This window comes from Achromobacter sp. NPDC008082, from assembly GCF_042957345.1.
GTDB lineage: Bacteria > Pseudomonadota > Gammaproteobacteria > Burkholderiales > Burkholderiaceae_B > Achromobacter > Achromobacter kerstersii_A.
This window is the reverse complement of the sequence record NZ_JBIBIB010000001.1, coordinates 852853-908922: the sequence shown is the minus strand read 5'-3', so window position 1 is coordinate 908922 and position 56070 is coordinate 852853. Positions and strand designations below refer to the sequence as shown.

At 64.8% G+C, this 56070-nt stretch carries 55 protein-coding genes and 1 tRNA gene (2 of these 56 cut by a window edge); 28 read left to right on the top strand and 28 right to left on the bottom strand.

The window, feature by feature from the left end:
- From ACFZAI_RS04130 to ACFZAI_RS04085, 10 genes are all read left to right on the top strand, one after another.
- Window positions 1–63: the 3' end of a 2-hydroxymuconic semialdehyde dehydrogenase gene (locus ACFZAI_RS04130; protein WP_391565710.1), read on the top strand. Its footprint begins 1395 nt before the window's first position; 63 of the gene's 1458 nt are visible here — the last part of the coding sequence; the start codon falls outside the window, past its left edge; it ends in the stop codon at window positions 61–63.
- A 24-nt stretch (window positions 64–87) separates the two neighbouring features.
- Window positions 88–525, top strand: a complete 438-nt coding sequence (locus ACFZAI_RS04125) for a RidA family protein (RefSeq protein ID WP_391565709.1) — start codon at window positions 88–90, stop codon at window positions 523–525.
- Between the two features lie 101 nt (window positions 526–626).
- Window positions 627–1583, top strand: a complete 957-nt coding sequence (locus ACFZAI_RS04120; RefSeq protein ID WP_391565708.1) for a LysR substrate-binding domain-containing protein — start codon at window positions 627–629, stop codon at window positions 1581–1583.
- Between the two features lie 518 nt (window positions 1584–2101).
- Window positions 2102–2665 carry a 3-hydroxyanthranilate 3,4-dioxygenase gene (locus tag ACFZAI_RS04115; protein ID WP_391565707.1) on the top strand — a complete coding sequence of 188 codons (564 nt, stop codon included), beginning with the start codon at window positions 2102–2104 and terminating at the stop codon, window positions 2663–2665.
- A gap of 27 nt (window positions 2666–2692) precedes the next feature.
- Complete coding sequence (locus tag ACFZAI_RS04110; RefSeq protein ID WP_391565706.1) at window positions 2693–3694, top strand: amidohydrolase family protein; 1002 nt, start codon at window positions 2693–2695, stop codon at window positions 3692–3694.
- Between the two features lie 106 nt (window positions 3695–3800).
- Window positions 3801–4976, top strand: a complete 1176-nt coding sequence (locus ACFZAI_RS04105; RefSeq protein WP_391565705.1) for an ABC transporter substrate-binding protein — start codon at window positions 3801–3803, stop codon at window positions 4974–4976.
- Between the two features lie 5 nt (window positions 4977–4981).
- The gene (locus ACFZAI_RS04100) at window positions 4982–5902 is read left to right on the top strand and encodes a branched-chain amino acid ABC transporter permease (RefSeq protein WP_391565704.1); all 921 of its coding nucleotides are present in this window, start codon (window positions 4982–4984) and stop codon (window positions 5900–5902) included.
- A 10-nt stretch (window positions 5903–5912) separates the two neighbouring features.
- Window positions 5913–6896, top strand: a complete 984-nt coding sequence (locus ACFZAI_RS04095) for a branched-chain amino acid ABC transporter permease (RefSeq protein WP_391565703.1) — start codon at window positions 5913–5915, stop codon at window positions 6894–6896.
- Window positions 6893–7732 (top strand): ABC transporter ATP-binding protein, encoded by an 840-nt coding sequence (locus tag ACFZAI_RS04090; RefSeq protein ID WP_391565702.1) that lies wholly within the window; start codon window positions 6893–6895, stop codon window positions 7730–7732. Before ACFZAI_RS04095 ends, ACFZAI_RS04090 begins: the two co-directional genes overlap by 4 nt.
- Window positions 7729–8439, top strand: coding sequence for an ABC transporter ATP-binding protein (locus ACFZAI_RS04085; RefSeq protein ID WP_391565701.1), 711 nt, complete (start codon window positions 7729–7731; stop codon window positions 8437–8439). The genes ACFZAI_RS04090 and ACFZAI_RS04085 overlap by 4 nt, the downstream gene beginning before the upstream one ends.
- A 51-nt stretch (window positions 8440–8490) precedes the next feature.
- On the opposite strand, the gene ACFZAI_RS04080 is transcribed toward ACFZAI_RS04085, so the two are convergent.
- The 9 genes from ACFZAI_RS04080 to ACFZAI_RS04040 all read right to left on the bottom strand — a co-directional run bounded on the left by ACFZAI_RS04080 (window position 8491) and on the right by ACFZAI_RS04040 (window position 18554).
- A complete protein-coding gene (locus ACFZAI_RS04080) occupies window positions 8491–9579 on the bottom strand; it encodes an Ldh family oxidoreductase (RefSeq protein ID WP_391565700.1) in 1089 nt (362 codons plus the stop codon).
- Between the two features lie 10 nt (window positions 9580–9589).
- Complete coding sequence (locus tag ACFZAI_RS04075; RefSeq protein WP_391565699.1) at window positions 9590–11110, bottom strand: mannitol dehydrogenase family protein; 1521 nt, start codon at window positions 11108–11110, stop codon at window positions 9590–9592.
- Between the two features lie 139 nt (window positions 11111–11249).
- The gene (locus tag ACFZAI_RS04070) at window positions 11250–12785 is read right to left on the bottom strand and encodes a UxaA family hydrolase (RefSeq protein ID WP_391565698.1); all 1536 of its coding nucleotides are present in this window, start codon (window positions 12783–12785) and stop codon (window positions 11250–11252) included.
- A 50-nt stretch (window positions 12786–12835) separates the two neighbouring features.
- Window positions 12836–13702, bottom strand: coding sequence for a fumarylacetoacetate hydrolase family protein (locus tag ACFZAI_RS04065; protein ID WP_391565697.1), 867 nt, complete (start codon window positions 13700–13702; stop codon window positions 12836–12838).
- Between the two features lie 31 nt (window positions 13703–13733).
- On the bottom strand, window positions 13734–14480 hold the full coding sequence (locus ACFZAI_RS04060; RefSeq protein ID WP_391565696.1) for an SDR family oxidoreductase: 747 nt from the start codon (window positions 14478–14480) through the stop codon (window positions 13734–13736).
- Between the two features lie 13 nt (window positions 14481–14493).
- A complete protein-coding gene (locus ACFZAI_RS04055; protein WP_391565695.1) occupies window positions 14494–15903 on the bottom strand; it encodes a TRAP transporter large permease in 1410 nt (469 codons plus the stop codon).
- Window positions 15904–15958: 55 nt separating this feature from the next.
- Window positions 15959–16603, bottom strand: coding sequence for a TRAP transporter small permease (locus tag ACFZAI_RS04050; protein ID WP_391565694.1), 645 nt, complete (start codon window positions 16601–16603; stop codon window positions 15959–15961).
- Between the two features lie 114 nt (window positions 16604–16717).
- Window positions 16718–17692 (bottom strand): sialic acid TRAP transporter substrate-binding protein SiaP, encoded by a 975-nt coding sequence (locus tag ACFZAI_RS04045; RefSeq protein ID WP_391565693.1) that lies wholly within the window; start codon window positions 17690–17692, stop codon window positions 16718–16720.
- Window positions 17693–17819: 127 nt separating this feature from the next.
- Entirely contained in the window at window positions 17820–18554 is a 735-nt protein-coding gene (locus tag ACFZAI_RS04040) for a FadR/GntR family transcriptional regulator (RefSeq protein ID WP_391565692.1), read from the bottom strand.
- A gap of 188 nt (window positions 18555–18742) precedes the next feature.
- Here ACFZAI_RS04040 and ACFZAI_RS04035 point away from each other — a divergent pair, with 188 nt between their 5' ends.
- The 3 genes from ACFZAI_RS04035 to pyrF are packed head-to-tail and all read left to right on the top strand — an operon-like array spanning window position 18743 to window position 21336.
- Window positions 18743–19141 carry a diacylglycerol kinase gene (locus ACFZAI_RS04035; RefSeq protein ID WP_054423118.1) on the top strand — a complete coding sequence of 133 codons (399 nt, stop codon included), beginning with the start codon at window positions 18743–18745 and terminating at the stop codon, window positions 19139–19141.
- A 48-nt stretch (window positions 19142–19189) separates the two neighbouring features.
- Window positions 19190–20509, top strand: a complete 1320-nt coding sequence (locus tag ACFZAI_RS04030; RefSeq protein WP_391565691.1) for an NAD(P)/FAD-dependent oxidoreductase — start codon at window positions 19190–19192, stop codon at window positions 20507–20509.
- Window positions 20510–20517: 8 nt separating this feature from the next.
- Window positions 20518–21336, top strand: coding sequence for an orotidine-5'-phosphate decarboxylase (gene pyrF / locus ACFZAI_RS04025; protein WP_006227618.1), 819 nt, complete (start codon window positions 20518–20520; stop codon window positions 21334–21336).
- Between the two features lie 108 nt (window positions 21337–21444).
- On the opposite strand, the gene ACFZAI_RS04020 is transcribed toward pyrF, so the two are convergent.
- The 6 genes from ACFZAI_RS04020 to ribBA form a co-directional block, all read right to left on the bottom strand.
- A complete protein-coding gene (locus ACFZAI_RS04020; protein WP_391565690.1) occupies window positions 21445–22011 on the bottom strand; it encodes a CinA family protein in 567 nt (188 codons plus the stop codon).
- Window positions 22008–22514, bottom strand: a complete 507-nt coding sequence (locus ACFZAI_RS04015; protein WP_342066278.1) for a phosphatidylglycerophosphatase A — start codon at window positions 22512–22514, stop codon at window positions 22008–22010. The genes ACFZAI_RS04020 and ACFZAI_RS04015 overlap by 4 nt, the downstream gene beginning before the upstream one ends.
- Window positions 22515–22693: 179 nt before the next feature.
- Window positions 22694–23659 carry a thiamine-phosphate kinase gene (thiL, locus tag ACFZAI_RS04010; protein WP_391565689.1) on the bottom strand — a complete coding sequence of 322 codons (966 nt, stop codon included), beginning with the start codon at window positions 23657–23659 and terminating at the stop codon, window positions 22694–22696.
- A 144-nt stretch (window positions 23660–23803) separates the two neighbouring features.
- Complete coding sequence (nusB, locus tag ACFZAI_RS04005) at window positions 23804–24313, bottom strand: transcription antitermination factor NusB (RefSeq protein WP_175170885.1); 510 nt, start codon at window positions 24311–24313, stop codon at window positions 23804–23806.
- On the bottom strand, window positions 24282–24812 hold the full coding sequence (gene ribH, locus ACFZAI_RS04000; protein ID WP_006391339.1) for a 6,7-dimethyl-8-ribityllumazine synthase: 531 nt from the start codon (window positions 24810–24812) through the stop codon (window positions 24282–24284). Before ribH ends, nusB begins: the two co-directional genes overlap by 32 nt.
- A gap of 10 nt (window positions 24813–24822) precedes the next feature.
- Window positions 24823–26001: a bifunctional 3,4-dihydroxy-2-butanone-4-phosphate synthase/GTP cyclohydrolase II gene (ribBA, locus tag ACFZAI_RS03995; RefSeq protein WP_391565688.1), complete on the bottom strand. Its 1179-nt coding sequence runs from the start codon at window positions 25999–26001 to the stop codon at window positions 24823–24825.
- 146 nt (window positions 26002–26147) lie between these two features.
- Here ribBA and ACFZAI_RS03990 point away from each other — a divergent pair, with 146 nt between their 5' ends.
- The 8 genes from ACFZAI_RS03990 to ACFZAI_RS03955 all read left to right on the top strand — a co-directional run bounded on the left by ACFZAI_RS03990 (window position 26148) and on the right by ACFZAI_RS03955 (window position 36156).
- Window positions 26148–26975: an HAD-IIB family hydrolase gene (locus ACFZAI_RS03990; protein WP_391565687.1), complete on the top strand. Its 828-nt coding sequence runs from the start codon at window positions 26148–26150 to the stop codon at window positions 26973–26975.
- A gap of 13 nt (window positions 26976–26988) precedes the next feature.
- A complete protein-coding gene (locus ACFZAI_RS03985) occupies window positions 26989–27807 on the top strand; it encodes an IclR family transcriptional regulator (protein ID WP_054423126.1) in 819 nt (272 codons plus the stop codon).
- Window positions 27808–27976: 169 nt separating this feature from the next.
- Window positions 27977–28975: a phosphate/phosphite/phosphonate ABC transporter substrate-binding protein gene (gene phnD, locus ACFZAI_RS03980; RefSeq protein WP_391565686.1), complete on the top strand. Its 999-nt coding sequence runs from the start codon at window positions 27977–27979 to the stop codon at window positions 28973–28975.
- 6 nt (window positions 28976–28981) lie between these two features.
- Entirely contained in the window at window positions 28982–29752 is a 771-nt protein-coding gene (gene phnC, locus ACFZAI_RS03975; RefSeq protein WP_391565684.1) for a phosphonate ABC transporter ATP-binding protein, read from the top strand.
- Window positions 29749–30633, top strand: a complete 885-nt coding sequence (gene phnE / locus ACFZAI_RS03970; protein WP_391565683.1) for a phosphonate ABC transporter, permease protein PhnE — start codon at window positions 29749–29751, stop codon at window positions 30631–30633. Before phnC ends, phnE (ACFZAI_RS03970) begins: the two co-directional genes overlap by 4 nt.
- Window positions 30630–31454, top strand: a complete 825-nt coding sequence (gene phnE, locus ACFZAI_RS03965; RefSeq protein WP_391565681.1) for a phosphonate ABC transporter, permease protein PhnE — start codon at window positions 30630–30632, stop codon at window positions 31452–31454. Before phnE (ACFZAI_RS03970) ends, phnE (ACFZAI_RS03965) begins: the two co-directional genes overlap by 4 nt.
- 285 nt (window positions 31455–31739) lie before the next feature.
- Window positions 31740–33398, top strand: a complete 1659-nt coding sequence (locus tag ACFZAI_RS03960) for a CHAD domain-containing protein (RefSeq protein ID WP_391565680.1) — start codon at window positions 31740–31742, stop codon at window positions 33396–33398.
- Between the two features lie 562 nt (window positions 33399–33960).
- Complete coding sequence (locus ACFZAI_RS03955) at window positions 33961–36156, top strand: phosphocholine-specific phospholipase C (protein ID WP_391565679.1); 2196 nt, start codon at window positions 33961–33963, stop codon at window positions 36154–36156.
- 70 nt (window positions 36157–36226) lie between these two features.
- On the opposite strand, the gene ftsY is transcribed toward ACFZAI_RS03955, so the two are convergent.
- The gene (gene ftsY, locus ACFZAI_RS03950; protein ID WP_391565678.1) at window positions 36227–37408 is read right to left on the bottom strand and encodes a signal recognition particle-docking protein FtsY; all 1182 of its coding nucleotides are present in this window, start codon (window positions 37406–37408) and stop codon (window positions 36227–36229) included.
- A 349-nt stretch (window positions 37409–37757) separates the two neighbouring features.
- On the opposite strand from ftsY, the gene rsmD reads away from it, so the two are divergent.
- The 4 genes from rsmD (at window position 37758) to ACFZAI_RS03930 (ending at window position 40464) form a co-directional block, all read left to right on the top strand.
- Window positions 37758–38324: a 16S rRNA (guanine(966)-N(2))-methyltransferase RsmD gene (gene rsmD, locus ACFZAI_RS03945; RefSeq protein WP_391566264.1), complete on the top strand. Its 567-nt coding sequence runs from the start codon at window positions 37758–37760 to the stop codon at window positions 38322–38324.
- A 58-nt stretch (window positions 38325–38382) separates the two neighbouring features.
- A complete protein-coding gene (gene coaD, locus ACFZAI_RS03940) occupies window positions 38383–38886 on the top strand; it encodes a pantetheine-phosphate adenylyltransferase (RefSeq protein ID WP_006221658.1) in 504 nt (167 codons plus the stop codon).
- A gap of 106 nt (window positions 38887–38992) precedes the next feature.
- Window positions 38993–39244, top strand: coding sequence for a YfhL family 4Fe-4S dicluster ferredoxin (locus ACFZAI_RS03935; protein ID WP_006221659.1), 252 nt, complete (start codon window positions 38993–38995; stop codon window positions 39242–39244).
- On the top strand, window positions 39241–40464 hold the full coding sequence (locus ACFZAI_RS03930) for a benzoate/H(+) symporter BenE family transporter (protein WP_391565677.1): 1224 nt from the start codon (window positions 39241–39243) through the stop codon (window positions 40462–40464). The genes ACFZAI_RS03935 and ACFZAI_RS03930 overlap by 4 nt, the downstream gene beginning before the upstream one ends.
- A gap of 46 nt (window positions 40465–40510) precedes the next feature.
- Here the strand turns inward: ACFZAI_RS03930 and ACFZAI_RS03925 are convergent, their stop codons facing one another.
- Entirely contained in the window at window positions 40511–40897 is a 387-nt protein-coding gene (locus ACFZAI_RS03925; protein WP_391565676.1) for an MOSC N-terminal beta barrel domain-containing protein, read from the bottom strand.
- Entirely contained in the window at window positions 40894–43392 is a 2499-nt protein-coding gene (locus ACFZAI_RS03920) for an AsmA family protein (RefSeq protein ID WP_391565675.1), read from the bottom strand. Before ACFZAI_RS03920 ends, ACFZAI_RS03925 begins: the two co-directional genes overlap by 4 nt.
- A 397-nt stretch (window positions 43393–43789) precedes the next feature.
- On the opposite strand from ACFZAI_RS03920, the gene ACFZAI_RS03915 reads away from it, so the two are divergent.
- Window positions 43790–45388: an MDR family MFS transporter gene (locus tag ACFZAI_RS03915; RefSeq protein ID WP_391565674.1), complete on the top strand. Its 1599-nt coding sequence runs from the start codon at window positions 43790–43792 to the stop codon at window positions 45386–45388.
- A gap of 3 nt (window positions 45389–45391) precedes the next feature.
- Window positions 45392–45838 carry a MarR family winged helix-turn-helix transcriptional regulator gene (locus tag ACFZAI_RS03910; RefSeq protein WP_391565673.1) on the top strand — a complete coding sequence of 149 codons (447 nt, stop codon included), beginning with the start codon at window positions 45392–45394 and terminating at the stop codon, window positions 45836–45838.
- Window positions 45839–46135: 297 nt separating this feature from the next.
- Here ACFZAI_RS03910 and ychF read toward each other — a convergent pair whose 3' ends face one another.
- From ychF to betI, 10 genes are all read right to left on the bottom strand, one after another.
- The gene (ychF, locus tag ACFZAI_RS03905; RefSeq protein WP_391565672.1) at window positions 46136–47227 is read right to left on the bottom strand and encodes a redox-regulated ATPase YchF; all 1092 of its coding nucleotides are present in this window, start codon (window positions 47225–47227) and stop codon (window positions 46136–46138) included.
- 95 nt (window positions 47228–47322) lie between these two features.
- Window positions 47323–48102, bottom strand: coding sequence for a type II CAAX prenyl endopeptidase Rce1 family protein (locus ACFZAI_RS03900; protein WP_391565671.1), 780 nt, complete (start codon window positions 48100–48102; stop codon window positions 47323–47325).
- Window positions 48102–48698, bottom strand: coding sequence for an aminoacyl-tRNA hydrolase (gene pth / locus ACFZAI_RS03895; protein WP_054423142.1), 597 nt, complete (start codon window positions 48696–48698; stop codon window positions 48102–48104). The genes ACFZAI_RS03900 and pth overlap by 1 nt, the downstream gene beginning before the upstream one ends.
- A 98-nt stretch (window positions 48699–48796) precedes the next feature.
- Window positions 48797–49408 carry a 50S ribosomal protein L25/general stress protein Ctc gene (locus ACFZAI_RS03890; protein ID WP_054423143.1) on the bottom strand — a complete coding sequence of 204 codons (612 nt, stop codon included), beginning with the start codon at window positions 49406–49408 and terminating at the stop codon, window positions 48797–48799.
- A gap of 147 nt (window positions 49409–49555) precedes the next feature.
- Entirely contained in the window at window positions 49556–50506 is a 951-nt protein-coding gene (locus tag ACFZAI_RS03885) for a ribose-phosphate pyrophosphokinase (RefSeq protein ID WP_006227587.1), read from the bottom strand.
- Window positions 50507–50647: 141 nt separating this feature from the next.
- Window positions 50648–50724: transfer RNA gene (locus tag ACFZAI_RS03880), tRNA-Gln, on the bottom strand.
- A gap of 1 nt (window position 50725) precedes the next feature.
- The gene (gene ispE, locus ACFZAI_RS03875) at window positions 50726–51625 is read right to left on the bottom strand and encodes a 4-(cytidine 5'-diphospho)-2-C-methyl-D-erythritol kinase (protein WP_391566263.1); all 900 of its coding nucleotides are present in this window, start codon (window positions 51623–51625) and stop codon (window positions 50726–50728) included.
- Window positions 51626–51658: 33 nt separating this feature from the next.
- A complete protein-coding gene (gene betA, locus ACFZAI_RS03870; protein WP_391565670.1) occupies window positions 51659–53332 on the bottom strand; it encodes a choline dehydrogenase in 1674 nt (557 codons plus the stop codon).
- An 84-nt stretch (window positions 53333–53416) separates the two neighbouring features.
- The gene (gene betB / locus ACFZAI_RS03865) at window positions 53417–54886 is read right to left on the bottom strand and encodes a betaine-aldehyde dehydrogenase (protein WP_391565669.1); all 1470 of its coding nucleotides are present in this window, start codon (window positions 54884–54886) and stop codon (window positions 53417–53419) included.
- Window positions 54887–54903: 17 nt separating this feature from the next.
- Complete coding sequence (betI, locus tag ACFZAI_RS03860; protein WP_391565668.1) at window positions 54904–55527, bottom strand: transcriptional regulator BetI; 624 nt, start codon at window positions 55525–55527, stop codon at window positions 54904–54906.
- Window positions 55528–55821: 294 nt separating this feature from the next.
- Between betI and ACFZAI_RS03855 the strand changes: the two genes are divergently transcribed.
- Window positions 55822–56070: the 5' end (the start) of a BCCT family transporter gene (locus tag ACFZAI_RS03855; RefSeq protein WP_391565667.1), read on the top strand. It continues 1338 nt past the right edge of the window; only the first 249 of its 1587 coding nucleotides appear in the window; the start codon lies at window positions 55822–55824; the stop codon falls past the right edge of the window.

Here is a 56070-nt window from a genome sequence, read left to right as displayed (position 1 = left end):
GAAGGCGGCCGCCACTCGCTGCATTTCTACACCGAACCCACCAACGTCTGCATCAAGCTCTGATCCCAACTCGCAAAGGAACGCACGATGAGCCAGCCCAATACCAACACCCGCGCCACCGTCGTCGCCGGCAAAGCCACGCCCCGCGGCAAATATCCGCACATCAAACGCGCCGGTGATTTTCTGTTCGTCTCCGGCACCAGCTCACGCCTGCCCGACAACCGCATCGCAGGCGCTGAAGTTGACGCCATGGGCACCACCACGCTCGACATCCGCGTGCAAACCCGCGCCGTCATCGAGAACATCCAGGACATCCTCGCCACCGCCGGCGCCACGCTGGCCGACGTTGTCGAGATCAGTACTTTCCTGGTCAACATGAACGACTTCGGTGGATACAATCACGTCTACGGCGAGTTCTTCGACGCCGATGGCCCGGCGCGCACTACCGTCGCGGTGCATCAGTTGCCGCACCCGCAATTGCTGATTGAGATCAAGGCGGTCGCCTACAAACCGCTGGCGCGTTAGCCACAAGTCGACGCGGCGCATGCATGATGGGCGACGGCATTTCGTGTTCACACCAAGCACAGGACGATGGCTCGCGGCGCGCCGCCCGGGCGACCGCAGGCATGTCGAACTTTCGCATCACGCCCAACGCGCTCAGCCACAAGCTGAAACTGCATCAGTTGCAGATCTTCGAACGCGTGCTGGCGCGCCGCTCGTTATCGCGCGCGGCCAGTGAACTGCATCTGACCCAACCCACTGTCACCAAAGCCATCCACGACCTGGAAGCGTTCTTTGGGTCAACGCTCTTCGAACGATCGAACCGCGGCGTCACGCCCACCGAACTCGCGCTGGTGCTGGGCCGCCGCGTACACGCCATGCTGGCCGAAGTGCGCTACATGGCCGATGACATCGACGCCGTCCTGGGCGGCGCCAGCGGCCACGTCGTCGTCGGCACGCTGATCGCCGCGTCCGCCAAACTGCTGCCCGAAGCCATCGCCCGCCTGATGACCGACCACCCCGGCATTCAAGTCACGGTCCGCGAAGGCCCCTCGGCCCAGCTCCTGCCCGCACTCGCCACCGGCGACGTCGACATCGTCGTCGGCCGCCTGCCCGGCGCCGACATGGCATCCATCTCCGGCGTCGCCGTCGACCACCACAAGCTCTACCGCGAATCGCTATGCCTGGTCGTCGGCGCCCAGCACCCCTTGGCCACCGCGCCAGACATCTCACTGGCCGACCTGATCGACCACATCTGGATCTTGCCCGCCCCCACCTCCCCGCTACGCGCCTCGGTGGAACGCACCTTCTTCGACGCCGGCCTGCGCCTGCCCACCCGCCACGTCGAGTCGCTATCCCTGCTGACCAACATCGGCATCCTGATGCACAGCAACGCGCTGGCATTGATTCCGTATGACGCTGCGGCGCAGTTTCTGTCGATGGGACTATTAGCCCGCCTGCCCACCGAGGTCTTCGGAGATTTCGGCGACGTCGGCTATTCCATCCGGGCCGACAGACCCATGACCCCAGCGTGCCAGCGGTTGGTGGAATATCTAAAAACCATCGCAGCGCAGCGCGAGTAGCGCACCCCCTCCCGACGCAAGACACCGCCGACGCCCCACAAGGCCGCCCGCGCGGCCGGCCTGGGGCAAGCCCCGCAAGATCTTCCCCCCCCCCAACGGCGGCCAGAACCCTAAGCACACAACTCTGCCCCGCGATCGTGAAATTGCCGCTAGCGGAGCACTGTGCTTTGGGGGCCTGGGGTGCGCGGGGAGTCGATGCGCCCGAGGGAATCTGAAGGCAGCGGCCGCAGGCCGCAACGAAGATGACGACGGGGCCGTCCGGAGCGAAGGCTCCGGACCGCAATCGTTGACCCGCGCACCCCAGGCCCCCAAAGCACAGTGCGCCTAAAGAACCCGAATCCAGCCCACACCACACACCGCGCCCCAAGACCCCAAACACAAAGCCCTAAAAAAGAAACCAACACAAAACCAAAGGAAAACCCGCAATAGAAAACCAGAATACCCACCCCGACAATTTCTATTACCCCCAACGCGCCCCGCCGCCTAGACTCCCTCCTATCCCCCACCCGGAGACAGAAATGCCCGCCTACGGCCCGCCATTGAATTTCCAGCGCTGGATTCAAGACCACGCGCATCTCCTGAAACCCCCGGTTGGCAATCAGCAGATCTGGCAAGACGCCGACTTCATCGTCACCGTTGTGGGCGGCCCGAACCATCGAACCGACTATCACGACGACCCGCTGGAAGAATTCTTCTACCAGGTCAAAGGCAACGCCTGGCTCTCGCTCTGGGTCGACGGCAAACCCGAACGTGTCGACCTCAAAGAAGGCGACATCTTCCTCTTGCCGCCACACGTCCGCCATTCCCCGCAACGCCCAGAAGCCGACAGCGCCTGTCTCGTCATCGAACGTCAGCGCCCCTTGGGAATGCTGGACGGCTTCGAATGGTATTGCCCGCATTGCGGCCACCTCGTGCATCGCGTCGAAGTGCAGCTAAAGAGCATCGTCACCGACCTGCCGCCCTTGTTCCAGGCCTTCTACGCCAGCACCGAGCAACGCACCTGCCCCGGCTGCGGTGAAGTCCACCCCGGCAAAGGCCACGCACCGCAGCCCGAACCCACCCAGAACACCACACCCGCCTAGCGCCCTCCACCCAGCGAAGCCGTTCCCATGATTCAGAAAATCGACATGCATGCCCACTTCTTTCCGCCCATCACGCGGCAGGAAGCGGCGGCGCTTGATCCGGTCAACGCGCCCTGGCTGCGCCCCGACGGCGGCGGCGCCACCGGCCAGATCATGGCGGGCGACCGGCCGTTCCGCCCCGTTGACGCCACCTTGTGGGACCCGGCGCTGCGCATCGAACAGATGGACCGCCACGGCGTAGACATACAGATCTTGTGCGCCACGCCCATCATGTTCGGCTACACCTACCCCGCACAGGCAGCAGCCGATTGGGCGGCGCGCATGAATGACCTGGCGCTGGAACACTGCGCGCATGCGCCGACGCGCTTGAAAGCACTGGCGCAAGTGCCGCTGCAAGACCTGGACCTGGCCTGCAAGGAAGCCACGCGTGCCCGCGCCGCGGGGCACCTGGGCGTGCAGATCGGCAACCACGTCGGCCCGCGCGATCTCGACGACGACACGCTCGTGCAGTTTCTGATCCACTGCGCCCACGACAATATCCCCGTGCTCGTCCATCCGTGGGACATGATGACCGACGGCCGCATGAAGAAATGGATGCTGCCGTGGCTTGTCGCCATGCCCGCCGAAACGCAGCTGGGCATTCTGTCGTTGATTCTGTCGGGCGCGTTTGAACGCATTCCCCGCAGCCTGAAGCTGTGCTTCGCGCATGGCGGCGGCAGCTTCGCGTTCCTGCTGGGCCGCGTCGACAACGCGTGGCGGCATCGTGACATCGTCCGCGAAGACTGCCCGCAACTTCCCTCGTCCTACACCGACCGCTTCTACACCGACAGCGCCGTCTTTGACCCGCATGCGCTGCGCCTGTTGATCGACGTCATGGGCGAAGACCGCGTGCTGCTGGGTTCCGACTACCCCTACCCGCTGGGCGAGCAGGAAGTCGGCCGCCTGGTCACGCATGCCGAGCTGATGCCGGGCGTGCAGCAGAAGATTCTATTTCGCAACACGATGACGTTCTTCGGCTTGAACGCCTGACGCCTGACGCCTCACGCTCAGCTCAACGCAACGTAACCCGCCACAACGCAACCCGACGCAGCACCACACCACGACCGTGACACACGGCAACTCAAGGGAAACCATCATGACTCGCACCTCCATGCTGACCGCCGCCGCGGTTGTGGGCTTGACGCTATCGGCCACGGCCCTGGCCGATGTGAAGATCGGCCTGTTGACGACCTTGACCGGCCCCGGCTCCGTGCTCGGCCAAGACCAGCTGGACGGCTTCATGCTGGCCGTGGACCAAGGCGGCGGCAAGCTGGGCGGCGTGCCCGTGCAGATCATCAAGGAAGACGACCAGTTCAAACCCGAAGTGGGCGTGCAGGCCGCGCGCAAACTGGTGCAAAGCGACAAGGTGCCGATCATCACCGGCGTGGTGTATTCCAACGTCATGCTTGCCGTGGTGCGCCCGGTCACCAGCGCCGGCGTGTTCCTGGTGGGTTCAAACGCTGGTCCCACCAATCTGGCCGGCAAAGACTGTTCGCCGTACTTCTTCTCAACGTCGTGGAACAACACGCAGCGCCACGAAGGCAGCGGCGAAATGGCCAACCAGATGGGCTTCAAGAAAGTCTATCTGCTGGCGCCCAACTACCAGGCCGGCAAAGACGCCATGGCCGGCTTCAAGCGCTTCTACAAAGGCGACATCGCCAACGAAGTGTTCACGCAGGTCAACCAGCCCGACTACTCGGTGGAACTGGCCGCGCTGGCCGACGCCAAGCCCGACGCCGCCTACGTGTTCTTTCCCGGCGGCATGGGCGTGAACTTCATCAAGCAGTATCGGCAGGCGGGGCTCTTTGGCAAGATTCCGCTGCTGTCGGTGGACACCATCGACGGCGCCACGCTGCCCGCGCTGCAAAAGGATGCGCTGGGCGCCGTCACCAACGTGCCCTACTCGCCTGATCTGGACAACGCCGCCAACAAGGCGTTTGCCGCGGCGTTCCGCCAGAAGTATGGCCGCGAGCCGTCCAGCTACGCCGCGCAATCGTTCGATGCCGCGCAGCTGATCGGCTCGGCGCTGAAGAAAACCGGCGGCAAGACCGACGACAAAGACGCCTTGCGCAAAGCCATGGAAGCCGCAGACTTCTCCTCGGTGCGCGGCGAATTCCGCTATCAGCCCAATCACTTCCCCGTGGCCGGCTTCTTCCGCGCCGACGTCGAAGCGGGCGCGGATGGCAAGGTGGCGTTCGTGAACAAAGGCCCGATCTTTTCCGACCTGGCCAAAGTCTCGGACCAGTACGCCGCCCAGTGCGTCATGAAGTAATTGCCATGTCGACGACGCTGCTGCTGGTGCAGGCTTTGAACGGCCTGCAACTTGGCATTCTGCTTTTTCTGCTGGCCGCCGGCCTGACGCTGGTGTTCGGCATCATGAACTTCATCAACCTGGCGCACGGTTCGCTCTACATGATGGGCGCGTTCATCGCGGCCACCGTGTTCCGTCACACCGGCTCGTTCCTGCTGGCCGCCGCCGCCGTCATCGCGGGCATGGCGGCGCTGGGGCTGCTGCTGGACCGCATCGCGCTGGCGCGCCTGTATCCGCGCGACCACCTGGACCAGGTGCTGGCCACCTTCGGCTTCATCCTGTTCTTCAACGAACTCACGCGCATCATCTGGGGGCCGGCGCCCATCAGCATGGGCTTGCCGTCGTGGTTGTCGGGCACCATCGACATTCTGGGCGTGACGTATCCGCTATACCGCTTCCTGATCATCGTGGTGGGCTTGCTGGTGGCGGCCGGCTGCTATGTGCTGATTCACCGCACGCGGCTGGGCATGCTGATACGCGCGGGCTCCACCGACCGCATGATGGTGGGCGCGCTGGGCGTGAACATCGCGCGGCTGAACACCTTGCTGTTCGTGCTGGGCGCGGTGCTGGCGGGCTTGGCCGGGCTGATGGCCGGGCCGATCCTGTCGGCGCAAACGGGCATGGGCGAACCTATTCTGATCCTGACCTTGGTGGTGATCGTCATCGGCGGTATCGGCTCGGTGCGCGGCGCGTTTCTGGCCGCGCTGATGGTGGGGCTGATCGACACGCTGGGCCGCGCATTGCTGCCGACCTTGCTGCGCGCCGCGTTGCCGCCCGCCGCCGCCAACGCGGCAGGCCCGGCCATTGCGTCGATGCTGATCTACGTCGTGATGGCGCTGGTGCTGGCCATGCGGCCGCAAGGCCTGTTTCCCGTCAAGCACGGATAAGGAGAACACCATGCTTTCGTTCTCTGCGCGCACCCTCGTCGCCACCGCCCTGCTGCTATTGCTGGCGCTGGTGCCTGCCTACGCGCAATGGCAGGGCGAACCCTTTCTGCTGGCGCTCTTTGGCCGCGTGCTGGTCTACGGCGTGGCGGCGCTGGCGTTGAATCTGCTGCTGGGCTTTGGCGGCATGGTCAGCTTTGGCCACGCGTTGTACCTGGGGCTGGGCGCGTATTCCGTCGGCGTGATGTCGCACTACGGCATTGAAAGCGGCTGGCTGCATCTGGCGGGCGCGCTCGGCGCGTGCGCCGTCGTTGGGCTGGTCAGCGGCTACGTGGTGATGCGCACGTCCGGCATCGCCTTCATCATGATCACGCTGGCGTTTGCGCAGATGTTTTATTTTCTGGCGACGGGGCTGGATGGCTTTGGCGGCGACGACGGCATGTCGCTGTTCGCTGGCAGCGACTTCGGCCTCTTCCGGCTGGATACGCCGCTGGCGCTGTACTACGCGGCGTTTGGCGTGATGCTGGCCGTGCTGTGGCTGATGCATCGCCTGATCCATGCGCCATTCGGCATGGTGCTGCGCGGTTGCCAGGCCAACGAACGGCGCATGCGCGCGCTGGGCTTTCCCACCTTGCGCTACCGGCTGGCCGCCTATGTGATATCAGCCATGATCTGCGGCGTGGCCGGTGTATTGCTGGCGAACCTGACCATGTACGTGTCGCCTTCCTATCTGGCCTGGACGACTTCCGGCGAGCTGATCGTGATGGTGGTGCTGGGCGGCATCGGCACGCTGTTCGGGCCGGTCGTCGGCGCGCTGACGTTCCTGCTGCTGGAAGAAGGCTTGAAGCTCTTGACGGGCCATTGGATGCTGATCATGGGCCTGCTGATCGTGGGCGTGGTGCTGGTGTCGCGCCGCGGTGTGTACGGAAACTTGCGCGACACGCCGTGGCGCAAGCGCACCGCGCCCCTGCGCACGCCGTCAGGGGAAACGCAATGACCGCCGCGCTGCAAGTCGACAATCTGGTCAAGCGCTATGGCGGCCTGACCGTTACCGACAACCTATCGTTGGATGTGCGCCCGGGCGAACTGCATGCGGTGATCGGGCCAAACGGCGCGGGCAAGACCACGCTGATCGGCCAGCTCAGCGGTGAATTGCGGCCCGATGGCGGACGCGTGCTGCTCGACGGCCGCGACATCACGCGCATGCCGGTGGAAAAGCGCGTACGCCATGGGCTGGCGCGTTCTTACCAGATCACGTCCGTCTTCAAACCCTTCACCGCACTGGAAAACGTGGTGATGGCGGTGCAGGCGCGGCGCGGCCACAGCTTTCGGTTCTGGACGCCCGTGCTGTCCACCGCGGCGCTGACCGAACCCGCCCACGATGCGCTGACGCTTGCCGGCTTGTCGGCCCGCGCCCACACCCCGGCGGGCGAGCTGGCACATGGTGAGTTGCGGCAGCTGGAGCTAGCGATGGTGCTGGCCTGCCAACCGTCGCTGCTGTTGCTGGACGAACCGATGGCGGGCATGAGCCAGCACGAATCCGAAGCCATGACGCGCCTGCTGCTGCAACTGCGCGGGCACTACACGATTCTGCTGGTGGAACACGATATGCAAGCCGTCTTCGCGCTCTCTGATCGCATCACCGTGCTGGTTTACGGCAGCGCGCTGGCCTGCGGCACGGCGGACGAGATACGCAACCATGCACAGGTGCGCGAGTGCTATCTGGGCAGTGAACGCGGAAGTGAGCGCGGCAGCGGACGCGGAAGGGAGCGCAGCAGCGGGCGCGGCAGTGAACGCGGCAGCGCCCCACGCAAGCAGGAGGCCGCCGCATGAGCGCGCTGCTATCGCTACGCGGCGTGACCGCACACTATGGCGCCAGCCAGGCGCTGTTCGGCATCGACCTGGATATCGGCCCCGGCGAGTTCGTCACCCTGCTGGGCCGCAACGGCATGGGCAAGTCCACCACCGTGAAAACGGTGATGGGGCTGACCCGCGCCACCCAAGGCAGCATCACGTTCGACGGGCGCGACATCAGCCGGCTGCCCGCCTATAAGGTTGCGCAATGCGGCATCGGCCTGGTACCTGAAGGCCGCCATATTTTTCCCAACTTGTCGGTGCGCGAAAACCTGGTCGCCACCGCCCACAACCGCCAGGGCGCGGCCCAACCGTGGACGCTGGAACGCGTTTACGCGTTGTTCCCGCGCTTGTCGGAACGCGCGCGCCACCTGGGCAGCCATCTGTCGGGCGGCGAACAGCAGATGCTGGCCATCGGGCGGGCGCTATTGACGAACCCGCGTCTGCTGATTCTGGACGAAGCCACCGAAGGCCTGGCGCCTGTCGTGCGCGAAGAAATCTGGAACGCGCTGGACACCTTGAAGCAGACGGGGCTGGCGGTGCTGTGCATCGACAAGAACCTGGAACCGCTGCTGGCCACGGCCGACCATCACGCCATCGTGGAAAAGGGCCGCGTGGCATGGACCGGATCGTCGCAGGCGTTTTTGGATGACGAGCCCCGGCTGCTGCAATACCTGGGCGTCTGACGCGATGTTGCACCGAGGCATTGGGCCGGCGTTCCCGCCGACGTTCTTGTCTTAGGGCGCAGGCCGCTGCGGCACCGGCCCCCGCGGCACCAGTCGCCGCGCCGGCAACGCCACTCCCAGCCGCTGGCTCCACGCCTGCATCTCATCCCACAACGCAGGCGGCACGGGGATGCCGTCGCGTTGGCGTTCACGCTGCGCGGCGGCTTCCGGGTCGCCCGGCAGGCGTGGCGTGCCCGGTGCTTGCGACAACTCCATCGCCATCGCCGCGACCACACCCGCCAACGCCGCGCCGCCGGCAAAGCGCGCCGGGTCGATCACGATGAAGAACGCGCCGAGTTCGCGCGGCCGGTTCAGCTCGGCGTACATCGGCGAAATATGTGGGCCGAACGGATTGCCGTTCAGCGGCCCACACAGCAGTTCGATCATCATCGCCAGCCCGTAGCCCTTGTAGCCGTATTCCTCGCCGCCCAACGGCCGCAACGCACGGACCTGTTCCGCGTCGGTGCAATCACCGCCCTGCGCGTCCAGCGCCACGCCCGGCGGCAAGGCCACGCCGTCGCGCCGCGCGTTCATGACGCGGTTCCACGGAATGGCGGTGGTGGCCATGTCCAGGCACAGCGGCTCGGCGCCCGCGCGCGGGAACGCCAGCGAAATGGGGTTGGTGCCGAAGAACGCCTGATGGCCGCCGAAAGGCGCGGCGATTGAATCTGAATGCGTGAAGGCGATGCCGATCAAGCCCTGGCGCGCCGCCGCGCGGCTGTACAGGCCAACAGCGCCGCAGTGCGAAGAATCGCTGACGCCGACGGCCGCGATGCCCGCCTCGCGCGCAAGTTCGATGGCAAGCGCATTGGCGCGGTGCGCCACCACAATGCCCTGCCCCTTGCCGCCGTGCAGTTGCGCGGTGCCGGGGCCTGTGCGCTCAATACGCATGTCGGGCCGCGCCAGGATGGAGCCGTGCGCGACGCGGTTCAGGTAATGCGGCAGCCGGGCGATGCCATGGGAATCAATGCCCCACAGGCTGGTCTGCGCCAAGCTGGCCGTCAAGCAGCGCGCATCATCATCGGTAAAGCCCTGCACGCGCAGGCAATCGTTGCCCCAGCGTTCCCACTCAACGGCGTCCACTCGGCTTTCCGCATGCATGCAGCGCTCCTTAGGTTGCGGCCTCCACGGCGTGCATCACGCCATGCTCGCGCAGGGTTTCCAGATGGGTCGCCAGCGCTTCGACGAATTCGGGCGACTTGCCCAACTCTCCGAACACCGGTTTGAAGCTCGCCAGCACCATCGCCCGGCGGTGTGCGGCCGCCGACGGCGCCGATGCCCGCGCCGCCACCTCGGCGCGCGATACCAGCTTGGCCAGACGCGCCGCCAGCGGGTCCTGAATGACATAGCGCCCGCCCTGCTCATCGACCCCGCGCAGGTAATGCAGCCACGCCGCCACCGCAAGCGTCAGGCGCTGGATGTCGTCGCCCGTGCGCAGCCGGTCGCGGATCGTGTCCAGCAGCCGTTGCGGCAATTTTTGCGAACCGTCCATGGCGACCTGCGGCGTCGGATGCCGCAGCGCCGCGTTGGCGATGCGCGCCAGAAAGCGGCGGCGATATTCCTCCAGCCCGCTGTCCGGAATGCCCTTCAACGTGGGCGCAATTTCCAGCCGCATCATCGCGTCGACAAAGCCGCGCAGCTCAGGGGTCTGGACCGATTCGCTGATCGTCTTGTGCCCCAGCAGCGCGCCCAGATAGGCAAAGGTGGAGTGCGGGCCGTTCACCATCCGCAGCTTCAAGCGCTCGTAGGGCGCGGCGTTGCGCACGAAGGTCGCGCCGCCTTGCGTTTCCCAGGCGGGCCGGCCAGCGGCGAACTTGTCTTCGATTACCCAGTTCAGATAGGGCTCGCCCACCACCGGCCACGCGTCTTCCACGCCCAGACGCCCGGTGATGCGCTGGCGGTCTTCGTCATCGGTGCCCGGCACGATGCGGTCGACCATGGAATTCGGAAACGTGCAGTGCGTGTCGATCCACGCCGTCAGCGCCACATCCACGCGCAGCGCAAAGGCCAGCACCAGGCTGCGCAGCATGTCGCCGTTGGCACGCAGGTTGTCGCACGACATCAAGGTGACGGGCGGCAAGCCGCGCTCGCGGCGCAGTGCCAGGCCGTACACCAGGATGCCGATCGTGCTGCGCGGGCGATGCGGGTTTTCCAGGTCGTGAAGAATGTCGGGGTCGTCCCAGCGCAGGTAGCCGGTGGCGGGTTCGTGGCTGTAGCCCTTCTCCGTCACAGTCAGGCTCACGATGCGGGTTTGCGGATACGCGATGCGCTCTAACACCGCGTTGGGGTCTTCTTCGGCCACCATTACGCGCAGCACCGAACCCACCACACGCAGCTGTTCGCGCGTGCTGCCGTCGGGGCCGCCGTCGCGCAGCGCCAGCGTGTACAGGCCGTCTTGCGGCGTCAACGCGTCACGCGTGGCGGCGCTGCGCAGCGACACGCCCAGAATGCCCCAGCTCAAATCACCACTGGCCTGCATCGCCAGATCCGTCAACACCGCCTGGTGCGCGCGGTGAAAGGCGCCCAGCCCCAGATGCACGATGCCGGGCGTCAAGCGGCTGCGATCATATAGGGGTTTTTCCACGTCTGCGGGCAGGCGCGGCAACGACTCCGTATTCAAACGTTCAAGCATGGTTGACCAATGGCGTAAGGCGCCATGCACCTGTCGGATGACCGGCCAGTCGGCGCGCGGATGAGGATATCCGTAGACGCCGTTTTCTTCGACACCGCGACAGTGACCAAATGCAACGGCGACGCCCATGATGCCGCCGCTACATCACCGCGCCCAACGCCCATGGCACGAATTCGTTCTGCCCATAGCCGTGTTCTTCGCTGCGCGTGCGATGCCCGGAAGCGGTTTTCAGCATCAGCTGGAAGATCCGTTCGCCCATCTGCGCCACGCTTTGCGCGCCGTCGACCACCTCGCCGCAATTGATGTCGATGTCGTCCGACTGGCGCTGCCACAGCGCCGTATTGGTCGACAGCTTCAACGACGGCGCGGGCGCGCAGCCGTAGGCCGAGCCGCGTCCGGTGGTAAAGCAGATCAGGTTGGCGCCGCCCGCGACCTGGCCCGTGGCGGACACGGGGTCGTAGCCCGGCGTGTCCATGAATACCAGCCCGCGCGTGCGCACAGGTTCGGCGTACTCGAACACGTCGGTCAGGTTCGTGGTGCCGCTTTTGGCGATGGCGCCCAGCGACTTTTCCAGAATGGTCGTCAGCCCGCCCGCCTTGTTGCCGGCCGACGGGTTGTTGTCCATCTCGGCATCGTTGCGGGCGCAGTAGTCTTCCCACCAGCGCACGCGCGCCAGCAGCTTGTCGGCAATGGCCGGCGTTTCGGCGCGGCGCGTCAGCAAGTGTTCGCCGCCATAGATCTCGGGCGTTTCGGACAAGATCGCGGTGCCGCCGTGGCGCACCAGCAAGTCCACCGCCGCGCCCAACGCCGGGTTGGCGCTGATGCCCGAATAGCCGTCAGACCCGCCGCATTGCAGGCCAACGGTCAGGTGGCTGGCGGGCACCGGCTGGCGGCGCACCTGGTTCGCCTGTTCCAGCATCTGCTCCACCAGTTCAATGCCGCGCGCCACCGTCTTGCGCGTGCCGCCCGTGTCCTGAATGTTGAAGGTGTGCAGCAAACCGCTTTCGCGCAAGCCCTCTTGTTCCATCAGGCCGCCGATCTGATTCGTTTCGCAGCCCAGCCCCACCACCATCAGCCCGCCAAAATTGGCGTGCCGCGCGTAGCCGCCCAAGGTCCGGCGCAACACGCGCAGCGGTTCGCCTTCGCTGCCGGTGGCGCAGCCCGCGCCGTGCGTCAGCGCCACCACGCCGTCCACGTTCGGACAGGACGCCAGCGCTTCAGGGTGGATGTCGCGGCGGAAGTGGTCGGCGATGGCGCGCGCAACCGTGGCCGAACAATTCACGCTTGTCAGGATGCCGATGTAGTTGCGCGTGGCGACACGGCCATCGGCGCGCACGATGCCGTCGAAGGTGGCGGGTTGCGCCACGTAGTCGGTGGGATGCGCGCCCTGCCCCACCGCGTAATCCCGTTCAAACGCCGAGAACTCCAGGTTCTGCGTATGCACATGCTGGCCCGGCGCGATGTCTTGCCGCGCCACGCCAATGATCTGGTTGTAGCGGCGCACCGGCTGGCCCGCCGCGATGGCGCGCACGGCCACCTTGTGGCCGGGCGGCACCAGCCCTTGCACCGTCACCCCTTCGCCTTCCAGCCGCGTGCCGCTGACGAGCTGCCGCCGCGCGATCACGACGTTGTCCGCCGGGTGGATGCGTATCACTGCCATGTCTGCGTGGGACATGAGATCTCCGGAAAGTTAAGGGGTGCGTTGCGCGGTGGGATCAGTGTGGGCTACCCATCGATCAGCGCCGGGTCCCAGGCGTGCACGCGCTGGCGTTGTTCGCCCAAGCCGGCGATGCCCAGCTTCATTTCGTCGCCCGCCTTCAGGTACACGGGCGCAGGCTTTTGGCCCATGCCCACGCCGGGCGGCGTGCCGGTTGAAATCAAGTCCCCCGGATATAGCGTCATGAAGCGGCTGACGTAGGCCACCAGTTGCGCCACGCCGAACACCATCGTGCGCGTGCTGCCGTTCTGAAAGCGCTTGCCGTTCACTTCCAGCCACATCTCCAGGTCTTGCGGGTTGGGGATTTCGTCCGCCGTGGCCAGCCACGGGCCGATGGGGCCGAAGGTATCGCAGCCCTTGCCCTTGTCCCACGTGCCGCCGCGTTCAATCTGATATTCCCGTTCCGACACGTCGTTCACGATGCAGTAGCCCGCTACGTGCTTCATCGCGTCGGCCTCGCTGACGTAGCGCGCGCGTTCGCCGATGACCACGCCCAGCTCCACTTCCCAATCCGTCTTGACGGAATCCTGCGGCAGCACGACCGGGTCGTTCGGACCCACCACCGCAGACGTCGGCTTCATGAAGATGACGGGTTCCGCCGGCACGGCCAGGCCCGATTCCGCGGCATGATCGGCGTAGTTCAGGCCAATGCAGATGAACTTGCCCATGCCGCGCCACGGCGGCGCGACGCGGCCGGGGTGGGCCACCAGCGGCAGCGATGCCGGGTCCAACGCGCGCAGCTCGGCAAGACGCGCGCCGGCCAGCGTGTCGGCGGTGATGTCGGGCAGTACGCCAGACAGGTCGCGCACATTGCCTTGCTTGTCGATCAGGCCGGGCTTCTCGGCGCCCTTGGCGCCATAACGCATCAATTTCATATCGGTTCCTTGTTGCGAAAAATGGGTGCGGTCAGTTGGACCAGCCGCCGTCGATCACCTGCGTGGTGCCGGTGGTGAAGGCGGATTCGTCACTGGCAAGATACACCGCCAGCGCGGCAATTTCTTCCGTGCGGCCGATGCGGCCCATCGGTTGGCGCGCGGTGAACGCGGCTTCGACGGCGGCGATGGACTGGCCGCTGGCCTGCGCCTGCGCGTCGATGCGTTGCCGCAATGATGGGGATTCGACCGTGCCGGGGCAGATGGCGTTGCACCGGATGCCCTGGGCGACGAAGTCCGCGGCCACGGCCTTGGTCAAGCCGATGACGGCGGCCTTGGTGGCGCCATATGCGCAGCGGTTCGGCGCGCCTTTGATGCTGCCCGCCACCGACGCCATGTTCACAATCGAGCCGCCGCCGCGCGCCAGCATGCCGGGCAGGCAGGCGCGCATCAGCCGGTACATGGACCGCACGTTCAAGTTGAACGAAAAATCCCACGCGTCTTCATCGCAATCCAGGATGGTGCCGGCATGCACGAAGCCCGCGCCGTTGAACAGCACGTTGACCGGCCCCGCGCCCTCCACCAACGCTTGAATGGCGCGGCCGTCGGTCACATCCACCACTTGGGTGCGGCAGCCCGACAACGTGCGTAACGCGTCGGCATTGATGTCTACGGCCAGCACATCCGCGCCTTCGCGCGCAAACGCTTCCGCGACCGCGCGGCCGATGCCTTGGCCGGCGGCGGTGACGATGGCGGTCTTGCCTTGCAGTCTTTGCGACATGAGTGCGCGCTCCTTATTTGCCGGCCATGCCCATGGCGGTGGGCAGCCACAGCGTGATCTGCGGGATGTAGGTAATGGCGATCAGCGCCACGAACAGCGGCACCAGCCACGGCAGAATGGCCATCGTGGTGCGTTCAACCGATAGCCGCGCCACCCGCGCCAGCACGAACAACACCATGCCCATTGGGGGATGCAGCAGGCCGATCATCAGGTTCAAGGTCATGATCAAGCCAAAGTGGATCGGGTCGATACCCAGCTTCAACACGATGGGCAGCAAGATCGGCACCAGAATAGTGATGGCCGCGATGGTGTCGATGAAGCAGCCAACGATCAGGATCAGCACGTTGGCCATCAGCAGAAACACCCACTTGTTCTGCGTCACGCTCAGGATGGCGTCGGTGAGCGTTTGCGCGGCCTGCGTGGTGGTCAGCAGCCACGCGAAGACAGAGGCCGCCGTCACGATGAACAGCACGGACGCGGTCGTCTCGATGGTGTCGAAAGTGGCTTTGGCCAAGGTCTTGAACGTCATCGAGCGATAGCGCACCAGGCCCAGAAACAGCGCCCAGATCACCGCGGCCACGGCCGCTTCGGTGGGCGTGAACCAGCCCAGCGTCATGCCGCCAATCAAGATCACCGGGGCCATCAACGCCATCACCGCCGAAAAGTTGAAGCGCCAATCCAGCGCCAGCAGCGCCACGAATGAAATGCCGGTAGCCACATTGGGCGACACGCCGGCCAGCGTCATCAGCCAGATCGACAAAGGGAACGACAGCACGATCAGCACTTCCAGGCCCGCGCCGCCCAGCCGCTTCCAGTTGAACGCGACGTCGCCGCCCCAGTTGTTGCGGCGGGCGTAATAGGCCACGGTCAGCATCATCAAGATCGTGAGCACCGCGCCGGGCAACAAGCCCGCCAGGAACAGCGAGCCAATCGACACGTTGGCCATCATGCCGTAGATGACGAAGGGCAAGGACGGCGGAATAATGGGGCCCAGCGTGGCCGAGGCCGCCGTCACGCCGACGGCGAATTCCGTTTCGTAGCCATGATCTTTCATGGCTTTGATTTCGATGGTGCCCAGCCCCGCGGCGTCGGCAATCGCCGTGCCGGACATGCCGGCAAACACCACCGAGCCGATGATGTTCACCTGCCCCAGCCCGCCGCGCATCCAGCCTACCAACGCCACCGCGAAGTTATAGATGCGGCCGGTGATGCCGGCGATGTTCATCAGGTTGCCGGCCAGAATGAAGAACGGCACGGCCAGCAAGGGAAACGATTCGACGCCCGCAATCATGCGCTGCGCGACCACCACATCCGGCACGCTGCCCGATATCAATACGAACAACAGCGATGCGCCCGCCATGGACACCGCCACCGGCAGGCCCAGAATCATCAACAGCAAAAAGGTTCCAATCAGTGTGCCCATGAGTCGCTCCTGGAATGGCACTGCGGATACATAAGGGTCTGGCGCGGCGCGCCGTTCAGTCGAGCGACTCGTAGGCCGCCGGGTTCTCCAGAATCGAATAGCCCTGCCGCCAGTTCTGCACGGACACTTGAAGGGACCGCAGGAACATCATGACGAAGCCCGCCAGCGCAACCCAGTACACGTAGGACTTGTTCCAGAACAAGGTGGTCATGGGTTCGTCGCCCACCAGCACGATGTAGCGATAGGTCAGCCACACGGCATAGCCGAAGAAGGCGGTGCGCAGCACGTCGATCAGCGTAGACAGCACGCGGCCGACGGGTTTGGGCAGGTAGCGGTACAGGAAGTCCACCTGGATGTGGCGGCACGCGCGCACGCACATCGCCGCGCCCAGGAACACCACGCCAATCAGGCAATACACCGCCAGTTCTTCGGTCCACGCGTACGAATCGTTCAGCACGTAGCGCGAGAAGAATTGCAGGAAGACCAGCGCCGCCATCATCCAGAACATCGCCAGGCAGATCCAGTCTTCGGGCGCGTAGCCGGCCAGGCTGACCTCGTGATGGTCGGCCTCTTCGAAGCTTTGGACGATCTCGTCGACGGATGTCTGGTGCGGGCCGGGCGGGGCCGCGGCGTGGCCGGGCGCTGCGGCCGGGCCAGAGTTGACGGCCGCCATGGGCGCCGCTTTTGCGTTCACGTGCATGAGGTTCCCCTGATCGGAATCGGGTGTCGGGCGTCGGGTGTCAAACGGTGGCCAACAACGTTGACCAACAACGGTGACCAACAACGGCGGGCCAACTCGGCCCGCCGCCGCGGCTTACTTCACCGCCTGGATCTTTTCCCAATCCGATTTCTGATAGCCGTACTGCTCGAACGGCACCTTCTCAAGCACGGTCTTGCGGAAGTCGTCGACGTTGACCTCGGCCACGTTCAAGCCCCGCTTCTTGAACACCTCGACCATTTTCTTTTCGCTGTCGGCCACTTCGGATGACGCCTTTTCGGCGGCCTGCTGCGCGACCTCGGCGAAGATCTTCTTGTCTTCATCAGACAAGCTCTTCCACAACTTGCCCGAGATCACCGTGTTCAGGTGGTCAACGATGTGGCCCGTCAGGATGATGTTCTTCTGCACTTCGTAGAACTTCTTCGCTTCGATGGTCGTCAGCGGATTTTCCTGCGCTTCCACCGTGCCGTTCTGCAAGGCCAGGTACACCTCGGCGAACGCAATGGGCGCGGTGTTCGCGCCACAGGCGCGCGGCATGGCCAGGTAGGCCGCCACGTCCGGCACACGGATCTTCATGCCCTTCATTTCCGAGCACTTGGTGAAGGCCCGGTTCGACGTCGTCTGGCGCGTGCCGTAGTAGGTGGTGGCGACAATGTGGTTGCCGCTTTTTTCGTCGTAGCCGCGCGTGAGCTCTTTGTAGATGTCGCTCTTGGTGTAGGCGATCAGGTGCTCGGGGTTGCGGAAGATGTAGGGGTAGTAGGTGACGCCAATGCGGGGGAAACTCTTGGCGGCGAAGCTGGAGCCCGAGATGATCATGTCCACCGTGCCCAGCGTCAGCCCCTGGTTGATGTCGTTCTCCTTGCCCAGCTGAGAGGCGGGGTAGACATCGATGTGATAGCGGCCGTTGGTGCGTTTCTCGATCTCTTGCGCCGCCCACACCGACGAGGTGTGGAAGGGTTCGGAAGTCTCGTACACATGCGCCCATTTCAGCTTGGTTTGCGCCAGCGCGCTGCCACTGACGGCCAGCGCGACGGCGGCAAACAGCACTTTGATAGCGTTGCCTCGATTCATGTTGTCTCCTCTCTCTGAGGTAACGGACGCGGCGGATGTTGTTGTGAGCCGGCCCGCTTTATGTTTCACATCGGGATATCACCTACAGGTTGCACCTACGTACTGCGACTACGGTTCCCCGGTGGCGTCACGACGCCGCCGGCTCTTTGCTATCCACGCGCATCGTCTCGGCCCCGCCTGGCCAGCTGGCGGTCAGGCGGTCGAACGAGCAGGAAAGATGGTGATGCATCGCGGCGCGCGCGGCGGTTTCGTCGCCCGCCGCGATGGCGGTGATGACGCGGCGATGCTCGGTAATGGCGACGGCCCAGCTGTCCGGGTTTTCGAAGTAGTCGCCCAGCTTCACGGACAAGGGGTTGTGGCGTTCGTCGAAGAGTTCGCCCACGACGCGCACCAGCACGGCGTTGTTGGCCATTTCGGCCACGCGCAAGTGAAACAGGCGGTCGCCGCGGATAGGCACGTAGCCTGCGCGCGCTTCTTCTTCCATGGCGCCTACGGCTTCCAGCAGGCCATCGACCAGCGCCGGCGCCGTGTGGCGGGCGGCTTGGGCGGCAAGCTCGCCTTCGATGGTCCAGCGGGCGCGGATGGTTTCAAGCGGGCTTTCGGCGGTGAGGCTCGCGCGCGGCGCGCCGGTCAGGCTTTGCACGTACACGCCGGAACCCATGCGCACTTCGACCCAGCCTTCGACTTCCAATGCGATCAGCGCTTCGCGCACCGACGGGCGCGACACGCCCAGCTTCAACGCCAGGTCGCGCTCGGGCGGCAGCCGCGCGCCCACGGGAAATTCGCCCGCCTCGATCAGCAGACGCAACTGGTCGGCGATCTGGCGGTACAAACGTCGCGGCTCGATGGTCTGAATCGGCATGGGGCGGGAAGCCTTGGGGATACAGCTGGCTGACAGGACGAAAAGGTAAAGTGGCCTTACCAATTGACCAGAATCCTGCGCCTGCTGTCGTTGGGTCACAATTAGGGTTTGCCCATAGCCCTGCTTCGCATCACGCGGGCAACCCTTATCTGTTAAAAAGCCGCCACACCCGGCCCTCTTTCGCAACCATGACCCACGACCCGCAACACTCGCCCTTTAAAAGCAGCGGCGGCGCGCGCCGCATCTTGAATGCGCTGCGTTATTCCTGGCAGGGCCTGAAGGCCGCCGTCAAATACGAAGCGGCCTTCCGCCAGGAACTGGCGCTGGCCGTGCTGATGATTCCGGCGGCGTTCTTTTTGGGGCGGACCACGGTCGAGGTCTTTTTCCTGGTGGGCACGGTCATCATGGTGCTGGCGGCGGAACTGCTGAATTCCGCCATCGAAGCCCTGGCCGACGCCTTGTCCGTGGAACGCCACCCCTTGCTGGGGCGCGCCAAGGACCTGGGCAGCGCAGCCGTGATGCTACTGCTGATCTTCGCCGGAGCGGTCTGGATAGGCGTTGCCATCAGCCGTTTCGCCATGCATTGACACGGGTGGCGCCCCATGGGGGGTGCGCCGCTCTTTATACTGGGAGCCATGATGCCTAATTCGACGTCAGCACCCTCTGAGCGCATCGTCATCGTTGGCGGTGGCGCAGGCGGCCTGGAACTGGCCGCAAAGCTCGGCCGCATTCACGGCCGGCAACACGTGACGCTGGTCGACAGCCGTCCCTTCCATATCTGGAAGCCGTCGCTGCACGAAGCGGCCGCCGGCACGCTGGATATCCACCAGGAAGGCTTGTCCTATCTGATGCTGGCCCACATGAACGGCTTTTCGTTCGCGCAGGGCCGCTTGCTGAGCGTGGATCGCACGCGCTGCCAGATCGTGGTGGATGCCGTGAACGACGCGCAGGGCCAGGAAGTCCTGCCGCGCCGCGACCTCGGCTACGACACGCTGGTGCTGGCGCTGGGCAGCACGTCCAATTTCTTCAACACCCCCGGCGCGGCCGAACACGCCGTCACGCTGGACACCACAGAAAACGCCGAACAATTCCGCCTGACCATGCTGAAAGCCATGGCGCAGGTGGACTTGGCCAAGGTGCGCAACCCGTCGGCCCGGCTGGACCTGGTGATCGTGGGCGGCGGCGCCACGGGCGTGGAACTGGCGGTTGAGCTGACCGAAGCGAGCCATGTGGTCAGCGCCTACGGCCTGCCCAATTTCCGTGCCGAACGCGACCTGGCGATCACGCTGGTGGAAGGCGCGCCGCGCATTCTGTCGGCCTTGCCCGAGAAAATCTCGGAAGCCGCCACCAACCGGCTGACCGAGCTTGGCATCGGCGTGGAAACGGCGTGCCGCGTATCGGAAGTAACGGCCAACAGCGTGAAGACCGCCGACGGCCGCGAATTCCCCGCGCAGCTGTGCATGTGGGCGGCCGGCATCAAAGGCCCCGCCCTGCTGGCCGACCTGGACTTGCCGCTGAACAAGCTGGGCCAGTTGGAAGTCAACGAACGGCTGGAAACGGCCGACCCGCACATCCTGGCGCTGGGCGATTGCTGCTCGGTGCCGTGGCGCGACGGCCGCACCGTGCCTGCCCGCGCGCAAGCGGCGCACCAGCAGGCCGATTACCTGGCCAAGAAGCTCACCGCCCGCCTGCGCCGCGCGGCGGAACCCGCCGGCCCCTACGTCTACCAGGATCACGGCTCGCTCGTGTCGCTGGGCCAGGACGCGGGCGTGGGCTCCCTGATGGGCAAGCTCGCCGGACGGGGACTGTTCGTAAGCGGTACACTGGCGCGCTTGATGTACATGAGCCTGCACCTGATGCACCACAAAGCGGTGCTGGGCATCTCACGCACCGCCTCCCTGGCCCTGGCTCGCCTGCTCATGCGGCGCACGCGCCCCCGGGTCAAACTGCACTGAACTCCCCCATGAATTTCCTGCAAAAACTCGAACACGCCTGGACCACCAGCAACTCGCTTCTGCAAGTGGGCCTGGACCCCGACCCCCAACGCTTTCCGCGCGAATTGCAGGACAAGCCGGACGCCATCTTCCAGTTCTGCCGCGACATCGTCGACGCCACCGCGCCGTACGCATGCAGCTTCAAGCCGCAGATTGCGTACTTCGCCGCGCACCGCGCCGAAGACCAGCTGGAAGCGCTGTGCCAGCACATCCGCGACAAGCACCCCGACTTGCCGATCGTGCTGGACGCCAAGCGCGGCGACATCGGCTCCACCGCCGAAAACTACGCCCGCGAAGCCTACGAACGCTATCAGGCGCACGCGCTGACGGTCAGCCCCTACATGGGCCTGGACTCGGTCGAGCCCTACCTGGCGTGGCGTGACCGGGGCGTGATCGTGCTGTGCCGCACGTCGAACCCCGGCGGTTCCGATCTGCAATTCCTGAAGATGGATAACGGCGAGCCGCTGTACCTGCACGTGGCGGGCCTGGTGGCCGACAAGTGGAACGCCAACGGCCAGTGCGGCCTGGTGGTGGGCGCGACCTTCCCGAACGAGCTGGCGGCGGTTCGCCAGCGCATCGGCGACGCCCTGCCCCTGCTGGTGCCGGGCATCGGCGCCCAAGGCGGCGACATCACCGCCACCGTGAACGCCGGCGCCAATGCCGCCCGCAGCGGCATGATGATCAATTCGTCACGCGCCATCATTTACGCCAGCGGCGGCGACGATTGGCGCGAGGCCGCCGGCCGCGCCGCCATGGGCCTGCGCGATGCGATCAACGCGGTGCGCTGATCGCTGCGTCGTCGCCAAAAAACGGGTTGCATGCGTGCAACCCGTTTTTCTTTCAGCGCGGCGTAGCGCTAGCGCCGTTCGGCGGCATGTCGCGTTGCTCAGTGCCGTTTAGCGGCGGTTCACCGGCGCGCCCAAGAATTCCAATAACCCTCGCAGCGCAAATTCCACCGCCGCGTGACGCACCTGCGCGCGATCGCCGGGGAACACGTGCGTGACGGCGCGGCTGCTGATGCCTTCGCCCACGCGCATCGCAAACCCAAAGCACACCATGCCCACCGGCTTGCCCGGCGTGGCGCCGCCCGGCCCGGCGATGCCCGTGGTGGACACGGCCACGTGCGCGGCGGGTGACACCAGCAACACGCCGTTAGCCATTTCCAGCGCTACCGGCTCACTGACCGCGCCGAAGTGATGCAGGGTATCGGGCGACACGTCCAGTTCGGTCACTTTGGCGTCGTTGCTGTAGGTGACGAAGCCGCGCTCGAACCAGTCGCTGGAACCGGCCACTGACGTCATCGCACCCGCCAGCAGGCCGCCCGTGCAAGACTCTGCCGTGCCCAACATCCAGCCATGGCGGCGCATGGCGTCGCCCAGCCGTTCGGCCAGACCCACGATGGTGGCTTCCGCCAACTGCTCCGCCGACAAATTCGAACGGGGGGTTTCTTGCGGTTCGATCATCCCAAGACTCCTGTGCGTGCAATCAATGCCATGACCAGCAAGGCGTAGCCGGCGGCGACGATATCGTCCCACATGACGCCGAAGCCGCCCTTGATGTGGGCGTCAAAAAACTTGATGGGTGGCGGCTTGACGATGTCGAACGTGCGAAATAGCGCAAACGCCAGCAACTGCGATAACCACCCCGCGGGCGTCAGCCACAGCACCAGCCAGAACGCCACCATCTCGTCCCAGACCATTCCGACATGATCCGACTGCCCAAGTTCACGGCCCACCCGATGGCAGGCCCAGCAGCCGTATAAAAAGGCCAGCGCCAGGAAGACGCCGATGGCCAGGTCCGACGCCGCGGGCGCCGCCGCCACCCAGATGCCCCAGGCAAGCAACGTGCCCCAGGTACCCGAGGCCGGCCGGATCAGGCCGCTGCCAAAGCCGAACGCGATCAAACGGCCGGGGTCGCGGCACACCCAGGACAGTGCGGGGTAGACGGCCCGCGAGCGTTCGCGCATTGAGACAGAGGGCTTATCGGAAGAGGACATGGATACTGGGCGGAGTTAGAGGGATCGAAGACGGCGATGACGGCGGATCAGGGTCTGGGTCTGGGTCTGGGTCTGGTCTTGAGCTTGGGTCTGGGCTTGGGTCTGGGCTTGAGTCAGGGTCTGGGTCTGGGTCCGGCCTTGGGTCCAGGTCAGGACGCGGGAAAGTGGTCGAAGCCAGCAGGCAGCTCGGTCAACGGCTGGCCCTGCGCGTCCCGCACCAGCACGCCGGGCTGCGCCCGCGTCTGGCCGATGCGGGTGACGCGGGCCTGCGCTGCGCGGGCGGCGGCTTCTACCGCGTCGCGTTTGCTTGGCGCTGCGGTAAAGCACAACTGATAGACGTCACCGCCGCCCAGCACCGCACGGCGGCGCGGCGCTTCGTCCATAGCGGACACGGCGGGGGCCACCGGCATGCTCGCTTCGTCCAGGCTTGCGCCCAGCCGGCTGGCCGCCAGGATGTGGCCCAGGTCCTGCAACAGGCCGTCAGACAGGTCGATCGCCGCATGCGCAATGCCGCGCAGCGCCAGACCCAGCGCCACTTGCGGCTGCGGCCACTCCAGCGCGCCGCGCGTGGCGGCCAGCAAGGCGTCGTTGGCGGCGTACTGGCCATCCAGCAGACGGTAGGCCACATCGGCCGCGCCCAGTTCGCCGGACACCCAGATGTCGTCGCCCGCTTCTGCGCCATCGCGGCGCAGGGCGTGTCCGGCCGGCACCGAGCCGAACACGGTGACGCTGATGGCCAGGTCATGCGCGCTGCGCGTGGTGTCGCCGCCGATCAGCGGGCAGCCATGGGCATCGGCCAGCGCGTGAAAGCCCTCCGCGAACGCGGCCAGCCACGGTTCTTCCAGACGCGGCAAGGCCAGCCCCAATACGCAGCCGATCGGGCGCGCGCCCATGGCGGCTAGGTCCGACAGGTTCACGGCCAGGGCCTTGTGGCCCAGCGCGCGCGGGTCCACGTCGGGAAAGAAGTGCCGGCCTTCCAGCAGCAAGTCAGTGCTGGTGGCGACCTGCTCGCCGGGCGGCACGGGAAACAGCGCGCAATCGTCGCCCACGCCCAGCAAGCCCGCGGGCGCGGTGCGGGTGAAATAGCGCGCGATCAGATCAAATTCGGACGCCACGGCAACTCCGAAAACCCGGCAGGCACGCCGGCACAATTATCAAAAGCCGAAGGGGTCAGGCGCAGGCCGCGCCTGCCGCACCGGATGAGGGTGCGCGCAGGGCGGCATGCGCCTGACCCCTTCGACAGGCGGTCAAGCCCCGGTTCAGCGCCGTTGCTGCGCCGCGGCCTGGACCTCGTTCGCACGCACGTCGGCAGCCAGTTTGTCGAGCACGCCGTTGACGAACTTGAAGCCGTCGGTGCCGCCAAACGATTTGGCCAGCTCAACCGCTTCGTTGATGGCGACCTTGTACGGCACTTCGACATGATGAATCAGTTCGAAGCTGCCGATCAGCAGGATGCCATGCTCAACGGGCGACAGCTCGGCCAGCGGGCGGTCGATATAGGGCGTGAAACGCTCGCGCAGCGTGGGCGCTTCGCGCAGAACACCGTGCAGCAAGGTCTTGAACCATTGCGCGTCGGCCTCGGAAAAATCCTCGGTGTCGCGCAAATGGGCGTCGATCTCGCCGGCGTCCTGCGTGCCTTCGCCACCGCGCAGCAGCCACGCGTACACGCCTTGCAGCGCGAATTCGCGTGCACGGCGGCGAGCGCTGCGCGCGTTGGCGCGGGCTTGCGCCGCGCTATCAGCGCTGGTCGTCGTCTTCTTCGTCGTCAAAATCTTCGTCCTCGTCTTCGTCGTCTTCGTCTTCTTCCTCGGGTTCCAGCGCCGCCACCAGGTTGGCCATTTCAACGGCCACCTGGGCGCAATCGCGACCCTTGCCGGCGGCGCGGGCTTGCGCCTGCTCGTCGGTGTCGACGGTCAGAACGCCGTTTGCGACGGGGATGCCGGTTTCCAGGGAGATACGGGTGATTGCCGTGGCCATTTCATTGCTGACCACTTCAAAGTGATAGGTCTCGCCGCGGATGACGGCGCCCAGCGCGATCAGGGCGTCGAATTCAAACGTTTCGGCCATGTGGGACAGGGCCACGCCCAGTTCCAGGGCGCCGGGAACGGTGGCGACCATGACGTCGCGTTCGTCCACGCCCAGTTCGGCCAGTTCTTTCAGGCACGCTTCGAGTTCGGCTTGGCCGATTTCTTCATTGAAGCGGGCGCGTACGATGCCGATGTGCAGCCCTTCGCCGTTCAGGTCGGGGGTAAGGATGTAAGGGTTCATGTGTCGGCCTTCAGTGTGTTGCGGGAGTATTCTGCGGGTCGCAATCGTAACCCGTAATGGTCAGCGAGAATCCGGCCATGCTGGGCATCTTGCGCGGCCGGGCCAGCAGCCTCATTTGGCCCACGTTCAGGTCGCGCAGGATCTGGGCGCCGATGCCGTAGGTGCGCAAGCCGAAGCGGTCGGTGCTGGCGGCGGCGGCAGCCTGGGCCTTCGGATCGTTCCAGCCGGCAATCTGGCCAAACAGGTGTTCCGTGGACGACTGGCAATTCATCAGCACCAGGACGCCCGCGGGGGATGCGGCAATGGCTTCGAGGGCCTGCGCCACGCCCCAGCTGTGCGGGCTGGCGCCGGTGTCCAGCACGTCCAGCACCGAGGCGGGCTCGTGCACGCGCACCAGCGTTTCGACGTCGGGGGTCACGTTACCATGCACCAGCGCCAAATGGGCGGAGCCGGTGGCGGCGTCTTCGTAGGCCACGGCCTCGAAGGTGCCCCAGGCCGTTTGCATGGGGCGCTTGCCCACGCGCTTGACGATGGATTCGTGTTCGCTGCGGTACTGGATCAGGTCGGCGATGGTGCCGATCTTCAGGTTGTGCTGGCGCGCGAATTCCACCAGGTCCGGCAAGCGGGCCATGGTGCCGTCCGGCTTCAGGATTTCGCAGATGACGGCGGCGGGCGTCAGGCCGGCCATAGCCGTCAGGTCGCAGCCGGCTTCGGTGTGGCCGGCTCGCACCAGCACGCCGCCAGGCACGGCGCGCACCGGGAAGATATGGCCGGGCTGGACCAGGTCAGCCGGCTTGGCGTCGCGCGCCACGGCCACTTGAATGGTGCGGGCGCGGTCGGCGGCCGAAATGCCGGTCTCGACGCCTTCGGCGGCTTCGATCGACTGCGTGAAATTGGTACCGTAGCGCGTGCCGTTGCGGGCCGCCATCATGGGCAATTCCAGCTGGCGGCAGCGTTCTTCGGTCAGGGTCAGGCACACCAGGCCGCGGCCGTGGGTGACCATGAAGTTGATGGCTTCGGGCGTGACGAATTCGGCGGCCATGACGAGGTCGCCCTCGTTTTCACGGTCTTCTTCGTCAACCAGGATGACGATGCGGCCGGCACGCAGCTCGGCGATGATCTCGGCAACCGAAGCGATGCCGAAGGATTCCGGCTCGGAGCCGGGCAAAGAGGACAACTGGACGGACATGGCGGGCACGCAAACCAGGCGGGAAAGCCCGGATTTTACCGCTCTCGGCGCCAGAATCCCTATTCGCCCGCCAGAAGGCCGCCCGGCGGGGGCATCCGGTTAAACTTTCGCCCGGAGATCCCCCTATAAATCGAAGGAAAAACCTCATGCAAGCCCTTGCGGCCATGCCCTTGAACGTCGCGGCGGCGGTTCGCGTCGTGTTGACCGATATCGACGACACGCTGACCACCGAAGGCCGCCTGCCGGCCGACGCCTACGCCGCGCTGGAGCGCCTGGAACAGGCCGGTATTCAGGTCGTGCCCATTACCGGCCGCCCGGCCGGCTGGTGCGACCACATCGCCCGCATGTGGCCCGTGCGCGCCGTGGTGGGGGAAAACGGCGCGTTCTACTACGCGTATGACCGCAAGGCCCGCCGCATGACCACGCATTACTGGACGGACGCCGCGTCGCGCCAGGCCAGCCGCAAGCGGTTGGACGCCATCCGTGATCGCGTCCTGGCCGAGGTGCCGGGCGCAGCCGTGGCTAGCGACCAGGACTACCGCGTGGCCGACCTGGCCATTGATTTCTGCGAAGACGTGCCTGCGCTGCCCGATGCGGCCATCAGCAAGATCGTCCAGATCTTCCACGACGCCGGGGCGCAAGCCAAAGTCAGCTCGATCCACGTGAACGGCTGGTTTGGCGACTACGACAAGCTGACCATGACGCGCACGATGTTCCAGCGCGAATTCGGCCAGGATGTCGCAAGCGCCTTGGACAGCACGCTGTTCATCGGCGATTCGCCCAATGACGAGCCGATGTTCGCGTACTTCCCGATTTCGGTCGGCGTGGCCAACATTCAGGCCCAGTTGCATCGCCTGACGGACCGCCCGGCTTATGTGGCCGCGTTTCACGGCGGCGGCGGGTTTGTTGAAATGGCCAACCGGCTGCTGGCGGCGCGCCAGCCGTCGCAGGCAACCGCTAGCCAACCGGCGTAAGGGCAGACACCCCGTGGCCACCACCAAGCCTTCCTCTTCTGCCGCCGCCAATGACGGCCGCCGCAGCATCCAGTCCATCGAAGTGGGCGTGCCGCTGTTGTCCGCGTTGGTCGACGCCGGCAAGCCCCTGAACCTGCGCGACCTGGCCGCGGGCGCCGGGATGACGTCCGCCAAGGCCCACCCGTATCTGGTCAGCTTCATCCGCGTGGGGCTGGTGCAGCAGGACGCCATTACCGGCCAGTACGAGCTCGGCCCCTTCGCCTTGCAGATGGGGCTGGTCAGCCTGCAACGGCTGGACCCGGTGCGCATCGCCATGCCCGAAATCGCCACGCTGCAATCCGAAATCGGCCACACGCTGGGCATTGCCGTGCTGGGGTCGCACGGCCCCACGATGATCCACATGACCGAAGCCAGCTACCCCGTGCACGTGAACATGCGCAAAGGCACGGTGATGTCGATGCTGCACACGGCCACCGGCCTGGTGTTTGCGGCCTGGCTGCCGCCCAAGGTCAGCGAGCACTACATTGCGCGCGAAGAAGGCGACACGGCGGTCATTGCCAGCGTGCCGCCCCCGCGCAAGGCATCGCGCGCCAACATCGAGGCGCAACTGGCCGACATCCGCGTGCACGGCATGGCCCGCGCATTGGGCAACCCGCTGCCCGGGGTGGACGCGCTGTCGGTGCCGGTGTTCGACAACACTGGCAACATCGTCCTGGCGCTGACCAGCCTGGGTCCCACGGGATTGTTCGACGTTGCTTGGGACGGCGCCATCGCCCGGCCGCTGCTGGCTTGCGCGCAAGAGATTTCCCGCAAGCTGGGGTATCGGAACTAGGGCGAGAAACTAAGACTTCAGCCCGGTTGTTCGCAAAAAAACGAACATAAAACGAACAATTCGAACAAAAGTCGAAAACAAAGGCAGGGACTTTCCCGAGTGTCCTGTCCCCTCTTGTGTGTTTGAATTCAGGAAATATTCAAATTCATCCCACAAGAGGAGACAAACCATGCACGCGATGCGTCTATTGCAAGCGGCCGCCCTGGCCGCGTTCGCTGTTGGCGGCACGGCCGCCCAAGCCGCCGACACCTGCTCGAACCGCGGTGATCTCGACCAGATGTACTGCGACGCCAACAAGGATCTGGTGGCGGATACGCCCACCGACGCGTCCAAGCAGAAGACCCCGTCCACGCTGGTGTTCACCTACACCCCGGTGGAAGACCCGGCGGTCTACGAAGACATCTTCAAGCCCTTCACCAAGCACCTGTCTGAATGCACGGGTAAGCGCGTCGTGTTCTATCAAGTGCAAAGCAACGCCGCCGAAATCGAAGCCATGCGCTCGGGCCGCTTGCACGTGGGCGGTTTTTCCACCGGCCCCACCGCGTTCGCCGTGAACATTGCCGGCGCCGTGCCGTTTGCCGTGAAGGGGTATGCCGATGGTTTCCAGGGCTACAACCTGATCGTCATCGTCAAGAAAGACAGCCCGTATCAGAAGCTGACCGACCTGAAGGGCAAGAAGCTCGCGCACACCGCCCCGTCGTCGAACTCCGGTCACATGGCGCCCGTGGCGCTGTTCCCCAAGGAAGGCCTGACGCCGGACAAGGACTACAAGGTGGTCTTTTCGGGCAAGCACGACCAGTCCGTCATGGGCGTGAACTCGGGCGACTACGACGCCGCCGCCGTGGCCTCCGACGTGTTCAAGCGCATGATCGAACGCGGCCAGGTCAAGGAAGCCGACTTCCGCGTGATCTACCGAAGCGAAAAATTCCCCACCTCGTCGTTCGCCTACGCGCATGACCTGGAGCCGAAGTTCCGCGACCAGATGCTCAAGTGCTTCTACGACTACCGCTTCCCCGCGGAAATGTCGAAGGCCTTTGATGGCGCCGACCGCTTCTATCCGGTGACCTATCAGAAGGACTGGGCCATCGTCCGCCAAGTGGCTGAATCGGGTGGCGAAAGCTTCAACCGCGCCGCCTACGACCGCGAATCCGCCAAGAGCAAGAAGTAATCCAGCATGACGACGTCGCTACGCATTTCCGGCCTGGTCAAGGAATACCGGGCCGGCCGGCCGGTTCTCAATGGCATCAACCTTGAAATCGCCGGCCAAGGCCTGACCGCCATCATCGGCCCTTCCGGCACCGGCAAGAGCACGCTTCTGCGCTGCATCAACCGGCTGATCGAGCCCACGCAGGGCGAGATCGTATTGCAGTCCCAGGAAGGCGCCGTGGACCTGGCCCGTGTGCGTGGCGCGTCGCTGCGCCGCGCGCGCCGGCGCATCGGCATGGTGTTCCAGGAATACAACCTGGTTGAACGCCTGACCGTCATGGAAAACCTGCTGACGGGCCGGCTGGGCTACACCTCGGCGCTCAAGGCCTGGATGCGCCGCTTTGAACCCGAAGATATCGAGCACGCCTACAAGCTGCTGGATACCGTCGGCCTGGCGGGCTTTGCCGACCAGCGCGCGGATGCCTTGTCGGGCGGACAGCGCCAGCGCGTAGGCATCGCCCGTGCGCTGATGCAGCGCCCGCAACTGCTGCTGGCGGACGAGCCGACGTCGTCGCTCGACCCGAAGACCTCGGTTGAAATCATGGAGCTGCTGTCCGTGCAGGGCAGCGCCACCGGCATTCCCGTCATCGTCAACATTCACGACGTGGAGCTTGCGCGCCGCTACGCCACCCGCATCGTTGGCATGTCGGGCGGCCATGTGGTCTATGACGGCGACGGCCAGGGGCTGGACGCCACCATGCTCAAGACGATCTACGGAGGCGAGTCTTGGCTGGAATGACCCACCCGCGGGGCAACCGCCCCTTCGCCATGTCCGGGCGCGCCAAAGCGGGCCTGGTGCTGCTGCTGATCTACACCGTCTATGCCGGCGCGCAGCTGGATTTCAGCTGGGCGCGCTTTGAAACCGGCATGGGGCATGCCTCGACGTTTCTTTCGCGCATGTTCCCGCCCAATTTCGAAAAGCCCGCCACCTTGTGGAAGGGCATTGCGGAAAGCCTGGAAATTGCCGTGCTGGCGTCGGTGCTGGGCATTCTGTTCGCGCTGCCCGTGGGCCTATTGGGCGCGCGCAACATGATGCCAGCCTGGGTGTCGTGGCCCGCGCGTTCGCTCGTGGCCTTGTGCCGCGCGCTGCACCCGGTCATCGTTGCCATCCTGTTCGTCAAGGCCGTGGGCTTTGGGGCGCTGGCGGGCATTCTGGCGCTGACGGTGGCCTCCATCGGCTTCATCGGCAAGCTGTTCACCGAAGCCATCGAAGAGATATCGCTCAAGCAAGTGGAAGCGGTGCGCGCAAGCGGCGCGTCGTTCGCCAACGTGATCATCTTTGGTGTGCTGCCGCAGGTGTTCGCGCGCTTCATCGGCTTTGCCACTTACCAATTCGACTCCAACCTGCGCAACTCCACCATGGTGGGTATCGTGGGCGCGGGCGGGGTGGGCGGCACGCTGTTCTCGGCCTTCCAGCGCTTTGACTACGACTTCGTCAGCGCCATTTTGCTGACGCTGATCGCCATCATCATGCTGGGCGAAATCATTGCGGGCTTCGTGCGCGCCGTGTTCCTGGACAACCTGGGCTTTGACCGCATCCTGCAAGGCCGTTTTGCCGGCGCGCGTGGCATCAGCGCCGGCAAGCCGCCGGCGGCCCGCAAGGCGGAGGTGGAAGAATGAACACCCATGCCTCTACCTTGAACCCCGCCGGTTCGCCGCGCGTGTGGCAACGCTACAGCATGGGCCAGCGGCTGCTGCGCTTTGCGCTGTATCTGCTGGTGGTGGCCGCCATTGCGCAAGCCATTCGCGGCGTGGAAGTCATACCGGAGTTCCTGTATGACGCCCCCGAGCAGATGGCCGACCTGTTTCGCCGCATGTGGCCGGTCGACTGGGCGTACTACCCCGACGGCGTGCACAACGCGCTGATCGAAACGCTGCACATCGCAACCCTGGGCACCATTCTGTCCGTCTTCATGGCGGTGCCGGTGGGCCTGCTGGCGGCCAACAACCTGACCCCCAGCAAGACCATCAACATGCTGGCCCGGCTGATCCTGGTGTCCAGCCGCTCGGTCAATTCGCTGGTCTGGGCGCTGCTGTTCATCGCCATCTTCGGACCCGGCGCGCTGGCCGGCACGCTGGCCATTGCGTTCCGCTCGATCGGGTTCGTGGGCAAGCTGGTGGGCGAAGCCATCGAAGAAGCGCAGCGCGGCCCCATCGAAGCCGTGACCGCCACGGGCGCCAGCAAGGGTTCGGTGCTGTGGTATGCCTACTGGCCGCAGATTCGCCCCGCGTTCTGGTCGATTGTGCTGCTGCGCTGGGATATCAACGTGCGCGAATCCGCCGTGCTGGGCCTGGTGGGTGCAGGCGGCATCGGCATGGCGCTGGACACCGCGCTGAACCTGTTCCAGTGGGATCGCGTGGCGCTGGTGCTGGCCGCGATCTTCGTGGTGGTGGTGCTGGCCGAAATCATCATTACTCAGGCGCGCAAGCGGATTTTGTAGTGCGAATCTTGCGATGCCGATCTTGTCGTGCGGATCGCGCACCGTGTTCCCGATACGCGTGCGTTAACCGCGTCCCTGTTTAACGCTGCTCGGTTTCCCCTGACCAGCGCTCCTTGGCGCCGCCCTTGAAAAGGGGCGGCGCTTTTTTCTTCGCGCGGTTGCGGTGCAGCTTGTCCGGCGATTGCGAACACGTCTATGCTCAATGTGAACAAAATATGAACGGTCATCAAATCCCGCCCCCGGGTTGATTAAGATCTCGGCTTTTGCCGTTGGACACTCACCGCCATGTCGGAACAGGAATTGAAGCTGCACGTGCCCACGGCGTCCCGCCAGGCCGTGCTGCGCGAAATCAAGCAACGTGAAGCGACGCGCATCCGTTTGCATGCCATGTATTTCGACACGCCGGAACGCGAACTGGCGCGGGCGCGCATCGCGATCCGCTTGCGCCAGGAAGGCCGCGACTGGGTGCAGACGCTGAAGATGCCGGGCATCAACGCCATCACGCGCATCGAACTGAACCATCCCCGCCCCGGCCCCGTGCTGGACTTGTCGGTCTACGCCGGCACAGAAGTCGAAGCCGCGCTGGCCGCCGTCAAAGGCGAACTGGGCCTGCGTCATGAAACCGACGTGCAGCGCCTGTTGCGCAAGGTGCGCACGCGCTACGGCACGGTGGAACTCGCCTACGACACCGGCATCCTGCGCGCGGGCGCGCTGGAACTGCCCATTTCCGAACTGGAATTCGAACTCGTGTCCGGCCGCCCCGCCGCCATCTTCGCCACCGCACGCGGCTGGCAGCAGCGCCACAGCCTGGTGCTGGACCCGCGCAGCAAGTCCGAACGCGGCGATGCGCTGGCGCAGTTGGCGGAGCGCCTGGCCGACGTGGACGCGGTTCCTGGCGACGATCTGGAAACCCGCCGGGCGCAAGCCATTGCGCAATTCTGGGCGCCGCGCACGGCGGGCTCGGTCAAACTGCGCGACGACATGAAGCCGTCGCAAGCAATGGGCCGCATCGCCGCCGAATGCCTGGACCAGATCGCGCGCAACGCCTCGGTGCTGGCCGAAGTGGACACCGAAGGCGTGTACCGCGCCGGCAACTCCGAACACGTGCATCAATTGCGCGTGGGCGTGCGCCGGCTGCGTTCGGCGTGGAAACTTTTCGACGGCTGGATGGCGCCGGTGCCAGACGCGCTGCTGCAAGGCGCGCGCACGCACTTCGGCGCGTTCGGCGCCAACCGCGACCAAGACGTGTTGAACGAAACCGTGGCGCCCGCGCTGATCCGCGCCGGCATGCCCGTGATTCCGATGGAAGCCGCGCCGCCTGAAGAAGACGCGCAAACCATCGCGGGCGGCAAGAGCTTTCAAGCCTGGCTGCTTGAGCTGCTGGAATGGAGCCTGGACGTGCCGCCTGCCGTGCCGGCCAACGATGGCATGACGATCGCCAACGGCACGCCCAGCGACGCCGCGCCCGAGCCCGCGATCCGCCTGGAAGGCGGCGCGGCTGGGCCGAGCGTCAAGCCCACCATCATCCCGATGCTGGCGCCGGAACCCGACCCGCAACGCTTGCACAAGCAGCTGGCGCGCCGCTTGCATCGCTGGCATAGCAAGGTGGCGGAGCAAGGCACGCAATTCGCCACGCTCGACATCCCCACACGCCACGAACTGCGCAAGCGCGGCAAGCGGCTGCGCTACAGCCTGGCGTTCGCCGAATCGTTGCTGCCCGCAGCCAAGCTGCGCGGCTATCGCAAACTGCTGTCCAAGGTGCAGGACGTGCTGGGCGAAATCAATGATCTGGCGGTGGCGCGCGACTACTACGAGTCGTGTACGGCCACGCACCCGCAAGCCTGGTTTGCGCTGGGCTGGATCAGCGCGCGCCTGGAAGAGCTGGCGGTTGAAGCGCAAAAGGCGTTCGAGGAATTGGCAAAGAGCAAGCCGTTCTGGAAGTAGCGTAGGTCAGGCGCGCGGGCGCCAGCATTAACTCAGGCGCGCGACCGTCCGCGTCAGGTCGGATGCGCGAGCGCCCGCACTACCCCATTTTCACGACAGCCGCTGGCGCGGCTTGCACCTCGACACGCATCTCGCACTGCGTTTCAAAAAAGGGGCCATAGACAGCAACGGGTCAGCTTGCTGTCAAGTTAACGACATCCGTGGCACCAATACTGGATCGCTGTCGTCCGGCCAACACGCGCCGGGCGCCTTCGTGGCCCGCAGCATCCGCCCGGCATTCGTCCTCTGTGACGGCAACGGCCCCTGCGCGCCGTCAGCCCATCCACATAGACCGAACCATGGAAACCACTTCCCCCTTGCTCGCCCATGCAAGACGAGGCCTGTTGGCCTTCTGCGCCCTGTCGCTTGTGTTCACGCTGTCCGCTTGCGGCGGTGATGACAACGACTCGGACGACCCCGCTCCTTCCACGACGCCGACGACGCCCGCCCCGCCCCCCGCGGCGTGCGCCACGCATTGCGCCCCATGAGCCCGTTCATCGCAGACCCACAGGAGACACAGCCAATGTCGTTCGACGCATCCAAACGCAAGTTCTTCAAGACCACGCTGGGGGCCACCGCCGCCGTCAGCGCCTTGTCGATGTTCCCGCCCAGCATCCGGCGCGCGCTGGCGATTGAAGCCAGCAGCCCCACGGACACGATCCAGGACGTCAAGCACGTTGTGCTGCTGATGCTGGAAAACCGTTCCTTTGACGGCTACTTCGGCACGTTCCCGGGCGTGCGCGGTTTTGGTGACCGCTTCCCTATTCCGCTGGCCAACGGCAAGAACGTATTCCACCAGACACGCAGCGACGGCACCGAAGAATTGCCCTATCACCTGGACGCGGCGCTGGGCAACGCGCAGCGCGCGGGCAGCACGCCGCACTCCTGGCCAAACTGCCAGGAAGCCTGGGACCACGGCCGCATGAACAAGTGGCCCAGCGCCAAGCAGCCGCTGTCCATGGGCTATTACGAAACCGCCGAAGTGCCGTTCCACCGCGCGCTGGCCGACGCCTTCACGCTGTGCGACAACTACCACTGCGCGATGCACGCCGGCACCATCCCGAACCGCTTGTTCTTCTGGACGGGCACCAACGGCCCGTCGGGCGACAACGTGTCGGTGGTGATGAATGAAATGAACGACGGCGCCGACGTCGGCCCGTCCACCGAAGGCTGGACGTGGACGACCTACGCCGACCGCCTGCAAGCCGCCGGCGTCAGCTGGAAGGTCTACCAGAACATCCCCGACAACTTCGGCTGCAACGAAATGATGAGCTTTCGGCACTGGCGCGCCGAGATCGAAAAAATGCCGGCTGACCGCCAGGTCACGAACCAGGGCGGCCCGGCCTACAACCCCGCCATCGACGACCAGTTCAGCCCGCTGGCCAAGGGCTTCGGCAACACCATGCCCGACGGCGGTTTCCTGCAAAGCCTGCGCGATGACGTCGCCAACGGCACGCTGCCGGAAGTGTCGTGGATCATTCCGCCCGCGGCCTACAGCGAACACCCCGGCCCCTCCAGCCCGGCCAAGGGCGCGTGGTACATCCAGGCGGCATTGGACGCGCTGACGCAGTCGCCCGAGGTCTGGAGCAAGACCGTGTTCCTGGTCACCTACGACGAGAACGACGGCTTCTTCGACCACATGCCCACGCCGTCCGCGCCGTCGCGCAACGACGACGGCACGCTGGCTGGCAAGTCCACCCTGTCGGACGCCGAGATGGCGTTCGAGTACTTCACGTATCCGCCCGCCACGCCCAAGCAGCTAACCGCCGATGGCAAGCCTTTCGGCCCCGGCATGCGCGTGCCGATGTGGGTGATTTCGCCTTGGAGCCGTGGCGGCTGGGTCAATTCGCAAGTGTTCGATCACACGTCCGCGCTGCGCTTTCTGGAGCAACGCTTCGGTGTCGTCGAACCCAACATCAGCGCGTTTCGCCGCGCCGTGTGTGGCGACCTGACGTCCACCTTGAATTTCGTGTCGCCCAACAGCGCCAGCATGCCCACGCTGCCGGGCCGCACGACGAAGACGGACGCAGACGGTCTGACCACCTGGCAGGAAGCGCAGCCCGCCATCGCGATTCCCGCGCAGCAGACGCTGGCCAAGCAGGCAGAAGGCACGCGCCCGTCGCGCGCCCTGCCCTACGAGCTGCACACCAGCGCGCGCGAAGCGGCACGCGAAAACCGCGTGCAATTGCTATTCGCCAACGCCAGCACGGGTAAGACGGCGGCCGTCTTCCATGTGTACGACAAGCTGCATCTGGACCGCATCCCGCGCCGCTATGTGGTCGAGGCCGGCAAGTCGCTGGACGACGTCTGGGACGTGTCCGCCGACAGCGGCAAGTACGACTTGTGGGTGCTTGGCCCCAACGGCTATCACCGCGCCTTCGCGGGCGATCTAATGCAAACCGGGGGAACGCAGCCCGAGATCCAGGTCTGCTATGTGCCTTGCGACGACCCGCAGATGCAGGTCAAGCTGCACAACAAGGGCAGCGCGGCCTGCACGTTCACGGTGCAGGCCATGGCGTATCGCAGCGATGGGCCGTGGACGGTCACGGTGGACGCGGGCCAGGTCGGCGAACTGAGCTGGCCCGTCACGGACAGCGGGCAGTGGTATGACTTTGCCGTCGCCTGCAATGGCTACGCCGCCTTCCAGCGCCGCTTCGCCGGACGCATGGAGACGGGCAAGGATGCCATCAGCGATCCGGCGATGGGGAAGGTAGAGTAAGACGTCCGCCGGCGATCCGTGAATGATCTGCCGGCGGTTCGTTGACGATCAATCGGCCATCCGTTGGCGATTAGTCTGCCAGCAGCGCCGCGGCGAATTCGTCCGCGACGAAGGGCTGAAGGTCTTCCAGGCTTTCACCCACGCCAATCCAGTACACCGGAATCGGGCGCACGCCCTGGCTGCCCGCCGCCACGGCAGCCAGCGTGCCGCCCTTGGCGGTGCCGTCCAGCTTCGTCACGACCAGCCCCGTCAGATTGATGGCCGCATCAAACGCGCGAATCTGCGCCAAGGCGTTCTGACCCGTGTTGCCGTCCACCACCAACAGCACTTCATGAGGCGCGGCCGCATCCGCCTTGCCGATGACGCGGCGGATCTTCTTCAGCTCTTCCATCAGGTGCAGCTGCGTGGGCAAGCGGCCGGCGGTATCCACCATGACCACGCCCATGCCGCGCGCGCGGCCCGCGTTCACGGCGTCAAACGCCACGGCGGCGGGGTCGCCGCCATCCTGCGAAATCACGCTGACGTTGTTGCGGCTACCCCATTCCACGAGCTGCTCGCGGGCGGCAGCGCGGAAGGTATCGCCCGCGGCCAGGAGCACGCTGGCGCCTTGGCGCTGGAACGTGTGCGCAAGCTTGCCGATAGACGTTGTCTTGCCCGCGCCGTTCACGCCGGCAATCATCACCACCAGCGGCTTGGCGCTGTTCAGATTGAAGCCGCGCTCCAGCGGACGAAGGTGATCGGCCAGCAGTTGGCGCAGCGCCGTCTTGACCTTGGCCGGGTCTTCAATGCGTTCTTTCTTGACGCGCGCACGCAGCGCGGTCAGCAGCTTCTCGGTGGCCTCCAGGCCCGCATCGGCCATAATGAGCGCCGATTCGAGTTCCTCGAACAGGTTTTCGTCGACCTTGACGCCGATGAAAATGCCGCCAATGCTTTGACCGGTGCGCGACAAGCCCTGCTTCAAGCGCGACAGCCACGACGCCTTCTTGGGCGCCTCGGCAGCTGGGGCTGGTGCGGGGGCTGGTGCAGGGGCTGGGGCTGGTGCGACTGCGGCGGGTACTGGTGCGGGTGCGGGTGCGGCGACGACAGGCGCAGGCGTCACAATCGGAGCGGGCGCGGCAGGTACAGGCGCTGGAGCTGCGACGGGCGCAGCGGCGCGTACCGGTTCGACAGCCGCTGCGGGCGGTGCTGCCGGCGCAGGTGACATTGCCGGGACCGCGGGCGGCGCGGTAACGACAGGCGCGGGCGCCGCCATCGGCGCCGGCGCGATGGGCGCGGTTGCTGACGGCGAAACCGGCGGCGAAACCGGAGCAGGCGTTGGCGCCGGTGCCGGTGCCGGTGCGGCAATCGGGGCAACAACTGGCGCGGAAACCGGAGCAGGAATCGGAGCAGAAACCGGAGCAAAAGCCGGAGCCGAAACCGGCGCAGAAACCGGCGCCGGAATCGGATCGGCAGCAGGAACGGAAGCCGGTGCCGGTGCAGGAATGACCGGCGCGGCGGCGGGTGTTACGGGCGCGGTAACGGCGTCCACGACCTCTGGCGGCGGCGCGGGCTGGGCCGGCGCGGCGGGCGGAGGGGATTTTTTCTTGAAGAAGCGGCTAAACATGGGTAACAAGTATATTCGTATCGTCGGCGGCCAATACAGGCGCACCCCCATCGTCGTGCCCGACGTGGAGACGCTGCGCCCCACGCCCGACCGGGTGCGCGAGACGCTGTTCAACTGGTTGAATCATCTGTGGGCCGGCGAATTCGCCGACAAACAGGTACTGGATCTGTTCGCCGGCAGCGGCGCCCTGGGTTTCGAGGCGGCGTCACGCGGCGTGGCGCATGTGCAGATGGTCGAGCGGGACAAGACCGCCGCGTCCGCGCTGCGGACACTGCGCGACAAGCTCAAAGCCGACATGATACGCATCCATGTGGGCGATGCGATGCAGGTCGCCGAACGGATGGATGCGTCCCGATTTGACCTCATCCTGTTGGACCCGCCCTTCGGACAGGGCTGGCTGCCGCGCCTGTGGCCGATCCTGCCGGGTATTCTTAACGAGCATGGGCTAGTCTACGTCGAGGCGGAAACCCCCATCGAAGCCCCCGAAGGATTTCAGATCTTGCGCCAGGACAAGGCAGGCGCGGTCCACTACCACCTGCTTGAATTTGCTGCATTGCGCAAATAGATCAATAATCCGAGCTTCGGAGGATGGTGTACACCACTAATAACGGTACGGAGCTCGCATGATCATCGCTGTATATCCCGGCACTTTTGACCCGCTGACCCGGGGCCACGAAGACCTGGTCCGCCGTGCGGCCACGCTTTTCGACAAGGTCGTTGTGGGCATCGCCCACAGCCGCAACAAGAAGCCTTTCTTCAGCATCGACGAGCGCGTGGAAATCGCCCGCGAAGTGCTGGGCCACTACCCCAACGTCGAAGTGCAGAGCTTTGGCGGCCTGCTGAAGGACTTTGTGCGCGACCAGGGCGGCCGCGTCATCGTGCGCGGCCTGCGCGCCGTGTCCGACTTTGAATATGAATTCCAGATGGCCGGCATGAACCGCCACCTGCTGCCCGACGTCGAGACCCTGTTCATGACGCCGTCGGACCAATACCAGTTCATTTCGGGCACCATCGTGCGCGAAATCGCCCAGCTGGGCGGCGACGTCAGCAAGTTCGTGTTCCCGTCCGTGGAACGCTGGTTGCAGGAAAAGGCCAAGGAACGCCGCGAGCAGTCCTGGCCGGGCTGATCCGCCTGCGTGGCACCATCCTTGAAGGGCGCACTTTGCGCCCTTCTTGCGTTTTGCGCCCCAGCGGTACAATCAAGCCGCCTCTGGCTTTACCCTGCTGCCCATCATGGCCCTGCTCATCACCGAAGAATGCATCAATTGCGACGTTTGCGAGCCCCAGTGCCCGAACGACGCAATTTCCATGGGCGATGACTATTACGTCATTGATCCCGACAAATGCACGGAGTGCGTCGGCCATCACGACGAACCCCAGTGCAAGGTGGTGTGTCCGGTGGAGTGCATTGAACTGCACCCGCAATGGAACGAAGGCCAGGAACAGCTCATGGCCAAGTACCGCCGCCTGACCGGTGCCGCATGAGCGACGCCACACAGCCAGGCATCAACCTTCCCCCCGCTTCCCACCACGCCCGCCGCGACATCTCCGCGTCGGCGATCGCGGCTGGCCTCGTGGCCGTGCTGGTCAGCTTCGGCGGCACCGCCGTGCTGATGGTGCAGGCGGGCCACGCGGCGGGGCTGGACGCGGCGCGCATCGGCTCCTGGATTGGATCGCTGAGTCTGGTGCTGGGCTTAGGCGGCGCGTTCTACAGCCTGCGCACGGGTCTGCCGATTGTCATGGCGTGGTCTACGCCCGGCGCAGCCTTGCTGGTGACGGCGCTGGCGGGCGTGCCCTTCAATGAAGCCATTGGCGCGTTCGTGCTGGCGGCCGGGCTGACGCTGGCCTGTGGCCTGTTCGGATGGATCGACCCCATCTTGCGCCGCATCCCCGGCGAAGTCGCCGCCGCGATGCTGGCCGGCGTGCTGCTTAATTTCGGCATGGGCATCTTCACCAACATCAGCAAGCAACCGGCGCTGGTGCTGACGATGTGCGCCGCCTACCTGCTGTGCCGGCGCTGGGCGCCGCGCTACGCCGTGCTGGTGGTGATGGCGGTGGCCGTCGCCCTGGCGTTCGCGCTCGACCTGATGCAGCTGAACCTGCTGGACTGGCGGCTTACCGAATTCGTCTGGACCACGCCCGCCTTCAGTGCGAAGGCCGCGGTCAGCTTGGGGATTCCCTTGTTTGTGGTGGCCATGGCGTCGCAAAACCTGCCCGGCCTGGCCATTCTGCAAGCGGCGGGCTATCGCCCCCCTGCGTCGCGTTTGGTTGCCGCCACGGGCCTCTTGGGCTTGTTGGCCGCCCCGTTTGGCGCGCACAGCGTGACCATGGGCGCCATCAGCGCCGCCATCTGCACCGGCCCCGAAGCGCATCCCGACCCCGGCAAACGCTATATCGCCGCCGCCACGTATGGGTTGGGCTATGTGGGCTTGAGCCTCGTCGCGGGTGCGGTCGCCGTCTTCTTCCAGGCCTTGCCTGCCGCGCTGCTGGCGGCGCTGGCCGGCCTGGCCTTGCTGGGCACCATCATGGGCGGCATGGCCGCCGCCATGGCCAACCCGCAACGGCGCGAAGCCGCGCTCATCACCTTGCTGGCCACGGCGTCAGGCTTCAGTTTCTGGGGAATTGGGTCGGCCTTCTGGGGCCTGGCGGCGGGCCTGCTGGCGCATGCCGCGTTTGAATACAAGCGGGTTCGGGCCGGCGCGTAAACCGCCCCGCCGGCCGCTCGGAAAGCGCCGCGCGCTTTAAAAAAAATTACGCCGGCCAGGCGGCCACGGGCGTATCCGGGTGCACTTTCATGATGCGGCAAGGCACCTGCACAAAATTTGAAATCCACGCGGCGGCGAGTTCGCCTTCGTCGACGACGTCAATCGTCTGCTCGCCCACCTTCATGCTGTAGCGCACGCTGTCGTCGTCTTCAATGACGTCCAGCGGAATATCCATGCGCAGCATGCCCGGCGCCTTCAGCACCAGATAGCCCAGGCGCAGCTCCACCGACACGTCGGCAAGCTTGGGACACAGTTCGCGGTTCAGCCACTGGCCGGAATCATTGGCGACTAGCCATTGCCGGTGATAGGCGGCCGCAGTGGCTTGCGGCGTGACGCCGCATTCCGCGATGGGCTGGAAGTGGTCGGTGCTCATTTGCCCAACAAGCCCTTGAGCGCCTTGTCCACCGCCGCGCCGTTCTTGCCCTTGCCGACAACGGCTTCGCGCAGCTTGTTCTCCAGGCTGCGCTTGAGGATGCCGCCGATGGCGTCTTTCCACAGCAGCGTATAGGTGGGCTTGTCGAACGGGCCTTTGACGTGCACGGGGATGGTCACATCCTTCAGGTCGATGAGCTCTTTGCCGTCGTCAGACGCAGCCGGGTTGACGACGCGTGCGCGCGCCACCAGATCGAGCTCGTTCTTCACGAAGTCGATGTTGGCGGGGTCGCCCTGCGTCACGCGCAACAGCGGCGACACAACGTTCAAGCGCTTCACGGCGGCAACGCCCTTGGTGAAGGCCAGGTCCGCGTCCATCTCCGAAAATTCGGTCTGCTTACTGGTGTCGGCCGGCACCGTTTCGTTCTGCGATTCCGCCGTGAAGGCGGCCTTCAGCTCGCGCAGCGTCTGCGTCAGGTTAATGCCCTTGACCGCGCCATCGCGCAGGCGCACTTGCACCGTGCCGCCCAGCCCGCTCTTCATGGCGTAGGCGTTGGCGCCCGCAGTTTTCAGGTCCAGCGCCAGGCTGCCGGTGCCGCTCAGCACATTCTGCTTGGCCAGGTCCATCAGCAAGGGCTCAATCGAAATACCCGCCAGCGACATCTTCGTGGCCAGCTGATTGCCTTGCGCCGCGTCCACCGACAACGCACCCGCCAGCTTGCCGCCGTACAGGCCGGCAGTCAGGCTGGAGATGTCGAGCTTGCCCTTGTCCAGCTTGACGGCGGCGGCCACGTCGTCGGCCTTCAGGCCGCGCACGACGAGCTTGCCCACCTTCAAGGTGCCGTTGACGCTGGGGCCAATCAGCGCCGACAGATCAATCGTGTCGTCTACCGGGGCGGCGGGCGCGGGCGGTTGCGCCGGCTTGGAATCGTCCTTCTTGCCATCAGCGGGCGGCTTGGCGGGCGCGGCCACAACGGGTGGCACCAGCTTGTCCAGATCCAGCGTGTCCACGGCCAGCGCAAAGTTCACGGCGGGCGAGGTGGACAGCTTGGTGATGTCGGCGCTTAAGTCGAACTTGCCGCCTTCGAGCACGGCGTTGATCTTGCTGGTGGCCTGATCTTTCAGCAGGTCCACGTTCAGGCTGCCGATCACCGGAATTTGCAGGCTGCCTTTGGGCAGGCCTGGGTCGGTGATGTTGACGTCACCGCGCAGCGCCGCCAGTCCGCCGCTACGTTGCAGCAGGTTCAAGGTCAGCGGCGACGCAAAGTTCAGCTTGACCACGCGGTCGCCATTCTTGGACGTGCTGTCCACCTTGGCTTCCTTGATGTCCAGCTCGGCGGCGTTGCCGCTGATGCCGTTCAACCCAAAGCTGGCGTCCAGGCCGCTAACGCGCACGCGGCCGGTCAGGGCTTCGCCGGTGGCCGAGGCGGGCGAAATATTCAGCGCCGGCGCATCCACCGCCAGCTCAAAGGGGCCATCCGCCGAACCGCCCTTGGCGCGCACGGCCAGCTTTTCAATCTGCAATTGGCTCTTGTGCGGGTCGATCGACAGCTTGGGCATGGCCACGCTGGCTTCCACGCCGGTGGCGCGCGCGGCCGGGTCGGTGATATCACCCTGGAAAACGACTTCCAGGCCGGCCACATCCAGCGCCGATTTCTGGCCGTTGAAGGCCAGGTTGCCCCGCATCGCCAGGCTCTTGGCTTCGGCGCCCGGCAACTTGCCGTCCATGCGCAAGTCCAGTTTCTGGGCGGCGTAGCGCTTGGCGGACGGGTCCAGCGTCAGCAGGGCCTGCCCGGTCAGGTTGGCGTCCACACGCGGGTTGCCGCCTTCAACGCGCGCGGTCAGGCGCACATCGAAAGGCTGGTTGAACGTGACGCGGCCAGTGTTGGCGTTGATCCGCGTAACCGCCACGGCCATGCCCGAAATCTCGTCCTGCAACTGCACTTCGCCGTCTTTCAAGTCCAGCCCGGCGATGTCGATCTGCATGTTATTGCGCGACGCGGGCAAGGTGCCGCTGGTGATGACTTGGGCCGCGGTCTGGGCCGCGCCTACCAGCGCTTCAGCGGGATTGGACGGCGCCGTCGTCGTGGCGGACGCGCCGCCCACGAGGTTGCTGAAGTTGAACTGGCCGTCTTTGCCGCGCACCACTCGCGCCTTGAAGCCGCTGATGGCCACGTGGTCCACCACGAAGCTATTGGACAGCAGCGGCCACACGGCCACCGCCAGGCGGGTGCTTTCAATGGACGCGAAGGTGTCGGGGCTATTGGGCTCGGACAGGGACACGCCCTGCACCGACAGACCAATGCGCGGGAAGAGCGAAAGCTCGATCTCGCCATCGATCGTGAGTGTGCGGTGATAGCGTTCCTGCACAAGCTCTTCGAGCTTGTACTTGTACGCGTTGGGGTCGAACGTCAGCAAGAAGATGGCCAGGCCAACGACGGCCACGACAACCAACACCACCAGGCCTATCAAAATGCGCTTGAACCACGTTTTCATTGCCGCCCCGTCGGTACCTCGACTGGAAATCCTTGAATGCCGCCCACCGCGCCAGGCGCGGGGGTGGTGCTGTAGCGGTGGAAAACCACGCGCCAATTTGGAGCTATCTGCCTTTTAGGGCGAGTCCTCGCTACTGCCGCAAGCCCGAAGCTGCGGCGCTAAAAACGGGGGATCTACCAAGGAAGGCCTGCTGAAGACGCTGGCATGACCAGCGTGCAGATTTCGCTATCGTAACAAATCAGGCCGCCTTCGCGATGACTTGTCAGGTCATGACACCAAAAACCGGACAAATCACATGCTTGAAAGCCCCAAAAACGGCGCTTTCAGCTGACGGCTTTCTGTCTGGCGGATTGTAGGACTAGAATAATTGATCAATCAATTATTGATGCATCCAACAATGTCCGCCCCCGCCCCCAGTACCCCACACTCGCCCGGCCAGATGCTTCCTTTCCGGCAAACCCTGCTTGCCATGCTGGGCATGTGCTTCGTCATGATGATGGTCGCTATCGACCAGACCGTGGTGGGCACCGCGTTGCCGACCATTGTGGCCGAACTCAAGGGCTTCGAACTGTATGCATGGGTAGCGACGTCTTACCTGCTGACCTCTGTCATCACTGTGCCCATCTTCGGACGGCTGGGCGATTACTACGGACGCAAGCCCTTCGTGGTGGCCGCCATCATTCTGTTCACGCTGGCTTCGGTGCTGTGCGGCGCGGCCAACAGCATGCTCACGCTGGTGCTGGCCCGCGCCCTGCAAGGCATTGGCGGCGGCATGCTCGTGGGCACCGCGTTCGCGTCCATCCCCGATCTGTTCCCGGACCCGCACGTGCGGCTGCGCTGGCAGGTCATGCTGAGCTCGGCCTTCGGCATCGCCAACGCCGTGGGGCCGACGCTGGGCGGCGCGCTGACCGAACACTACGGCTGGCGCTCGGTGTTCTATGTGAACTTACCGATCGGCATTCTGGGCTTGTGGTTCGTGTCGCGCTATTTGCCGCATCTGCGCAACCACACATCGGGCAAGGTCCGGCTGGATTGGCAAGGCGCGGTACTGATCGCGCTGGCGCTGGGCAGCCTGCAATTGCTGGTTGAACTGCTGCCCAAAGAAGGCTTCAGCACCGCGCTGGTGCTGCTGGCTGTGGGCAGCATCGCTGCGTTCGCGCTTTTGATCTGGTGGGAAAAGCGCTGCCCGCACCCGCTGTTGCCGCTGGACATGTTCCGCAACCGCGGCCTGGCCACGCTCTTCACGCTAGCGCTGCTGGTGGGCGTGACCATGTATTCGCTGCTGTTCTACGCGCCGCTGCTGCTGCAAGGCGGCTTTGGGCTGTCGCCCCAGGATGCGGGCCTGCTGATCACGCCCATGGTCGTTTTCATCACGGTGGGCAGCATCATCAACGGCCGCATCATCACGCGCATCCGTAACCCCAACCGCATGCTGTACGCGGGCTTTATGCTGATGGCGCTGTCCTGTTTGGGCATTGTCACCACGCATAGCTATACGTCGCATGGGCTGATCGCCGCCTACATGCTGATGGCCGGCCTGGGCATGGGCTTCATCATGCCCAACCTGACCGTGTTCGCGCAGCAGACGGCGGGCCGCACGCATCTGGGCATCGCCACGGCGCTGTTGCAGTCGCTGCGGATGATTGGCGGCATGCTGGGCACGGCGGTCGTGGGCACGATGGTCAGCCACAGCTATTTCAGCGGCGTGGAATCCACGCTGCATGGCGCCTCCGCGCAATGGCTGCCCGAACTGAACGACCCGCAGATGCTGGTGAACCCGGCGGCCCAGACCCAGTTCCTGGCACAATTGGCGCATCAAGGCCAGGACGGGACGTCGCTGATCGAGATCGCGCGGGTTGCGTTGGTGGGCGCCATTCATGAAGGGCAGCTCATCGCGCTTGCCGTCGCCATCTTCGCGCTGTGGTGCGTGCGCCGCGTGCCCCTGGTGCAATTGGCGCGGCCTCCCAAAGCGGAGCCGGCCAGCGTCGGAGAATAGCTTTTGCCCAAACAACAACAAGGCCTGCAAGTCATTCAGCACATGGGGCAGACGTATCGCGTCATGCAAAGCGCATTCAGCAGCAAGGTGGGCCACGCCCTGCCCCGCTGGCGCATCCTGCTGGCGCTGCATGAATGCGGACCTTGTTCGCAAAAGCATCTGGCCGAACGCTGCCGCCTGGACCCCGCATCCTTGACGCGGCAATTGCAGGCTATGCAGAAGTTGGGCTGGATCTCGCGCGCCGTGGACGCGCAAGACAACCGCCTGACCAACGCCACGCTTACCGACGCCGGCCAGGCGGTCGTGAACGAGGCCCTGCCCAAGCGCGCGGCCTTCTTTGAAGCATCGTTGAAGGGCTTGTCAGCCACCGACATCGACACGCTGAACCGCGTGCTGACCGTGCTGGAAACCAACTTCGTGCAGGCCGCCGGCGACAAAGACCGCGCGTGAACGCTGGCGTGTGTGCGTGTGTGCGTGTGTGCGTGTGTGCTTGCGTGCTTGCGTGCTTGCATGCGTGCTGCAGGATCAGCACATCCGCGGCCGCATGATCCAGACACGTCCCCGCTGACGGCGAGAGCCACGCCACCCCCCGGGGAATGCTGAAGGCAAAAAAAATCGCCGCAATCATGCGGCGATTTTTGAGCCTGTTCACGGCAACCCCAGGTTTCATCCTGGCGATTGTGGTGGATGACCCGGTACGGAGGGATTTTCCGGGCAGGAAAAACCGATCAGACGTTGATCACGCGTTTAAACGTTGAACAAGAAGTTCATCACATCGCCGTCTTGCACGATGTATTCCTTGCCTTCGGCGCGCATCTTGCCCGCTTCCTTGGCGCCTTGTTCACCCTTGTACGTGATGTAGTCTTCGTACGCGATGGTTTGCGCGCGGATGAAGCCGCGTTCAAAGTCGGTGTGGATGACGCCGGCGGCTTGCGGGGCGGTGGCGCCGATGGCGACCGTCCAGGCGCGCACTTCCTTCACGCCAGCGGTGAAGTACGTTTGCAGGCCCAGCAGCTTGAAGGCGGCGCGGATCAGGCGGTTCAGGCCCGGCTCTTCCATGCCCATGTCGGACAGGAAGGCTTGGCGGTCGGCGTCGTCCAGGTCCACGATTTCGGATTCGATGGCGGCGCAAATGGCGACCACCGGCGCGTTGCGCGCGGCGGCGAATTCGGTCAGGCGGTCAAGCAGCGGGTTGTTGGTGAAGCCGTCATCAGCGACGTTGCCCACGTACATCGCGCGCTTGGCGGTGATGAAGCACAGCTGGGCGATGTCGGCCTGTTCTTCCGTCGTCAGGTCCAGCGCGCGGATCGGCTTGGCTTCGTTCAACTGGGCCACGCACTTTTCGAGCACGGCCACGATGCGCTGCGATTCCTTGTCGCCCGAACGCGCGGTCTTCTGATGACGCAGCAGCGCTTTTTCAGCGGTTTGCAGGTCAGCCAGGGCCAGTTCGGTTTCAATGACTTCGATGTCGGCGATCGGGTCGACCTTGCCGGCCACGTGAATCACGTTGGGATCTTCGAAGCAGCGCACAACGTTGACGATGGCGTCGGTTTCGCGGATGTGCGACAGGAACTGGTTGCCCAGGCCTTCGCCCTTGCTTGCGCCAGCAACCAGGCCCGCGATGTCGACGAATTCGACGGTGGCGGACAGGATGCGTTCGGGCTTGACGATTTCAGCCAGCTTCTGCAGACGCGGGTCCGGCACTTCGACCACACCGACGTTGGGTTCGATGGTGCAGAACGGATAGTTCTCGGCGGCGATGCCGGCGCGGGTCAGAGCGTTGAAGAGAGTCGATTTGCCAACGTTGGGCAGGCCGACGATGCCGCATTGCAGAGCCATGGGAATCCTGTGTAAGTACGGTATTGATCGTTAACGTTCTAGTTTACCCCGGGCGGGGCAATCGGCTCTTTCGCCAGCAGGGGGATGCGGCCCCGCTATTTGGCGATGGACGGCGCCCAGCGCATGACGGCCCAGATCATCAAAATGGGGCCCGCGTTGAACGTGGCGTGCAGCAGGATGGCCGCGCCGATGCCGCGGCGCACGCGCATCCAGCCCAGCACCAGCCCGGTCAGCCATTGCGGCAGCACCAGCAAGGGCATCAGCCAATACGGCGTCTTGCTGTAGACGAAGTTGGTCAGGTGAACGGCGGCGAACGTCAGCGCGATCAAATGGAAGACCAAGCCGAAGTGCGTCAGGTAATAGCGCCGCCAGGTCGTGTTCCAGCCCGCAAGCGGCGCGGCGCGGCCGCGTGCTCCCCAGATAGCCAGGATGACGAATGCGGCTAACAGCAGCCCCGTCCACAGCTTCGGGCCATACAGCACGACGGGCATCAGCGCAGGCACCAGCCATAGCGCCTGCAATGGCCGTCGCAAGCCGTAGCGAAACAGCATCTCTTCGACCAGCGGCGCCCACAGCACGGCCGTCAGCCACGGCAGGTTGGCGGGATCGATCCGATGCGTAGCGCCGCCCAGGCCGGCCGCCATCACGGCGACCGGACCCAGCGCAAATAGATTCAACGCCCAGAGCAAACCCGCCCACGCCAGCAAGCGGCCCGGCCGGATGCCCGGCCACCAATCCGCCCACAGGCCGCTGCCCGTCGTGCGCCCCGGCAGCCGCGATGCGGGACGCGGATGGCGGATAAAGCGCCAGAAGTCCGCAGCCTCGTCACGGAAACGCGTCTTGCCAACGGCGGAAGGCGGCTTGGGCTGAAGCATCAGGCGACGTTGCCGCTGTGCAATTGGCGCGTGGCCAGCGCGAAATCACCGGCCAGCATCGCCGGCACCACGGCGCGGCAACGGTCGATGACGGCTTCGATTTCTTTTTGTTCGTCGCGGCGCGGCGGATGCAGCACGAAGTCCGCCACCTGCTGCGCCAGGTTCAAGGTGCGCGGATGGCCGATGCCAATGCGCAGACGCCAGAAATTAGGGCTGCCCAGCACCGCCTGGATATCCTTCAAGCCGTTGTGGCCGGCGTGTCCGCCGCCCTGCTTCAGCTTGACCTGGCCCGGCAACAGATCCAGTTCGTCATGCAGCACCAGCACCTGCTCTGGCTCCAGCTTGTAGAAGCGAGCCAGCGCGCCGACCGCCTGGCCGGATTTGTTCATATAGGTGATGGGTTTGAGCAGCAGCACGTTGTCTGCGCCCAGGCGCGACTTGGCCACCATGCCAAAAAAAGATTTCTCAAGCGCAAAAGAAGTGCGCAAGTCGTCCGCCAGGTGGTCGGCCAGCCAGAAGCCGGCGTTGTGCCGCGTGGTTTCGTAGTCGGGACCGGGATTACCCAATCCCACAATGAGGCGTATGGGAATAGACATGATGGAGGGTGTTTAAACCAAAAAACCCTGCGCATGCAAATGCACACGCAGGGTTTCGAGCATAAGCCGCGGAAAGCCCGAAGGCTTTCCGACAAGACTTAGGCAGCCGGAGCGGCTTCGGCTTCGTCGTCAGCGGCGGCAGCGCCACCCTTGACGATGGCGGCAGCCAGCAGCGGGTTGTCTTCACCGCCGTGGGGAACGTACGTCACGCCCATGGGCAGCTTGATGTCAGCCAGGTGGATCGAAGCGCCAGCCAGGATGTTGGTCAGGTCGACTTCGATGAATTGCGGCAGAGCCTTCGGCAGGCAGGTGATTTCCAGTTCGGTCGTCACGTGGCTGATGATGGCGCCCGACAGCTTCACGGCCGGCGAGATTTCAGCGTTCACGAAGTGCAGCGGCACCTTGGTACGCAGGGCTTGGTTGGCGTCCACGCGCTGGAAGTCCACGTGCAGGACTTGCGGCTTGTAGGCGTGCCATTGAACCGAACGCAGCAGAACTTGTTCTTCCTTCGCGCCTTCGAGCTGCATTTGCAGGATCGATGCGTGGAATTCTTCCTTACGCAGGGCGTGGTAGATCTCGTTGTGGTCGAGTTCGATGTTCAGGGGGGCAGCCGTACCACCATAGACAATGGCGGGAACGCGGCCCGCGCGGCGCAGGCGGCGGCTCGCACTCGAACCCTGGACGCTACGCGCAGTGGCGATAAATTTCATGGAAAACTCCAAAAACAAAATAAGGTGAAGAGGCTTCACCAGTTAACGGCACGGCGCGCAACATGCGCGCCGTGTTGGTTGCGCCTTGCCGCGACCAGCAAGGTGCAAAAACTCAGGTGGGCTGTGGCCCGGCTGACGCCCCAGGCGTCAGTCGACGAACAGCGAGCTGACCGATTCCGCGTTCGAGATACGTAGGATGGTCTCGCCCAGCAGCGCGGCGCACGACAGCTGGCGGATCTTGCCGCTGGCCTGGCCTTGCTCGGAGAGCGGGATGGTGTCGGTGACGACCAGTTCGTCCAGTTCCGACGCTTCAATGCGGTCAATGGCGCCGCCCGACAGCACGGGGTGCGTGCAATAGGCGTAAACGGCGCCGGCGCCGCGGTCTTTCAGGGCCTGGGCCGCCTTGCACAGCGTGCCGGCGGTGTCGACCATGTCGTCCATGATGATGCAGGTGCGGCCGTCGACCTCACCGATGATGTTCATCACTTCCGACACGTTGGCGCGCGGGCGGCGCTTGTCGATGATGGCCAGGTCGGCTTCCAGTTGCTTGGCCAGGGCGCGGGCGCGAACCACGCCGCCGATGTCCGGGGACACCACGACCAGGTTCGAGAAATTGCGGCGCCAGATGTCGCCCAGCAAAATCGGACCGGCGTAGATGTTGTCCACGGGGATATCGAAGAAACCCTGGATCTGGTCAGCGTGCAGGTCCATCGTCAGGACACGGTCAACGCCAGCCACTTGCAGCATGTTGGCCACCACCTTGGCCGAGATCGCAACGCGCGCCGAACGCGGGCGGCGGTCTTGGCGGGCATAGCCGAAATAGGGAATCGCGGCGGTGATGCGGCCAGCCGACGCGCGGCGCAGGGCATCAACCATGACCATGATTTCCATCAGGTTGTCATTGGTGGGCGCACAGGTGGGCTGCAGGACGAAGACGTCCTTGCCACGCACGTTCTCGTTGATTTCGACCATCACTTCGCCGTCCGAGAAGCGACCGACGGTCATCTTGCCCAGGGACATATCGAGGTGGTTGACTACGTCCACGGCCAGCCGAGTGTTGGCCGTGCCCGTGAAGATCATGAAGCTATCGTTTGCCATGATGGATGATGCGATGGTCGTTTTAAGACACTAACGAGGTGATGCGGGGTGAAAACACCAGCGGACCCGGAAAATAAAAAAGCTGCTGAACCCGGGCCAGTGTCTTACAGGCGTGTTCAACAGCTTTTTTATGTATTCGGTTGGCTGGGGAGGAAGGATTCGAACCTTCGCATGCCGGAATCAAAATCCGGTGCCTTAACCAGCTTGGCGACTCCCCAACTATCTTGCAATCCAATTCCGCAACGGATGTTCAGTTAAACCAGTACAAGCCTGCACTAACCGAAACCGTGGATGCGTTGTGCTGTTTGTTTCAACAGCGCCGCGCATTATAGCGGATATTTCTGCTTTTGCCAAAACGGCTTCAGAAAGTTCGGAAAACTCGGCGAATAAACATGCGCCTGATCCCGACATGCGTACAGGGTAACCCTGTTCTGCAAGCCACCGCGATGCCCTGAAAACTTCAGGATAAAGACGGTGAACTACCGGCTCCAGATCATTTTTCCCGAAGGAAAATGTTGGCGAAGCAAGAAAGTCCGCTATTGTGATGTAAGAAGAATCCCTTGTCAAATCGGGCGCTGAAAATATTCCTACGGTCGGCACGCTCGTGTCCGGTTGCGCCACCAGATAAGCCCGTTCCGGCAGCGTGATCGCGGTGAGATCTTCGCCCACGCCTTCTGCGAACGCCGATTGCCCGAACACGAACACTGGCACGTCCGCGCCCAGCGGCAAGGCGAGTGTCATGAGCTCGCGCCGCGTAAGGCCCGTACCCCACAATTTGTTCAACGCGATCAGCACGGTGGCGGCGTCGCTCGACCCGCCGCCCAGCCCGCCGCCTTGCGGAATGCGCTTCTCTAGCGCGATCTGCGCCCCCTGCCGCGTGCCGGTGGCGCGCTGCAAGGCATGCGCCGCGCGCAAGGTCAGGTCATCGGCTTCCGATACGCCCGGCAATTCCGCGGCGCGGCTGATGACGCCATCGGCGCGCACATCAAAGTGCAGCGTGTCGCATAGATCAATGAAACGAAAAACCGTTTGCAGCAGGTGGTAGCCGTCGGCGCGGCGGCCCACCACATGCAGGAACAGATTCAACTTCGCGGGAGCGGGTACGTCGTAGAGCGTCACGGAAAAACAACCGATGCGGGACAAGCCCCCATTCTAGCCACGCGCAGCGCCGTCTGCCGTGTAGTACGGCACCTCCACGCGGGCAAGCGGCGTGCGTCCGCGCAGATGGTCGGCAATTTTTTCCGCCATCATGATGACCGGCGCGTTCAGGTTTCCCGTGACGATGTCCGGCATGATCGACGCATCAATCACGCGCAAGCCTTGCAGCCCATGCACGCCGCCGTAGCCGTCCACCACCGCCATCGGGTCCGATGCCGCCCCCATCTTGTTCGAGCATGACGGGTGATACGCGGTTTCGGCCCGTGCGCGCACGAACGCATCCAGTTCAGCATCGCTTTGCACATGCGCCCCGGGTGAGATTTCGCGGCCCGCGTAGGGCGCCAATGCGGGCTGCGCAAAGAGCTCACGCGTGATGCGCAGCGCCGCGCGGAATTCACGCCAGTCCTGCGCGTCAGACATGTAGTTGAACAGGATGCTGGGATGATCCTGCGGTGAACGCGAGCGGATATGCACTCGCCCCCGGCTGGGCGAACGCATCGATCCCACGTGCATTTGAAAACTGTGCACCTTGATCGGATTAGAGCCGTTGTAATTGATGGCCACGGGCAGGAAGTGATATTGCAGATTTGGCCACGGAAAATCGTCATGGCTGCGGATGAAGCCGCCGGCTTCGAACTGATTGCTGGCGCCCACTCCCGTGCCCATGAACAACCACTGCGCGCCGATCTTCGCTTGGTTGTGCAGCTTCAGTGACGGCGCCAAGGAAACGGGCAGCTTGCATTCCACCTGCACGTAGAGTTCCAGGTGATCTTGCAAGTTCGCGCCCACACCGGGCAGCTCGTGCAACACAGGCACACCCACGTCACGCAACAACGCGCCGGGGCCGACGCCTGAGCGTTGCAGGATCTGCGGCGACGCGATCGCGCCCGCGCACAACAGCACTTCGCGTCGCGCATGGCTGCGATGATGCTGCCCATGCTGCTGCCAGGCCACGCCCACGGCGCGCTTGCCGGAAAACAGAATCACATCGGTCAACGCGCGCGTGACGATGGTGAGGTTCGTGCGCCGGCGCGCCTGATCCAGATACCCGCGCGCCGTGCTGGCGCGCCGCCCGCGCGGCGTGACGGTGCGATCCATCGGCCCAAAGCCTTCCTGGCGATAGCCATTCACGTCATCCGTTGACGCATAGCCTGCCTGCGTACCCGCTTGCACCATCGCCGCGAACAAGGGGTTGTTGCCCGCCTTCGGGGTGGTGACGCTGACCGGCCCGCTATCGCCGTGATAATCGCAGCCGCCCACATCGCGGCTTTCGGCCTTCTTGAAGTACGGCAAACACGACAGGTAATCCCAATGCGCCAAGCCATCGATGCGCGCCCAGTGGTCATAGTCCAGCGCATTGCCGCGGATGTAGCACATGCCGTTGATGAGCGATGAGCCGCCCAGCCCTTTTCCGCGTCCGCAATCCAGGCGGCGGCCGTTCAGATGCGGCTCGGGATCAGTCTTATAGGCCCAGTTGTAGCGCGTGCCTTGCAAGGGCATGGCCAGCGCGGCGGGCATCTGCGTGCGGAAATCCAGCCGGTGATCCTGGCCGCCGGCTTCCAGCAACAGCACGGTGGTTCCGGGGTCTTCGGTCAAGCGTGCTGCCAGTACATTCCCGGCGGAACCTGCGCCGATGATGATGTAGTCGTACTCCTTCTTGATGGACATCGTCTTCTCCCCCATGCACACGGAAAGCGGAACGCCAGGCGTGACCGCCCGGCGCGACCTGCGGCAATGAAGCGCCGAGCCGGGTCAGAAGACAGAGGCGAATGGCCCCAGTTCGACTTGCACGGACTTGGTCTGCGTGTATTCGGCCAGCGCGGCCAAGCCGTTTTCGCGGCCGATGCCCGATTGCTTGTAGCCGCCCACGGGCATCTGCGCGGGCGATTCGCCCCACGTGTTGATCCAGCAAATGCCCGCCTGTAAGTGGTGCGCGATGCGGTGAGCCGCATTCAGGTCATTGCTGACGACGCCCGCCGCCAAGCCGTAACGGCTGTCGTTGGCGCGCTTGATGACTTCGTCTTCGTCATCGAAAGCAAGAATGCTCATCACGGGGCCGAAGATCTCTTCCTGCACGATTTCCATACCGTCGTGGCAGTCCGTGAAGACGGTGGGCGCCACGTATGCGCCCTTGGCAAGCGCGCCTTCGATCATGCGTACGCCGCCTGCCAGCAGATTGGCGCCTTCGCGCTTGCCGATTTCAATCCAGCTCAGCACATGGTCCATGTGCGCAAAGCTGACCAGGGGGCCGAAGTTCGTGCGCGGGTCGCAAGGCTCGCCTACGCGGATGCGCGCCACGCGCACCAGCACGGCGGCTTCGAACTCGGCCTTCATTGAGCGATGCACGAACACGCGCGTGCCATTCGTGCAGACCTGGCCCGAGCTGAAGAAGTTGGCCATCACGGCGATGTCTGCTGCGCGGTCGACGTTGGCGTCCGGCATTACGATCAATGCAGACTTGCCGCCAAGTTCCAGCGTGACGCTCTTGAGCGATGATTTCGCCGCCGTGGCCATGACATGTTTGCCGGTATCGACCCCGCCGGTGAACGATACTTTGGCGATGCCGGGGTGGCTGGTGAGCCAGTCGCCGATCTCGCGGCCGCTGCCCAGCACCACGTTGAACACGCCATTGGGCAAGCCGGCTTGCGTGTAGATCTCTGCCAGCCGCAACGCCGTCAACGGCGTGATTTCAGCGGGCTTGAAGACCATCGCGTTGCCCGTCGCCAACGCGGCAGCGGACTTCCACATGGCGATTTGAACGGGGTAGTTCCACGCGCCGATGCCCGCGATGACACCCAGCGGTTCGCGCCGGGTGTAGAAGAAACTGGTCTCGCGCAGCGGGGCCTGCACGCCTTCGACAGCGGCGGCCAGGCCGGCGTAATACTCGATGACGTCGACGCCCGTGGCGATATCCACCAAGCGCGTTTCCGACAGTGGCTTGCCGGTATCCAGGGTTTCAAGTTCGGCCAATTCGTCATTGCGCTCGCGCAGCAACTGCGCCGCCTTGAGCAGCACGCGCGAGCGTTGCGCGGGCGTGCGCGCCGCCCAGACCTTCTGCCCTTCCTGCGCGCTGGCCACGGCGCGGTCGATGTCTTGCCGGGCGGCCACCTGCACTTCCGCCAAGACCGCGCCGTTGGCGGGATTCACCGTGGTGATGGTCTTGCTGCTGATGGCGTTGGTGCGCCGGCCGTGGATGTAGAGCTGTTGGATAGGCAAGGGCATGAGGGTCCGTCCTGTCGTCAGAGTGAGGGCGGGCCCAAGGCCGGACTGCCCCCGGATTGGCTGCGAGCAAGCAGCAGGTCTACATAGTCGTAAGCAATGGCGCGCGCGGGGTCTCCGATGACCGCTGCGCCCATCAGGCTGCCGCGCAGCCACAGCCCGTCGATCATGGCGGCCAGCCCGCGCGCTGCGATGCGCGCATCGGCCAGCGGCATCACGCGCAGAAACTGGCAGCACAGGTTGGAGTACAGCCGGCGGTCGTTGGCGCGCTGCAAGCGGCGCAAGCGCGGCTGGTGCATGCTGGCCGCCCAGAACGTGAGCCAGGCGCGCATGGCGCTGCCCGAGACTTGGGTTGGCACGAAGTTGCCATCGACGATGGCGCGTAACTGGGCGCGCGCATCAGGCGCTGCGGCGGCGCGGGCGCGCGAGACGGAATCGCGCAGGTTGCGCAGCAGTTCGCGCATGGTGGCTTCCAGCAAGCCGTCTTTGTCGCCGAAGTAATGGCTGATGATGCCGGTGGACAGCTTGGCCGCGCGCGCGATGTGGGCGATGGAGCTTTCCGCCAAGCCAACCTGATCGATGGAATCAAGGGTGGCCTGAATCAGTTGATTGCAACGAATGGGCTGCATTCCGACTTTTGGCATGGTGGGCGCGGTTCCTGGTGTGACGGTGGGCGGGGCCGGAAGGCGGTCCGCCAGGTTGCGAGGAAGTCTAGTTTATATTGATTGATCATTCAATATAAAACCGGTATGGTCCGCCAAGCGATCCGCCAAACGACGGCGGAAGCTGCACCGGAACATGCAGCAACCCTTGCAGCAACCCATGCAGCAGCCCATGCGGCAGAACCATCACCAGAACAGCCAGCAGCGGCCGCCGCAGTTCACATCGAATGACCACAACGCAGCACCCAGGCAGTACCACCAGACGGGGAGACGGCGGTGCAACAAGACGGGGACAGCACGACGCAACAACCAGGGGCCGCGCCAGTCAGGCGCGGGTGGCTCGCGCACACGAACCCCATCGTTTTCCTAACGGCATCGGGCGCCGTGCTGCTGATCGGCGCCCTGCTCATCGCCTACCCCGATGCCTCGCAGGCTTGGCTGGAGACGGCGCAGTGGTTTGTGGCGGCGCACTTCGGCTGGTATTACATGCTGGCGATGGCCGCCAGCGTAGGCTTCGCGCTCTGG

Excerpts from the sequence above, each read along its gene's own strand:
- ACFZAI_RS04125 (WP_391565709.1), top strand. The coding sequence starts at position 88 with ATGAGCCAGCCCAATACCAACACCCGCGCCACCGTCGTCGCCGGCAAA.
- ACFZAI_RS04120 (WP_391565708.1), top strand. The coding sequence starts at position 627 with ATGTCGAACTTTCGCATCACGCCCAACGCGCTCAGCCACAAGCTGAAA.
- ACFZAI_RS04115 (WP_391565707.1), top strand. The coding sequence starts at position 2,102 with ATGCCCGCCTACGGCCCGCCATTGAATTTCCAGCGCTGGATTCAAGAC.
- ACFZAI_RS04110 (WP_391565706.1), top strand. The coding sequence starts at position 2,693 with ATGATTCAGAAAATCGACATGCATGCCCACTTCTTTCCGCCCATCACG.
- ACFZAI_RS04105 (WP_391565705.1), top strand. The coding sequence starts at position 3,801 with ATGACTCGCACCTCCATGCTGACCGCCGCCGCGGTTGTGGGCTTGACG.
- ACFZAI_RS04100 (WP_391565704.1), top strand. The coding sequence starts at position 4,982 with ATGTCGACGACGCTGCTGCTGGTGCAGGCTTTGAACGGCCTGCAACTT.
- ACFZAI_RS04095 (WP_391565703.1), top strand. The coding sequence starts at position 5,913 with ATGCTTTCGTTCTCTGCGCGCACCCTCGTCGCCACCGCCCTGCTGCTA.
- ACFZAI_RS04090 (WP_391565702.1), top strand. The coding sequence starts at position 6,893 with ATGACCGCCGCGCTGCAAGTCGACAATCTGGTCAAGCGCTATGGCGGC.
- ACFZAI_RS04085 (WP_391565701.1), top strand. The coding sequence starts at position 7,729 with ATGAGCGCGCTGCTATCGCTACGCGGCGTGACCGCACACTATGGCGCC.
- ACFZAI_RS04080 (WP_391565700.1), bottom strand. The coding sequence starts at position 9,579 with ATGCATGCGGAAAGCCGAGTGGACGCCGTTGAGTGGGAACGCTGGGGC.
- ACFZAI_RS04075 (WP_391565699.1), bottom strand. The coding sequence starts at position 11,110 with ATGCTTGAACGTTTGAATACGGAGTCGTTGCCGCGCCTGCCCGCAGAC.
- ACFZAI_RS04070 (WP_391565698.1), bottom strand. The coding sequence starts at position 12,785 with ATGTCCCACGCAGACATGGCAGTGATACGCATCCACCCGGCGGACAAC.
- ACFZAI_RS04065 (WP_391565697.1), bottom strand. The coding sequence starts at position 13,702 with ATGAAATTGATGCGTTATGGCGCCAAGGGCGCCGAGAAGCCCGGCCTG.
- ACFZAI_RS04060 (WP_391565696.1), bottom strand. The coding sequence starts at position 14,480 with ATGTCGCAAAGACTGCAAGGCAAGACCGCCATCGTCACCGCCGCCGGC.
- ACFZAI_RS04055 (WP_391565695.1), bottom strand. The coding sequence starts at position 15,903 with ATGGGCACACTGATTGGAACCTTTTTGCTGTTGATGATTCTGGGCCTG.
- ACFZAI_RS04050 (WP_391565694.1), bottom strand. The coding sequence starts at position 16,603 with ATGCACGTGAACGCAAAAGCGGCGCCCATGGCGGCCGTCAACTCTGGC.
- ACFZAI_RS04045 (WP_391565693.1), bottom strand. The coding sequence starts at position 17,692 with ATGAATCGAGGCAACGCTATCAAAGTGCTGTTTGCCGCCGTCGCGCTG.
- ACFZAI_RS04040 (WP_391565692.1), bottom strand. The coding sequence starts at position 18,554 with ATGCCGATTCAGACCATCGAGCCGCGACGTTTGTACCGCCAGATCGCC.
- ACFZAI_RS04035 (WP_054423118.1), top strand. The coding sequence starts at position 18,743 with ATGACCCACGACCCGCAACACTCGCCCTTTAAAAGCAGCGGCGGCGCG.
- ACFZAI_RS04030 (WP_391565691.1), top strand. The coding sequence starts at position 19,190 with ATGATGCCTAATTCGACGTCAGCACCCTCTGAGCGCATCGTCATCGTT.
- pyrF (WP_006227618.1), top strand. The coding sequence starts at position 20,518 with ATGAATTTCCTGCAAAAACTCGAACACGCCTGGACCACCAGCAACTCG.
- ACFZAI_RS04020 (WP_391565690.1), bottom strand. The coding sequence starts at position 22,011 with ATGATCGAACCGCAAGAAACCCCCCGTTCGAATTTGTCGGCGGAGCAG.
- ACFZAI_RS04015 (WP_342066278.1), bottom strand. The coding sequence starts at position 22,514 with ATGCGCGAACGCTCGCGGGCCGTCTACCCCGCACTGTCCTGGGTGTGC.
- ribH (WP_006391339.1), bottom strand. The coding sequence starts at position 24,812 with ATGAACCCTTACATCCTTACCCCCGACCTGAACGGCGAAGGGCTGCAC.
- ribBA (WP_391565688.1), bottom strand. The coding sequence starts at position 26,001 with ATGTCCGTCCAGTTGTCCTCTTTGCCCGGCTCCGAGCCGGAATCCTTC.
- ACFZAI_RS03990 (WP_391565687.1), top strand. The coding sequence starts at position 26,148 with ATGCAAGCCCTTGCGGCCATGCCCTTGAACGTCGCGGCGGCGGTTCGC.
- phnD (WP_391565686.1), top strand. The coding sequence starts at position 27,977 with ATGCACGCGATGCGTCTATTGCAAGCGGCCGCCCTGGCCGCGTTCGCT.
- phnC (WP_391565684.1), top strand. The coding sequence starts at position 28,982 with ATGACGACGTCGCTACGCATTTCCGGCCTGGTCAAGGAATACCGGGCC.
- phnE (WP_391565683.1), top strand. The coding sequence starts at position 29,749 with ATGACCCACCCGCGGGGCAACCGCCCCTTCGCCATGTCCGGGCGCGCC.
- phnE (WP_391565681.1), top strand. The coding sequence starts at position 30,630 with ATGAACACCCATGCCTCTACCTTGAACCCCGCCGGTTCGCCGCGCGTG.
- ACFZAI_RS03960 (WP_391565680.1), top strand. The coding sequence starts at position 31,740 with ATGTCGGAACAGGAATTGAAGCTGCACGTGCCCACGGCGTCCCGCCAG.
- ACFZAI_RS03955 (WP_391565679.1), top strand. The coding sequence starts at position 33,961 with ATGTCGTTCGACGCATCCAAACGCAAGTTCTTCAAGACCACGCTGGGG.
- ftsY (WP_391565678.1), bottom strand. The coding sequence starts at position 37,408 with ATGGCGGCGCCCGCGCCTGTCGTTACCGCGCCGCCCGCGGTCCCGGCA.
- rsmD (WP_391566264.1), top strand. The coding sequence starts at position 37,758 with ATGGGTAACAAGTATATTCGTATCGTCGGCGGCCAATACAGGCGCACC.
- coaD (WP_006221658.1), top strand. The coding sequence starts at position 38,383 with ATGATCATCGCTGTATATCCCGGCACTTTTGACCCGCTGACCCGGGGC.
- ACFZAI_RS03935 (WP_006221659.1), top strand. The coding sequence starts at position 38,993 with ATGGCCCTGCTCATCACCGAAGAATGCATCAATTGCGACGTTTGCGAG.
- ACFZAI_RS03930 (WP_391565677.1), top strand. The coding sequence starts at position 39,241 with ATGAGCGACGCCACACAGCCAGGCATCAACCTTCCCCCCGCTTCCCAC.
- ACFZAI_RS03925 (WP_391565676.1), bottom strand. The coding sequence starts at position 40,897 with ATGAGCACCGACCACTTCCAGCCCATCGCGGAATGCGGCGTCACGCCG.
- ACFZAI_RS03920 (WP_391565675.1), bottom strand. The coding sequence starts at position 43,392 with ATGAAAACGTGGTTCAAGCGCATTTTGATAGGCCTGGTGGTGTTGGTT.
- ACFZAI_RS03915 (WP_391565674.1), top strand. The coding sequence starts at position 43,790 with ATGTCCGCCCCCGCCCCCAGTACCCCACACTCGCCCGGCCAGATGCTT.
- ychF (WP_391565672.1), bottom strand. The coding sequence starts at position 47,227 with ATGGCTCTGCAATGCGGCATCGTCGGCCTGCCCAACGTTGGCAAATCG.
- ACFZAI_RS03900 (WP_391565671.1), bottom strand. The coding sequence starts at position 48,102 with ATGCTTCAGCCCAAGCCGCCTTCCGCCGTTGGCAAGACGCGTTTCCGT.
- pth (WP_054423142.1), bottom strand. The coding sequence starts at position 48,698 with ATGTCTATTCCCATACGCCTCATTGTGGGATTGGGTAATCCCGGTCCC.
- ACFZAI_RS03890 (WP_054423143.1), bottom strand. The coding sequence starts at position 49,408 with ATGAAATTTATCGCCACTGCGCGTAGCGTCCAGGGTTCGAGTGCGAGC.
- ACFZAI_RS03885 (WP_006227587.1), bottom strand. The coding sequence starts at position 50,506 with ATGGCAAACGATAGCTTCATGATCTTCACGGGCACGGCCAACACTCGG.
- betA (WP_391565670.1), bottom strand. The coding sequence starts at position 53,332 with ATGTCCATCAAGAAGGAGTACGACTACATCATCATCGGCGCAGGTTCC.
- betB (WP_391565669.1), bottom strand. The coding sequence starts at position 54,886 with ATGCCCTTGCCTATCCAACAGCTCTACATCCACGGCCGGCGCACCAAC.
- betI (WP_391565668.1), bottom strand. The coding sequence starts at position 55,527 with ATGCCAAAAGTCGGAATGCAGCCCATTCGTTGCAATCAACTGATTCAG.